General features: G+C 71.2%; 41 protein-coding genes and 1 pseudogene (1 of these 42 cut by a window edge). 13 read left to right on the forward strand and 29 right to left on the reverse strand.

Annotated features, from left to right (window positions below):
• From ACH47Z_RS06855 to ACH47Z_RS06925, 15 genes are all read right to left on the reverse strand, one after another.
• Positions 1 to 706, reverse strand: the beginning of a protein-coding gene (locus ACH47Z_RS06855; RefSeq protein ID WP_399071265.1) for an NADH-quinone oxidoreductase subunit C. Its footprint begins 776 nt before the window's first position; only the first 706 of its 1482 coding nucleotides appear in the window; it begins with the start codon at positions 704 to 706; its stop codon lies beyond the left edge, outside the window.
• Positions 707 to 711: 5 nt separating this feature from the next.
• Entirely contained in the window at positions 712 to 2169 is a 1458-nt protein-coding gene (locus ACH47Z_RS06860; protein ID WP_399071266.1) for a proton-conducting transporter membrane subunit, read from the reverse strand.
• Positions 2170 to 2201: 32 nt separating this feature from the next.
• A complete protein-coding gene (locus tag ACH47Z_RS06865; RefSeq protein ID WP_399071268.1) occupies positions 2202 to 2879 on the reverse strand; it encodes a hypothetical protein in 678 nt (225 codons plus the stop codon).
• Positions 2876 to 3832 (reverse strand): respiratory chain complex I subunit 1 family protein, encoded by a 957-nt coding sequence (locus ACH47Z_RS06870; protein ID WP_399071270.1) that lies wholly within the window; start codon positions 3830 to 3832, stop codon positions 2876 to 2878. The genes ACH47Z_RS06865 and ACH47Z_RS06870 overlap by 4 nt, the downstream gene beginning before the upstream one ends.
• Positions 3832 to 5865: a proton-conducting transporter membrane subunit gene (locus ACH47Z_RS06875; protein WP_399071272.1), complete on the reverse strand. Its 2034-nt coding sequence runs from the start codon at positions 5863 to 5865 to the stop codon at positions 3832 to 3834. Before ACH47Z_RS06875 ends, ACH47Z_RS06870 begins: the two co-directional genes overlap by 1 nt.
• Positions 5862 to 6380: an NADH-quinone oxidoreductase subunit B family protein gene (locus tag ACH47Z_RS06880; RefSeq protein ID WP_399071274.1), complete on the reverse strand. Its 519-nt coding sequence runs from the start codon at positions 6378 to 6380 to the stop codon at positions 5862 to 5864. The genes ACH47Z_RS06875 and ACH47Z_RS06880 overlap by 4 nt, the downstream gene beginning before the upstream one ends.
• Positions 6381 to 6517: 137 nt before the next feature.
• The gene (locus tag ACH47Z_RS06885; RefSeq protein ID WP_399071277.1) at positions 6518 to 6868 is read right to left on the reverse strand and encodes an ArsR/SmtB family transcription factor; all 351 of its coding nucleotides are present in this window, start codon (positions 6866 to 6868) and stop codon (positions 6518 to 6520) included.
• A gap of 154 nt (positions 6869 to 7022) precedes the next feature.
• Positions 7023 to 7373, reverse strand: a complete 351-nt coding sequence (locus tag ACH47Z_RS06890; RefSeq protein WP_399071279.1) for a zinc ribbon domain-containing protein YjdM — start codon at positions 7371 to 7373, stop codon at positions 7023 to 7025.
• A 50-nt stretch (positions 7374 to 7423) separates the two neighbouring features.
• Entirely contained in the window at positions 7424 to 7819 is a 396-nt protein-coding gene (locus tag ACH47Z_RS06895; RefSeq protein ID WP_399071281.1) for an anti-sigma factor antagonist, read from the reverse strand.
• A gap of 56 nt (positions 7820 to 7875) precedes the next feature.
• A complete protein-coding gene (locus tag ACH47Z_RS06900; protein ID WP_399071283.1) occupies positions 7876 to 8295 on the reverse strand; it encodes an ATP-binding protein in 420 nt (139 codons plus the stop codon).
• Positions 8292 to 10028, reverse strand: coding sequence for a SulP family inorganic anion transporter (locus ACH47Z_RS06905; protein WP_399071285.1), 1737 nt, complete (start codon positions 10026 to 10028; stop codon positions 8292 to 8294). Before ACH47Z_RS06905 ends, ACH47Z_RS06900 begins: the two co-directional genes overlap by 4 nt.
• Entirely contained in the window at positions 10025 to 10366 is a 342-nt protein-coding gene (locus ACH47Z_RS06910) for an ArsR/SmtB family transcription factor (protein ID WP_399071287.1), read from the reverse strand. The genes ACH47Z_RS06905 and ACH47Z_RS06910 overlap by 4 nt, the downstream gene beginning before the upstream one ends.
• A gap of 120 nt (positions 10367 to 10486) precedes the next feature.
• On the reverse strand, positions 10487 to 10945 hold the full coding sequence (locus ACH47Z_RS06915) for a hypothetical protein (protein ID WP_399071289.1): 459 nt from the start codon (positions 10943 to 10945) through the stop codon (positions 10487 to 10489).
• Entirely contained in the window at positions 10942 to 11181 is a 240-nt protein-coding gene (locus ACH47Z_RS06920; protein ID WP_399071291.1) for an SHOCT domain-containing protein, read from the reverse strand. Before ACH47Z_RS06920 ends, ACH47Z_RS06915 begins: the two co-directional genes overlap by 4 nt.
• Positions 11182 to 11275: 94 nt before the next feature.
• The gene (locus tag ACH47Z_RS06925) at positions 11276 to 12022 is read right to left on the reverse strand and encodes a PP2C family protein-serine/threonine phosphatase (RefSeq protein WP_399071293.1); all 747 of its coding nucleotides are present in this window, start codon (positions 12020 to 12022) and stop codon (positions 11276 to 11278) included.
• 114 nt (positions 12023 to 12136) lie between these two features.
• Between ACH47Z_RS06925 and ACH47Z_RS06930 the strand changes: the two genes are divergently transcribed.
• The gene (locus tag ACH47Z_RS06930; RefSeq protein ID WP_399071295.1) at positions 12137 to 12892 is read left to right on the forward strand and encodes an SDR family oxidoreductase; all 756 of its coding nucleotides are present in this window, start codon (positions 12137 to 12139) and stop codon (positions 12890 to 12892) included.
• Here the strand turns inward: ACH47Z_RS06930 and ACH47Z_RS06935 are convergent.
• On the reverse strand, positions 12868 to 14508 hold the full coding sequence (locus ACH47Z_RS06935) for a rhamnogalacturonan lyase B N-terminal domain-containing protein (protein WP_399071297.1): 1641 nt from the start codon (positions 14506 to 14508) through the stop codon (positions 12868 to 12870). The two genes, ACH47Z_RS06930 and ACH47Z_RS06935, sit on opposite strands and share 25 nt — an antisense overlap.
• A 176-nt stretch (positions 14509 to 14684) precedes the next feature.
• Here ACH47Z_RS06935 and ACH47Z_RS06940 point away from each other — a divergent pair, with 176 nt between their 5' ends.
• Together ACH47Z_RS06940 and ACH47Z_RS06945 are read left to right on the forward strand one after the other, a co-directional pair.
• Entirely contained in the window at positions 14685 to 15860 is a 1176-nt protein-coding gene (locus ACH47Z_RS06940) for a hypothetical protein (protein ID WP_399071298.1), read from the forward strand.
• A 233-nt stretch (positions 15861 to 16093) separates the two neighbouring features.
• Complete coding sequence (locus ACH47Z_RS06945; RefSeq protein WP_399071300.1) at positions 16094 to 17506, forward strand: FAD-binding oxidoreductase; 1413 nt, start codon at positions 16094 to 16096, stop codon at positions 17504 to 17506.
• Here ACH47Z_RS06945 and ACH47Z_RS06950 read toward each other — a convergent pair.
• The gene (locus tag ACH47Z_RS06950; RefSeq protein ID WP_399071302.1) at positions 17491 to 18225 is read right to left on the reverse strand and encodes an SDR family oxidoreductase; all 735 of its coding nucleotides are present in this window, start codon (positions 18223 to 18225) and stop codon (positions 17491 to 17493) included. The two genes, ACH47Z_RS06945 and ACH47Z_RS06950, sit on opposite strands and share 16 nt — an antisense overlap.
• A 40-nt stretch (positions 18226 to 18265) precedes the next feature.
• The gene (locus ACH47Z_RS06955; protein ID WP_399071304.1) at positions 18266 to 19243 is read right to left on the reverse strand and encodes a DMT family transporter; all 978 of its coding nucleotides are present in this window, start codon (positions 19241 to 19243) and stop codon (positions 18266 to 18268) included.
• Positions 19244 to 19273: 30 nt separating this feature from the next.
• Between ACH47Z_RS06955 and ACH47Z_RS06960 the strand changes: the two genes are divergently transcribed.
• Positions 19274 to 20833 carry a PLP-dependent aminotransferase family protein gene (locus ACH47Z_RS06960; protein WP_399071306.1) on the forward strand — a complete coding sequence of 520 codons (1560 nt, stop codon included), beginning with the start codon at positions 19274 to 19276 and terminating at the stop codon, positions 20831 to 20833.
• A gap of 3 nt (positions 20834 to 20836) precedes the next feature.
• On the opposite strand, the gene ACH47Z_RS06965 is transcribed toward ACH47Z_RS06960, so the two are convergent.
• A complete protein-coding gene (locus ACH47Z_RS06965; protein WP_399071308.1) occupies positions 20837 to 22531 on the reverse strand; it encodes a tetratricopeptide repeat protein in 1695 nt (564 codons plus the stop codon).
• Positions 22532 to 22701: 170 nt separating this feature from the next.
• Here ACH47Z_RS06965 and ACH47Z_RS06970 point away from each other — a divergent pair, with 170 nt between their 5' ends.
• Complete coding sequence (locus tag ACH47Z_RS06970; protein WP_399071310.1) at positions 22702 to 23574, forward strand: polysaccharide deacetylase family protein; 873 nt, start codon at positions 22702 to 22704, stop codon at positions 23572 to 23574.
• 92 nt (positions 23575 to 23666) lie between these two features.
• Here the strand turns inward: ACH47Z_RS06970 and ACH47Z_RS06975 are convergent, their stop codons facing one another.
• Positions 23667 to 24494 (reverse strand): ZIP family metal transporter, encoded by an 828-nt coding sequence (locus ACH47Z_RS06975; protein WP_399071312.1) that lies wholly within the window; start codon positions 24492 to 24494, stop codon positions 23667 to 23669.
• A gap of 478 nt (positions 24495 to 24972) precedes the next feature.
• On the opposite strand from ACH47Z_RS06975, the gene ACH47Z_RS06980 reads away from it, so the two are divergent.
• Positions 24973 to 25488: a hypothetical protein gene (locus ACH47Z_RS06980; protein ID WP_399071314.1), complete on the forward strand. Its 516-nt coding sequence runs from the start codon at positions 24973 to 24975 to the stop codon at positions 25486 to 25488.
• Between the two features lie 205 nt (positions 25489 to 25693).
• On the opposite strand, the gene ACH47Z_RS06985 is transcribed toward ACH47Z_RS06980, so the two are convergent.
• Positions 25694 to 26131 carry a LysR substrate-binding domain-containing protein gene (locus ACH47Z_RS06985; RefSeq protein WP_399071316.1) on the reverse strand — a complete coding sequence of 146 codons (438 nt, stop codon included), beginning with the start codon at positions 26129 to 26131 and terminating at the stop codon, positions 25694 to 25696.
• Here ACH47Z_RS06985 and ACH47Z_RS06990 point away from each other — a divergent pair.
• Together ACH47Z_RS06990 and ACH47Z_RS06995 are read left to right on the forward strand one after the other, a co-directional pair.
• Positions 26039 to 26614, forward strand: a complete 576-nt coding sequence (locus tag ACH47Z_RS06990; protein ID WP_399071317.1) for a cytochrome P450 — start codon at positions 26039 to 26041, stop codon at positions 26612 to 26614. The genes ACH47Z_RS06985 and ACH47Z_RS06990 overlap by 93 nt on opposite strands.
• 47 nt (positions 26615 to 26661) lie before the next feature.
• Positions 26662 to 27240, forward strand: coding sequence for a hypothetical protein (locus ACH47Z_RS06995; RefSeq protein WP_399071319.1), 579 nt, complete (start codon positions 26662 to 26664; stop codon positions 27238 to 27240).
• A 7-nt stretch (positions 27241 to 27247) separates the two neighbouring features.
• On the opposite strand, the gene ACH47Z_RS07000 is transcribed toward ACH47Z_RS06995, so the two are convergent.
• Positions 27248 to 28099, reverse strand: a complete 852-nt coding sequence (locus ACH47Z_RS07000) for a helix-turn-helix transcriptional regulator (RefSeq protein ID WP_399071321.1) — start codon at positions 28097 to 28099, stop codon at positions 27248 to 27250.
• Between the two features lie 90 nt (positions 28100 to 28189).
• Between ACH47Z_RS07000 and ACH47Z_RS07005 the strand changes: the two genes are divergently transcribed.
• Together ACH47Z_RS07005 and ACH47Z_RS07010 are read left to right on the forward strand one after the other, a co-directional pair.
• Entirely contained in the window at positions 28190 to 29371 is a 1182-nt protein-coding gene (locus tag ACH47Z_RS07005) for an MFS transporter (RefSeq protein WP_399071323.1), read from the forward strand.
• A 141-nt stretch (positions 29372 to 29512) separates the two neighbouring features.
• Positions 29513 to 30601: pseudogene (locus ACH47Z_RS07010) on the forward strand (PP2C family protein-serine/threonine phosphatase).
• 30 nt (positions 30602 to 30631) lie between these two features.
• Here ACH47Z_RS07010 and ACH47Z_RS07015 read toward each other — a convergent pair.
• Together ACH47Z_RS07015 and ACH47Z_RS07020 are read right to left on the reverse strand one after the other, a co-directional pair.
• Positions 30632 to 31849 (reverse strand): PP2C family protein-serine/threonine phosphatase, encoded by a 1218-nt coding sequence (locus ACH47Z_RS07015; RefSeq protein WP_399071325.1) that lies wholly within the window; start codon positions 31847 to 31849, stop codon positions 30632 to 30634.
• Positions 31850 to 31946: 97 nt separating this feature from the next.
• Positions 31947 to 32405, reverse strand: coding sequence for a MarR family winged helix-turn-helix transcriptional regulator (locus tag ACH47Z_RS07020; protein WP_399071327.1), 459 nt, complete (start codon positions 32403 to 32405; stop codon positions 31947 to 31949).
• A gap of 68 nt (positions 32406 to 32473) precedes the next feature.
• Between ACH47Z_RS07020 and ACH47Z_RS07025 the strand changes: the two genes are divergently transcribed.
• Both ACH47Z_RS07025 and ACH47Z_RS07030 read left to right on the forward strand, forming a co-directional pair.
• Positions 32474 to 32884, forward strand: a complete 411-nt coding sequence (locus ACH47Z_RS07025; RefSeq protein ID WP_399071328.1) for a hypothetical protein — start codon at positions 32474 to 32476, stop codon at positions 32882 to 32884.
• The gene (locus ACH47Z_RS07030; RefSeq protein ID WP_399071330.1) at positions 32881 to 34467 is read left to right on the forward strand and encodes a multicopper oxidase family protein; all 1587 of its coding nucleotides are present in this window, start codon (positions 32881 to 32883) and stop codon (positions 34465 to 34467) included. The genes ACH47Z_RS07025 and ACH47Z_RS07030 overlap by 4 nt, the downstream gene beginning before the upstream one ends.
• Positions 34468 to 34508: 41 nt before the next feature.
• On the opposite strand, the gene ACH47Z_RS07035 is transcribed toward ACH47Z_RS07030, so the two are convergent.
• The 4 genes from ACH47Z_RS07035 to ACH47Z_RS07050 form a co-directional block, all read right to left on the reverse strand.
• Entirely contained in the window at positions 34509 to 35417 is a 909-nt protein-coding gene (locus ACH47Z_RS07035) for a poly-gamma-glutamate hydrolase family protein (RefSeq protein ID WP_399071332.1), read from the reverse strand.
• Between the two features lie 76 nt (positions 35418 to 35493).
• Positions 35494 to 36840, reverse strand: coding sequence for an ABC transporter ATP-binding protein (locus ACH47Z_RS07040; protein WP_399071399.1), 1347 nt, complete (start codon positions 36838 to 36840; stop codon positions 35494 to 35496).
• A 292-nt stretch (positions 36841 to 37132) separates the two neighbouring features.
• Complete coding sequence (locus tag ACH47Z_RS07045; protein WP_399071334.1) at positions 37133 to 37975, reverse strand: nuclear transport factor 2 family protein; 843 nt, start codon at positions 37973 to 37975, stop codon at positions 37133 to 37135.
• 13 nt (positions 37976 to 37988) lie between these two features.
• Positions 37989 to 39407, reverse strand: a complete 1419-nt coding sequence (locus ACH47Z_RS07050) for an NAD(P)/FAD-dependent oxidoreductase (protein ID WP_399071336.1) — start codon at positions 39405 to 39407, stop codon at positions 37989 to 37991.
• Positions 39408 to 39602: 195 nt separating this feature from the next.
• On the opposite strand from ACH47Z_RS07050, the gene ACH47Z_RS07055 reads away from it, so the two are divergent.
• Positions 39603 to 39971 carry an SRPBCC domain-containing protein gene (locus tag ACH47Z_RS07055; RefSeq protein WP_399071339.1) on the forward strand — a complete coding sequence of 123 codons (369 nt, stop codon included), beginning with the start codon at positions 39603 to 39605 and terminating at the stop codon, positions 39969 to 39971.
• A 79-nt stretch (positions 39972 to 40050) separates the two neighbouring features.
• Here the strand turns inward: ACH47Z_RS07055 and ACH47Z_RS07060 are convergent.
• Positions 40051 to 41547: alpha/beta fold hydrolase (locus tag ACH47Z_RS07060; protein WP_399071342.1), on the reverse strand; the 1497-nt coding region annotated here is incomplete at its 5' end.

Raw genomic sequence — 41547 nt, forward strand, 5'->3', positions numbered from 1 at the left:
GCAGCAGGGCCCGGGCACGGCGGGCTTCGGCGGGTACGTCGGTGCCGGCGGCCTCTTCGACGGCCAGGCAGTAGGCCAGGGCGTGGCCGACGGCCGTGTCGCCGCTGATGCGTTCGGCCAGTGGCAGACCGCCGGCGATCGTGCGGCCCTGGAAGAGTCTCTCGATGCCTTTGTGGACGAACCAGAGGCGGGCCTTGAGCTTGAGGATGGTCTCGCCGACGACGGAGAAGCGGAAGTGACCGGGCTCGATGAGCCCTGCGTGCACCGGGCCGACCGGGATCTCGTACACGCCGTCGCCCTCGACCTCCAGGAAGGGATAGGGGCCTTCCTGTTCCCCGAAGGGCGGCGGAGGCCCGGCGTCGGGGTGCATCGGGTACCAGCCGCGGGGCCAGTGGAAGTGCCGGACGAGGCGATGGGGCAGGGGATGGCCGAGCGGGACGATGCCGAACAGGTCGCGCATCTCGCGTTCGAACCGGCCTGCGGGGAACGAGAGATGGGCGAGCGTCGGCAGTTCGGGCCGGTCCGGGTCGAGGCGGACGTGCAGTTCGGTGCGGGTGTCGGGCGGGCCCGCCGCGAACAGGTACACCACGCGGATGCCGTGCTCGTCGTGGTGGGGGGCGACGAGGGCGAGGCGGTGCCCGCCGGTCAGTAACTCCTCGAAGCGGCACGGCAGTTCACTGGCACTGATCTCTTCTGTGGTGCGCATCGGGGTCAGCGGCCTCCGATCGCCCGGGCGGCGGCGTGCAGCAGGTCGGTGAGGGGGCCGGTGGCGGTGCCCAGGGCGGCGCAGGCGACCAGGCCGAGGGCCAGTGGCCAGATCCCCGGCTCCGCTCGGCCCGAGGGCCGGGACGGTGCGGGGCCGAGGAGCATCCGTGCGGTGCGGGCGGCCAGCGCGGCGAAGGCGGCGAGGACCAGCAGCAGGGCCCCGGAGGTCGCCCAGGCCAGCCCGGTTCCGGCGGCGAAACCCGCGCGGGCGATGCCGAGTTCGGAGGCGAAGAGGCTGAACGGCGGGAAGGCCGTCAGCGCCACCACCGCGCACCCGAACACCCCGCCCACGGCCGGCGCCCGGGCGAGCAGGCCACGAACCCGGCCGATCCTGGTGGTACCCGTCAGCTGGAGGATGCGGCCGGCCGTGCAGAAGGCGGCCGACTTGGCGAGCCCGTGGCCGGCGATGTGCAGCAGGGCGGCGGACAGGGCGAGGGGGCTGCCGATCGCCGCCGCCAGGGCGATCAGACTCATGTGTTCCATGCTGGAGTAGGCGAGCATCCGCTTGTGGTCGCGCTGGGCGAGCAGCAGCCCGGTGGCAAGAGTGAGGGTGAGCAGGGCCATTCCGGCGAGCAGGACGCGGGTGAAGTCGGCGCCGAGGGCGGCGTCGGCGATGACCCGGTAGCGCAGGATCGCGGCGAAGGCGACGGACAGCAGCACCCCCGACATGAGCGCGGAAACGGGTGCGGGGGCCTGGCTGTGGGCGTCGGGCAGCCAGGCGTGCAGCGGGATCAGGCCGGCCTTGGCGCCGAAGCCGAGGACGACCAGGGTGATGCCGAGCCGGCTGACCGCCGGGTCGAGCCGGTCGGCGCGGGCGACCAGGGTGGGCCAGTCCAGGGCCCAGGCCTCGGCGATGCCGGCCTGCCGGGCCGCGTAGTAGATCAGCACGGTGCCGAGGAAGGCCAGCGCGATACCGGCCGAGCAGATCACCACGTACTTCCAGGCGGCCTCCACCGAGGTACGGGTACGGCGGTGGCCGACGAGGAAGGCGGTGACGATCGTGGTGGCCTCGACGGCGACCCACAGCACACCGAGGTTGGCGGCCATGACGGCCAGGCACATCGCGGCCAGGAACGCCTGCACGAGGAGGTGGTAGCGCCGCAGCGTACGTTCGCTCGCCCGTCCGGCCGTGCGTTCGCCCGCGAGGTACGCCGGCGCCGACCCGCAGGCGATGAGGGCGACGGCGCCGATGACGAGCAGCATCCATGCGGTCAGGGCATCGGCGCGCAGCAGCCCGGAGCAGGCGGAGACGGGACCGTTGCCGAGGACGTCCGCCGCCAGCAGGCCGCCGCACAGCAGGATCGCGCAGGGCGGGAGAAGCCCCGGCCAGGCGGCCGCACACGGCTGGGGGAGAAGCGCATACGCGGCGGCGACCAGCAGCGGCGCGGCGACAGGGGTGAGCAACAGCGGTGCGGCCCCTCCTGGTAGATACGGCATCAGTCGTGCAGCTCCCGCAGGTCGTCGATGTCGGTCGTGCCGAACGCGTCCCGCATCCGCGTGGTGAGGATCTGCAGCACCAGGACCGCGAGCAACACGTCGAAGGAGACGCCGAGTTCGACGATCAGCGGCACACCGGAGGTGGCCAGGAAGGCGGTGGCGGTGATGCCGTTGTCCAGCAGCAGGAAGCCGACCACCTGGGCCGGCGCGCGCCTGCGGGTGACCAGGACGAAGAAGCCGATCAGAACGACGGCCAGACCCACCGGCAGGGCATGCGTGGCCGGCGTCGGGTCCAGCTGGGTCAGGGGCCGGCTGACCGCGTAGGCGAGCAGGGTCAGCAGTGCCGCGGTGAGCAGCGAGGCGGCGACATTGACCAGGGGCTGCGTCTCGCGGACCTCTTCGCCGCCGCGGCCACCGGCCGGCGCGGCCAGCGCGCGTCGCGTCAGATACGGCAGGACGCCCGACCTCAGCATCCCCAGGGCGATGCCCACGGCGGTCAGGTCCCCTCGTTCCTGGCGCGCGCCGAGCAGCACCACGATCGCGGCCAGGGCGACGCCCTGGAGGGCGAGGGCCCGGACGATCGCGGCGAGTTCGTGCCGCCACAGCACGAGCACGGCCGCCAGCAGGAAGGCACCGCAGGACAGGTCGAGGAGCTGGGTGTACAGACCGCCGCTCATGACGCTCCGTTCAGGAAGTACGACGCGGTCACCGCCAGCAGCGCCAGCAGGAAGGACCCCGCGAGCAGTTCCGGCACCCGGAACAGACGGATCTTGGCCCAGAACACCTCGGCCGCCGCGAGGACCGCCCCCAGCACGGCCATCTTCACCGCGAACAGCACCAGCGCCACCACGAGAGCGGCCCAGGAGAGGCTGATGGCGATGCCCCACGGCACGAACAGCGAGGACAGCAGGCCGAGCAGCAGGGTCAGCCGCATCTGCGCGCCGAGTTCGACCAGCGCGAGATCGGGCCCGGCGTACTCCAGCACCATCGCCTCATGGATCATGGTCAGTTCGAGGTGGGTGGAGGGGTTGTCGACCGGGATCCGGCCGGTCTCCGCGAGCACCGCCACCGCGAGCGCGGCCACGGCCAGCAGCCCGGCCGGGGAGGAGAGACGAACCGGCTGGTGGATGGCGCCGGAGACGATCGCGGGGACGTTGGTCGTCCCGGCAGGCGTCGACAGCGCGAACACCGACAGCAGCAGAGTCGGCTCCACCAGGGAGGCGACCGTCATCTCCCGCGAGGCGCCCATTCCGCCGAACGCGGTGCCCGTGTCCAGCCCGGCCAGGGCAAGGCCGATCGTGCCGAGCGAGATCAGCGCCACCACGACGATCAGGTCCGCGTGCCCGCTCACGGGGGTGTCCGTGGACAGCAGCGGCAGCAGCGCGGCGGCCACGACGGTGGTGGCGGCCAGCAGGGCAGGGGCGGCGCGGAAAGCGGGCCCGGTCCCCACCGGCGTCACGGGTTCCTTGCGCAGCAGCTTGCGCACATCGCGCCAGGGCTGAAGCACTCCGGCCCCGGCCCGCCCCTCCAGACGGGCCCGGACCTGCCGCATCCACCCGGTCAGCAGCGGCGCCCCGGCCGCCACGACCGTGACCTGGCCGGCGACGGCCACATACCCGAGTCCGTTCATCACCAGCCCACCACCAGTGCCAGCAGCAGGACGACCAGCCCGGCGAAGCCGTAGCCGAGATACAGGTGCACACTGCCACCCGCCAGCATGCGGGCCGCCTGCCCCGCGCCGGACAGCGCGCGCAGCACCGGGTCGTACAGACGGTGCTCGATCCGGTCGGGCACCCGGTGCTGAAACCGGACCCGTCGCACCAGGTACGCCGACTCCCGTGTGAAGGTGACGTCCACGCGCTGCTCCGGGGCGAGCACATCGTCGAAGACGCGCTGCAACGGCTCGGCGAACGAGGTCGCCGTGCACGTCATGCGCGGTGTCGGAGCCCCGCCCCCGCAGTCCCACAGCCGGGCGTCCGTCCGGCGCCGGCGGCGGCCGCAGAGCCGGGGCAGCCCGGTGGCGAGCAGGATCCCGGCCGTGAGGGCGGCCACCACCCACAGCGGGGACAGCGATGCGGAGATCCCGGTCAGCCGGACCTCGAGCCCGCCGCCCCCGAGCGCCCCGCTGCCCGGCAGCCCGGCCGCGCCGACGGCCCGGTCGAGCCCGCCTCCCAGCAGTCCCGGCACCACCGCCAGCGTCACGGTCCCGGCGCCGAGCAGAGCCATCCCGGCGAGCATCAGCGGCGGCGCCTCCCGCGCGGACGCCGCCCGCTTGTCGCGGGGCCGGGCGAAGAAGCCGACACCGAGGGCCTTCACGAAGACGGCCGCCGCGATGCCGGCCGACAACGCGATCAGAGCCACCGACAGGGGCAGCACCACCGCGACCGCGACCCCGGGCACCTCCAGGCCGTGGATCAGGGACTGCAGAAGCAGCCACTCGCTGATGAAACCGTTGCCGGGCGGCAGCGCCACCGCGCCGAGCGCGGCCAGCGCGAAGAAGGCGGCGGTGACAGGCATCCGGGAACGCAGCCCGCCGAGCCGGTCCAGATCGCGCAGGCCGGTGGACCGTACGACGGAACCGGCCGCGCAGAACAACAGGGCCTTGAACGCGGCATGGTTGACCACATGCAGCAGCGCCGCCGCCAGCGCCAGCGCGGCCAGCGGCCGGTCGCCATGGGCCGCGAACAACCCGCAGGCGCCGACACCGACGAGGACCAGGCCCATGTTCTCGCTGCTCGAGTACGCCACCAGCCGCTTCAGGTCGGACGCCATCGCCGCCTGGAGGACGCCGTACACGGCGCTCGCCCCGCCCACCGCCAGCAGTCCCAGCCACCACCACGCCGGACCGCCCCCGAGCAGATCGAGCGCGGTGCGCACCAGGCCGTAGATGCCCAGGTTGACCATGGCGGCGCTCATCAGCGCCGCAACGGGGCCGGGGGCCTCGGGATACGCCCGCGGCAGCCAGGCGTGCAGCGGCACCGCGCCCGCCTTCGAGGTGAACGCCGGCGCCACCAGCACGAACACCAGCCCGCGCACGGCCGGCGAGATGCCGTGTGCGCCGGCCCGCAGCGCGGCGAAGCTCTCCCCGCCCGCCTGCGCGGCGAACAGCGCGAACCCGGCCAGCAGCAGCACCAGCCCCAGGTGGGTCATCACCGCGTACCAGACGCCCGCTTGCCGCACCGAGGCACGGTCCCGGTGCTCGGCCGACACCAGCAGCAGCGAGCCGAGCGCCGACACCTCCCACAGCAGCAGGAACGTGGACACCGACGCCGCCATCGGCACCAGCAGCAGGCTGAGCGCGAACAGCGGCAGCACCGCCTGCGACGTCCGGGAACCAAGCCCGTGAGCGCCGTGCCCGGCCGCGTACCCGATGCCGTACACCGCCACCGCGGCTACGACGGCCCCCGCCACCGCTGTGAAGAGACCCGCGAACGCGTCCACCGCGACATGTGCCCCGGCGAGCGGCACCAGCCCTGGGTAGACGGCCTCCCAGCGGCTTCCGCCCAGTGCGGCCACACCCGCAGCGACGCCGGCCACCCCGACACCGGCCGTCAGCACTCCGACGACCGGCACCCGCGGCCGGTACGGCAGCGCGAGACCCGCCAGCGCCCCCGCACCGCCCAGCACGGTGGCCGTTGCGAGGGCGGCCGGAATCGCGCTCACCGTCCGGTCACTGTCCTGAGCGCCGCCACGATCGCCGTCGGCTCCGGCGGGCACCCCGGCACCGTCAGATCCACCGGTACGACGTCGGCGACCGCGCCCTCGACGCCGTGCCCGCCGGCGAACTCCCCGCGGTCGACCGCGCAGTCACCGACCGCGACCACCAGCCGCGGTGCGCTCATCGCGGCGACCGTGCGGCGCAGCGGTTCGGCCATGTTCCGGGTCACCGGTCCGGTCACCAGCGCCACGTCCGCGTGCCGCGGTGAGGCCACCAGCCGCGCCCCGTACCGCTCGGCGTCGTACACCGGGCCGAAGGCCGCGGCGATCTCGATCTCGCAGCCGTTGCAGGAACCCGCGTCGACACAGCGCACCTGCGCCGAACCGCGCAACTGCCGTGCCGGCTCGGGTACTTCGCCCGCCGGGCGCGGCGATGGGGGTCCCCCCGCGCGAGCGAAGCCGAGCGTGGGGGAGGGTTCGGCGATCCGGCCGGTGGTCCGGATCTTGCGCAACAGGCCCATGAACCTCTCCGTACGGGTGGTGAGGACTTCCGCCTGTGACAAACAAGGCGACCCATGGTCGGAGTTACGAGGCTTTTCCTGTGTTTTGCCTAGTTTCAGGAGGCTTTGCCCCTCCTGTAGCTCTTCGATGCCCGCCGCTACGACGGCGTTTTCCCCTCCGGCTGAGCTGCCCGCAGGTCGGCGAGCAACTCAGCCTGCCCTGCCAGTACGCCGGAGAGGATCGAGCGGGCCACCCGCAGCAGTTCCGCGACCTCGGGGCTGGCCAGGGAGTAGTACACGTTCGACCCTTCCTTGCGGGTCCGTACCAGGTTCGCCCGGCGCAGCACCGCCAGCTGCTGGGACAGGTGCGCCGGCTCGATGCCCACCTCGGGCAGCATCTCCGCGACCGCGTGTTCGCGTTCGCTCAGCAGCTCCAGGACGCGGATGCGGGCCGGGTGGCCGAGGGTTTTGAAGAACTCGGCCTTCAGCTGGTACAGCGGCGCACTCACCGTGCCCTCCTCTCCCCGGCAGGGCACGGCCCGGCCGGCCGGGGCACTCGGCATCGCATCCATCCACTCGTGAAGAACATGCGATCCATCCTCGCGTGTGGCACGGGCAGAGCCGAACTCAGCACCCGACCGCAGGCCCGGCGGCAGAACCGGTTCAGACCTTCTTGACCACGCTGGACTTCAGCTGCATGGCGCCGAATCCTTCGATCTTGCAGTCGATGTCGTGACCGTCCGTGCCGTCGACGAGCCGGATGTTGCGCACCTTGGTGCCGGCCTTGATCCCGGTCGGACTGCCCTTGACCTTGAGGGTCTTCACCACGGTGACGGTGTCGCCGTCGGCGAGCACGTTGCCGACCGAGTCCTTGACGACCCTGTCCCCGCCGGCGTCGGCGGACGCGGCGGACGGCGACCACTCGTGGCCGCACTCGGGGCAGACGAGGAGGGCGCCCATCTCATACGTGTACGTGCCGGAGCACTCGGGGCAGGCGGGAAGATTGTCACTCATGGGACCAGTGTCTTTCTTTCGGTGAGCCGATACGAAACGTGATGCTGATGTCAGGCGGACCAGCCGTCGGTGCGCCACTCCTGCCGGCTCGTCTGCGGTGCCGACGGTTCGCGGCCGTGGGCGGCGAGGGCGGTGGTCAGGTCGCAGTGCACCGGGATCTGCGGACAGTCGGCGGCGGGGACCAGTGAGCCGTCGGCGGGGATGGCGGCCAGCTCCAGGCTCCGCCCGGAACCGACGAGGCGGCGCGCCGCCTCGGTGATGGCCAGCTGGCCCTCGGCGGACCAGCCGCGCAACTCGGTCAGGTCCAGGACGACCGGCCCGGTGCCGCGGGCGACGACCCAGCCGATCGCGCCGGTGAAGCGGTGTACCGCGTCCGGGCCGAGATACCCGGCGACGGAGAGGACGCCGAGATCCTGCTCGATGGTGTAGCGCCAGTCGATGGTCATGGGGATGGAACTTCCTCGTACTGCTGTGGTCGTACTGCTGCGGGTCAGGGCCGGGGTCATAGGGGCAGCGTGATCCAGACGGTCTTGCCCTCGCCGTCGGCGTCGCGTCGTACGACCGCGGTCCCGCCCCGGCCGAGGACGAGCTCCATCACGGTGGCGAGGCCGCCGGTACCGGGGGCGGACGTGTACAGCGGGGGCTGACGGGGGTGACGGTCGTGGACGCCGAAGGCCAGGCAGTCCCGGCCGGCGGCGTAGACGACGGTGAGCTGCGGGGAGAGGACGGCGGCGTGCCGGACGCTGTTGGTGACCAGTTCGCTCAGGATCAGCAGGGCCGGACCCACGGTCGGGTGCCGCAGTCCGATGCCCCACTCCGTCAAGGTCTGTTCAGCGGTCTCGCGGGCCACACGGACGGCTGACGGTTCGGTGGGCAGGGTGAGCACGTGCCGGTGCGGCAGCGCTTCCAGCTGCGTGCTCATCGGGCCGGTTCCTCGCTGGTGCCGGCGCCCTTCGGGCTCGTCCTCTGCGCCGGGACGACGGGCAGGACACCGGCCGTCTCCAGGTGGTCCCGGGCGGCCTGGATCGCCTCGGGCGTGGTGGCGTACTCGCGGCCCTCGTGCCGCAGCAGATCGAGGGCGCCGACGGAGTCGAGGACCTGGCGCCGGCCCGGACGTAGGCCGGAGGCCAGGACGAGGATGCCGCGCCGGTTGAGCTTCTCCACGGCGTCCTTGAGGACGAGGGCGCCGGTGGCGTCCACCGTGGACACCCGCGACATCCGCAGGATCACGACCCGTACGTCGGCGACCTCGGTCAGCTCCAGCAGGAAGCGGTGCGCGGTGGCGAAGAACAGCGGTCCGTCGATGCGGTAGGCGACGATGTGCTCGCCGAGCAGCGCGTGCTCCTCTGCGGTGTGATCCCCCCGGTCGAGCGGTACCTGGTCGAAGCGGGCCTGCTTGGCCACCGCGCGCAGGGCCAGGGCTCCGGCGACGACCAGGCCGATGATCACCGCGTACACCAGGTCCAGCGCCAGCGTCGCCGCCGCGGTGAGGGCGAGTATCACCGCGTCCGACCGCGTCGCCTTCGCCATCGCCTTCAGCGAGCCGACCTCGACCATGCGGATCGCGGTGGCCAGCAGGACACCCGCCAGCGCCGCCAGCGGGATCTTCGACACCAGGGGCGCCGCGGCGAAGACGATCACCGCGAGGACGGCGGCGTGGGTGAGGGCGGCCAGCCGGGAACCCGCACCCGTGCGGACGTTCACGGCGGTCCGGGCGATGGCTCCGGTGGCCGGGACACCGCCGAACAGCGGGGCGGCGATGTTGGCCAGACCCTGGCCGAGCAGCTCCCGGTCCGGGTCGTGCCGCTGTCCCACCGTCATCGCGTCGGCGGCGGCCGCGGACATCAGCGACTCCAGCGCGGCCAGCGCGGCCACCGCCACGGCCGGGGCGAGCAGTGAGCCGAGCGCGTCGGGATGGAAGAAGGAGAGGGAGGGCGCGGGCAGCCCCGCGGGCAGGTCGCCGATCGGCTTCGCGTCCAGGTGGGCGACCTGAGCCACGACCGTGGCGGCGATCACCGCGACGATGGAGAACGGCACGGTCGGCCGCCACCGGGCACCCGCCAGCATGAGCACGACCACGGCGACCGCGAGAGCGACGGCGGTCCAGTTCGGCGCCTTGACGAACTCCTCGACCGCGCGCCAGGTGATGACGAGCACCTTGTCGCCCTCGGGCTTGGGCACGCCGAGCGCGTTCGGCACCTGCTGGAGCCCGATCACGCAGGCGATACCGAGCGTGAAGCCCTCGATCACGGGCGCCGGCACGTACCGCATATAGCGCCCGGCCCTGAGCAGGGCGAGGGCGACGAGCATGACGCCGGCCATCAGCCCCACCATGAGTACGGCGGTCGGACCGTACTGGGCGACGATCGGTACGAGGACCACCGTCATCGCACCGGTCGGCCCCGACACCTGAAGATTCGACCCACCGAACACGGCGGCCAGCGCACCGGCGACCACCGCGGTCGCCAGACCCGCCTCGGCACCGAGTCCGGAGGACACCCCGAAACCGAGGGCGAGTGGCAGCGCCACGATCGCCACGGTGAGCCCGGCGATCAGGTCCCGGCGCGGATCGCGCCGTATCTGAGCCAGATCGGAGCGAGAGGGCAGCAGCGAGGTGATCCGGGTCAGGACCGCACGGGCGGCAGAGGTGCTCATCGGGTGGTGACCTCGGCTTCCCGCAGCTCGGCCAGCAGTTCGTTCCGCCCGGCGAGCATCTCGGTCAGGATCCGGCGCGCGGCCTTCATCAGGTCGGCGACGTCACCGCCCGCCAGCTCGTAGACGACGGTCGAGCCCTCGCGGGTGGACGTGACGATTCCCGAGCGGCGCAGCACCGCCAGCTGCTGGGACAGACCGGACGGCTCCACCTCGATGGCGGCCAGCAGATCCCGCACCGGCGTCGGCCCGTCCTGCAACAGCTCCAGCACCCGGATCCGCACCGGGTGCCCCAGCATCCGGAAGAACTCCGCCTTCGCCTGATACAGCGGAACCGACACGACCCCTCAGCTTCCCTCACAGAGCCCCGCTCAGGGGCGTACGTACAGACGCTGTGCTCGCGGCTTCCTGCGAGTGCAGCAGACATAGCATCTAAGCAATTGCAGAATTTCGCAATTCGGCTACTGCGAAAGCCGCCGCTGGTGCGCTCGATGGCCTCGGGGTCGTGGAAGCGGCCGTGCCAGGAGTGGTACCAGACATCGCCGGTGGCCGCGTTGACCGAGAGCATGCCGACGATGTTGGTCACGCAGCCACTGGGCGGCGATCCGTACGGCTTGTCCGGGCCCGATCTTCGCGGCACCGGGCCGCGACCCGGGCAGCGGGGCCGTCCGGGCGGAGTTCGGCCCGGCCATGTTGCTGAACCGCATGACCTCCCCGACGTGCAGGCCCCGGCGTTCCGCGAAGCGCCCGGCGGCGTGGTCGGCGTCGGCCAGATCGCGGACCCGTGCCTGCTGGGGCACCTTGGCGCCGGTCATCATCCCGGCCCACGGCCGCCACGACGGGGAGCCGTTGCCCGCGGCCCGGACGATCGAGGCGATCAGCACGGCCAGCGGCAGCGCGCGCCCCCGGGGCCGGTTCACCGTGGCCCGGACCGGTGGGCGGCGAGGCGTTCGCGCGTCTCGGTGTAGGTGTCCGTGTCGATCTCTCCCGAGGCGTAGCGCCGGTCGAGGATCTCCTCCGGGGTCTCCCGGTGCTCGATGCCTCCCCAGCCGCGGCCGGGGCCGGAGGCGCCTGCGGACGAGCTGTGCGTCAGGCGGATCACGGCCCATATGACGAGGCCGATCAGCCCGATCCACAGCAGGGGCACGAAGGCCATCCAGGCCCAGCCACCACCATCCCAGTACATCACCGTGCCTGGACCACCCGGCACCTCTTGCCGCCCCCCGGCCGACCCGACTGACCGCTCCCCGTCATGCGTCGGCGATGCGTACCACGGCGAGTGTGATGTTGTCGGGGCCGCCGGCCGCTATTGCGGCCTTCCAGAGCTCGAAGGCGGCTCGTCCGTCGGCGTGCTCACGCAGTATGTCGTCGAGGACCTCGGTCGGCAGCGGGTCGGTCAGTCCATCGGTGCAGATCAGGTACCGGTCGCCGGGGGAGACGGACGCGGTGGTCACATGGGGGACGACCGGGCGGTACTCCGGAGTGCCGCCGAGGGCCTGAGTCACGACGGAGGTCGTGCGCCGCCCCGGCTCCGGCGCAGGGCTGTCGTCCGTGCTGATCTGCAGCACCCCGCACCTGGGCGCGGCGAGGACCCGGCTGTCCCCGACGTTGAACACCAGCAGCGACCGTGGCGACACGACGGCTCCCGCGACGGTCGTGCCCATCGTGGTCAGCGCACCGCCGCTTGCCTCGGCGGCCGCGTACACCTCGCGGTTGCACGCGTGAAGTGCTTGGCGGACGGCGTCCTCGTCGGTCAGACCAGGCCCGGTCCTGGCGAGCCGGCGGACGACCAGGGCGCTGGCCACCTCGCCGCCGGGCTGGCCGCCGAGCCCGTCGGCGACCGCGACCACCAGCGGCGTACCGAGCGGGAACACCAGCGTCTGCGGATTCTCGGTCACGGTGGAGCACAGCGTCCACGGCCCGGCGACCAGACTGTCCTCGTTGCCGTCGCGGACCAGTCCCGGATGACTCAGCGCGGTGACGGCGACATACGTCATGGAAGGCGACCGCCTTCCCCAGTGGCCCGATGGTGTACCGAGACCATTCTCAAGTGCCCCTCTCGGCCGCGCATCCCGGCCGCGGGGCTGCCTTCCGGGCAGGGCCACGGCACGGTGCCCCTCCTCGTCGGTGGCGCGGGCCGCGGAGGTTGCCGCCATGGAGTCCAGGCCGTCGGCGTCGACGGCCGTACGCAGGCCCTGGGGTGTGTCACCGTCGCGCGCCGAGTTCCCGCTCGACGTCGCAGCGGCCTGGGCGAGGCGTCCGCCGAACACCTGGCGGAACTGGGCGCCCGCATCGAGAACAACGGCGGCCAGGCCCCGGCCGTGGCCGTCGACGTCACCGACGCCACGGCGGTCCGGGCGACGGCCGACCGGGTGGCCGCCGAGCTGGGCGGTGCCGACCTGCTCTTCAACAACGCGGGCGTCATGCTCTTCCACCCGGCCGAGACGCCGGCGGACGGGGGATGGCGCACCGAGGTCGACCTCAATGTCACCGGTCTGACGAACGTCGTCGCCGCGTTCACGCCTCAGCTGGTGAACGCCGGGGCCGAGCGAGGGGTGGCCGACCTGATCAACACCTCGTCGGTCGCGGCGCACTCCGTGCTGCCCGCCTTCGCCGTCTACGCCGCGACCAAGGCGTACGTCAGCCACCTCTCCCGCACTCTGCGGGCCGAGCCGGGCGCCAAGCAGGTACGGTCGGACGCCGTGTCTCGAGCCCCTGGACATCGCGCGGACCGTCGGGTTCCTCGCGAGCCTCCCGCCGCGCGTGAACCTTCCGCACGTCACCGTCATGCCGACCGGCCGGCCCGGCTGACCGGCTACCGCGTACCGGCGGCCCGCCGGGATCAGTACATCTCCACGCAGTCGTAACTCATGCCCGGACTCAGATAACCGCTGCCGCCCGAACCGCTGATGACGTTGATGGTCATCGTGTTGGTGCCGACGACGAGGGCACTGGCCGGGACGGAGTAGGTGAACACGGTGTTGTTGCCGCGGTAGGTGCCGATCGTCAGACTGCGGGAACTCGGCTGGCCGGAGGCGCCGGGCACGGAGGAGGTCCAGTCGTTCACCGTGATCTGGGGGCGGCCGCCGGCGTACGCGGCGGTGATGCCGATGCGGACCGTGCGGGCGGCGATCTGGGCGGAGGTGAGCGAGAAGACCACCCTGGCCGGGTTGTTGACGTCCTTCCACTGGTAGGCGGGGAAGTCGGAGACGGAACTGCTGCCCACGGTGTAGGTGGTCGGTCCCCAGCTGCTCATCCGCGCGTCGGAGGGGTGCATGGAGGTCAGCCGGGAGCCGTTCCTGAACGACGTGGGTGTGCCGTTCCACTCGCCGATGCGGAAGAGCGCGGCGGGCGTCGACCAGGCCGAGGTGATGTTCTGGCCGGTGGTGGCGGCGCCCGCGGTCACCGTCACCGTGCGGGCGGCTACGGCCAGTTCGTCCTGGTACAGCGTCTGCGTGTACGTACCGGGCTTCATCATCGGGCTGCTGAAGTTGCCCGTCGACGCGTCCGGCGTGCACCAGTACTGCGCCGTGCCGTTGGCGAAGCCGACCAGGGCGGCGGAGCCGCTCGCGACGCCGGACGCCTTTCCGCTCACGTAACCGCGCCCGGAGTTCGCCACCGCGCCGCGCAGTCCGAGCCCGTACATGAAGCTCATGTCGGGGGCGCTGGGCGTGCCCGTGCCGCCGACCATGAGGGCGTACGGCCCGTACAGGACGCCGAGTCGCTGACTCTCGGTCTGGTTGTGGGCGGAGAACAGGTAGTTGTACAGCTCGATCGAGGAGTTCGTGCCCTGCTGCTCGATGTCGCGGAAGAAGGGCCCGCCGGCGCTGCTCTCCCGGTTGCCGTACACCATGTGGACGCCGATGCCGCCGCCCGTGACGCCGCGCGGGGTCAGTTCCAGGGCGCGGCGGTTGGAGTAGTACTTCGAGCGGGTCTGGCTGCCGACCTGGTAGATGTCCGAGGACTCGATGGCCGTGCCGCCGCTGATGTCGGACGAGGTGTTGATGCTACTGAGGACGGAGCGGTCGAGGTACTGGATCCAGCGGAGTTCGCCGCCGCCCGCGGAGTCCACGTAGGCTGCCATGTAGATGGTGTTCTGGCCGCTCGCGACGACGAAGTAGTGGATCAGGGTGCCGCTGCCGTACCAGTTGGTGACCGACTCGGTGACGATGACGTAGTTGCCGGTCCGGTTCGCGGTGACTGTCGCCGTACTGCCCAGTCCCGACTCGACGTGGGATCCCTTGGTCCCGGAGGGCTGGAGTTCGGTGCCGTGGTAGTTGAGGGTGGTCATGTCGCCGTTGCTCTGGCTGATCTTGAAGGTCAGTCCGGCGCCGGTGTTCACGGCGTAGTAGCCGCCGCCGCTGGTGTAGCCGAAGCCCGCGGCCCGGGCGGGAGAGGCGGCCGTGAGGACGGCCGCGCCCGCGCCGCCGAGGGGGACGAGGGCGGCGGAGGCCGCGAGTACGGATCGTCCGCTGATGGCCAATTCCGGTTCCTTTCACGGGGGTTGGGATCCGGGAGGAGCGCGGAGCATGCGAGAAAGCGCTTACCGTCAGCGGGGGAACGTAGCAACGCCCGTCACACGCGTCAATCGGCGGCAACCGATCCGCGGTCGCCAGCGACTTCACGGCATCAACGAGTCGCAACGAGTCGGAGGCAGACATGACTTCACGCAGACGCCGGACCCCACGCCGTACCGTCATCGCCGCGGCCACCGCCCTGGGCGCGGCCGCGGTCGCCGTGCTCGCTCCCGGTTCCTGGGCGGATCCGGCCGGTCCGGTCCCGGCCGCCCGGGCGGCGCTGGCGTTCGACGGCGCGGTGGGCTACGGCGCGTCGGCCACCGGGGGCACGGGCGGGACCACGTACCACGTGACCACCCTCAACGACTCCGGCAGCGGTTCGTTCCGGGACGCGGTGAGCAGATCGCATCGCATCGTGGTGTTCGACGTGGGCGGCTACATCACGCTGAACTCCGCGGTGTCCGTGGCCGACGACCTCACCATCGAGGGCGACACCGCGCCCGGCCAGGGCATCGGCCTGCGCGGCAGAGAGGTGTCCTTCTCCAACTCCTCGAACGACATCGTGCGGTACGTCAGATTCCGGGAGGGCACGCTCGACCCGGCGAACGGCAAGGCGAGCCTCGCGCTCGCCGACGCGAGTGACATGGTCTTCGACCATGTGTCGGTGGAGTTCGCCAAGTGGGACGACGTCGACGCCGTCGGCGCCAAGAACATCACCGTGCAGAACTCGATCATCGCCGACCCGATCGGGCAGCGGTTCGCCGCGCACACCGAGGGCGGACCGTTCACCTGGTACCACGACGTCTTCGCCGACGCGCACAACCGCAACCCGCTGGCCAAGGCCGACACGCAGTTCATCGGCAACGTCGTCTACGACTACCAGGGCGGGTACACGGCCGGGAACTCCGGCGGGACCTTCCAGCACGACGTGGCCGACAACGCCTTCATCGCGGGACCCGTCACCGGCACGCCATCCAACGCCTCCTACCAGATGGCCCATCAGACGGTCTGGAACAGCGGCAACATCCTGGACCGCGACACCGACGGCACGCTCGGCGGTACGGCGCTCGGTGTCGGCGCGGGCGCCACCGCGCTCGCCTCCCCCTGGTCGCCGACCACCCCGTCCCTGACGGCCGCCGCGGGCAGTGCGCAGCGCGCGTACGCCCAGGACATCGCTCAGGCCGGCGACCTGCCCCGGGACGACGTCGACTCCCTGGTGATCGCCGACGTCAGCTCGCTCGGCACCAGCGGACGGCTGTGGTCCTCCCAGAGCCAGACCGGCTTGGACAACGACGGCTACGGAACGATCACCGGGTAGGCCGTCTCCCCGTACCAAGGGCAGGTACGGCGAGGGCGAGGCGCACGATCGAGATGCGGACGGGAATCGGTCCGCCGAGACTGGTGACAGGCAGCGTGTCCGCGTGCCCGCGGGCACCTGCCCGCCGCGCGGACGGAACGTCGCGCACGCCCCCGCCAGCCGCCCGGACGCCGCGCCCCGCACGTCCGTGACCACTGACTGACCACTGTCTTTCCGGAGGGGTGTGTCCGGCCATGGGCGACATCGACGACACGGCTCTGCTCAGCTTGCGCGACGCTCTGCGAGGACGCGTCCTCGCTCCCCGGGATCCGGGCTACGACGAGGCCCGCAGCATCTACAACGCCATGATCGACCGGCGCCCCGCGGCCATGGCGCAGTGCGTCGACGTCGCGGACGTGCGCAACGTGATCACCTTCGCGCGGGAGACGGGGACGGACCTGGCGGTGCGCGGCGGCGGCCACAGCGGGCCCGGGCTCTGCCTGCTGGACGACGGGCTGATGCTCGACCTGTCGCCCATGCGCTGGGTCCACGTGGATCCGGAGGCCAGGATCGCGCGCGTGGGCGGCGGCAGCCAACTCGGCGATCTGGACCACGCGACGCACGCGTTCGGCCTCGCCGTGCCGGCCGGGATCATGTCGACCACCGGGGTGGGAGGCCTGACCCTGGGCGGCGGGCACGGATATCTGACCCGCAGGTACGGTCTCACCATCGACAGCCTGCTGTCCGCCGACGTCGTCCTCGCCGACGGCTCCTTCGCCACCGCCTCCGAGCACGACCACCCGGACCTGTTCTGGGCGCTGCGGGGCGGCGGCGGCAACTTCGGAGTCGTCACGTCGTTCACCTTCCGGCTGCACCCCGTGCACACGGTCGGCGTCGCGGTGACCGTGTGGCCCGTCGACCGGGTCCGCGAGGTGCTGCAGTGGTACCGCGCGTTCCTGCCCGCCGCGCCCGCGGACCTGTACGGCTTCTTCGCGATGCTCGTCGTGCCGCCCGGCCCGCCCTTCCCGGAGCCCATCGACGGGCAGAAGATGTGCGCCGTGGTGTGGTGCTGCACCGGCGACCTGGAGCAGAGCCGCCTGGATGACATGCTGTCCGTGGTCAACGACCCGGCACCGACCGCCTTCCACTTCGCCACTCCCATGCCCTACCCCGCCCTGCAGACCCTGTTCGACACCCTGCTCCGCAGGGGCTTGCAGTGGTACTGGCGCGGTGACTTCTTCGACACCATCTCCGACGACGCCGTCGCGGTGCACGAGAAGTACGGCCAGAACCTCCCCACCGGCCTGTCGACGATGCACCTGTACCCGGTCGACGGCGCCCCCCACGGCATCGGTGCCGACGACACGGCCTGGGCCTACCGGGATGCCGTGTGGTCCGGCGTGGTCGCGGGGATCGACCCCGAACCCGGCAACGCCGACCTGATCCGGCGGTGGTGCGTCGACTACTGGACCGACCTGCACCCCCACTCCATGGGCGGCTCCTACATCAACTTCCTGGGAGAACAGGAGAGCCCGGAGCGTGTCCGGACCACCTACCGCGGCAACTACGACCGGCTGGCAGCCGTCAAGCACGCCTACGACCCGGACAACTTCTTCCACGCCAACCAGAACATCCCGCCGTCGGCCGCCGGTCAGCGGGTGGTGTAGCCCCCGTTGAGGAAGAGCGTCTGGCCGTTGGCCCACCAGCCGTCGCTCAGCAGGTGCCGCACCCACGGCACGATGTCCTCGATCTTGGTGAGGTCACCGTTCATCGCGGAGGACTTGTGGTACGCGACGGACTCCTCGTCCTCGGCCGGGTAGAAGAACGAGGTGTCCATCGGTCCCGGAGCGATGTTGTTGACCGAGATGTTCCGGCCGAACAGTTCCTTGGACAGGGCCCGGGTGAAGTGCTCGACCGGAGCCTTGCTGCCCGCGTAGGCGGAGTACAGGCCGGTGTACGCGGCGAGCAGCGAGGTGACGATCGTGATGATCTTCCCGCCGTCCTCGATACGGCGTGCGGCCTCACGCATGACGAAGAACGCGGCCTTGGAGTTGACCGCGAACATCCGGTCGTACTCCTCCTCCGTGATCTCGGTGAGTGGCTTCTTCAGCACCATGCCGGCGGTGTTGATGCTGTGGTCGAGCTTGCCGAACCGGTTCACGACCTCGTCGAAGACCCGCTCCACCCCGGCCGGCCTGGTCAGGTCGGCCTGGATCGCGAACGCCTCGCCCGGTCCCTTGCTGATCTGGGCCACGATGTCCTCGGCCCTGGCCCGGGAGGAGTCGCTGTTGTAGTGCACCGCGACCAGCGCGCCTTCCGCGCCGAGGGTGGTGCTGATCAGCCCGCCGAGATTGCGGGACGCGCCGTAGATCTTGAACGATCCCATCACCACTGGAACAGACCGCTCACGACGTCAGGTAGGCCCGTCAGCGCGGTCTCTGGTCGGTGAAACCCTCCTCCGTCGCGATCTCCGCGATCGGAATGCCGGTGTGCGAGGCCGGTTGATCCACGGCCGTGACCTCCGTGGCGGGAATGTCACGCCGGCGCAGGCCACCGACCAGTCCGAGGACCAGGACGGCGATGCCCAGCCATACCGACGGCCTGGGCGCGCCGCTGCCCGAGACGGCGCCGACGACCGCCGCGGCGAGCGGTGCGAGCCCGGTGAGCAACCCGGCTCGCCCGGCCCCGACGGCGCGGACCGTCGAGTACCACAGCACGAAGGCGACCGCCGTCACCATCAACGCCAGATAACCGACGGCCGCCCACTGGGCACCCGTCAACTTCCGCACGGCCGAAGGCCCTTCCGATGCCCCGCCGAGGACGGCCAGCAGCACGGCGGCCAGCCACATCGCGTGCACGGACACTCCCCACGGCGAATGCCGGCGCAGCACCGGCACGGCGAGCAGCGTGAACGCTGCCTCGCAGGCGAGGGCCAGCGCCGCCCAGGCCACCCCGACGGCATCGGTGCGGCCCGTTCCCTCCACCAGCACCGCACCGGCCATGACGACAGGCGCCGCCAACAGGACCTGCCGACTCGGCCTGCGTCGCTCCAGCGCGGGTCCCACCACCCCGAGAACCACCGGTACGCACGCGACCGCGACGGCGACCACCGCGGGCTCCGCGTGCGCGACGCCCCGGACCACGGCCACGTTGAACAGCACCAGACCGCTGACCGCGATCCCGGCCAGCCACACCCACTCCCGGCCACGTGGCCACACCAGGCGAGCACCGGTGAGCCGGGCCATGACCAGCAGGATCGCGGTCGCGGCCGCGTACCGGACCGCCTGAGTAGTGAACAGCGGTGCGTCGACGAGCGTGCGCGAGACGGTGACGCTGCTGCCGACCAGCGTCATGCCGACCATGCCGGGGAAGAGCCGGGCGAACGAAGCGGAAGGTGTGTCCATGCGGCCTACGCTGCCCCCACAATGGACGTCATGGACAGGTCCACAATGCCCTCGGCACAGAGGTCCAAAAGTCCGCGCCCGGCGACGGAGGCGGACGGGCCGGCGGACAGCACGCCGGCCTCCGGCACGGCCGCCGGCTCGGACTTCCTCCAGCTGGACATCGGGCAGGCGCCGCCCGGCGGACGTACCGCCTGGCTCGCCGACAGGCTGCGGTCGGCCATCGCGGACGGCCGGCTGCCTGTCGGAGCGCGGCTGCCCGCCAGCCGCGTACTCGCCGAGGAGCTACGCGTCACCCGTGGCGTGGTCACCGAGGCCTACCGGCGGCTCGCCGAGTCCGGCCAGATCGCCGGTCGCGGCCGGCTCGGCACGGTGGTCGTGGCGGCTCCCGCCGCACCCAGCGAACGCGCCCGCGACACGGCGGGCCCCGCGTTGTTCGGCTCGGACGACCGCGAGGGCGTGGTCGACGCACTGCGCGCCCTGCCCTGCCACATCGATCTCTCCCCGGGCGTCCCCGACCTCGCCGCCTTCCCCCGTACCAGCTGGCTGCGCGCCGAACGTGCCGTCCTCGCGTCCGTCACCCCGGCCGACTTCGGCTACGGCGACCCCCGGGGTGCCCCCGCCCTCCGCCGGGCCGTGGTCGGCTGGCTGGCCCGCAACCGCGGTATCCGCGCCGACCCGGACGAGGTGGTGGTGGTCGCGGGCGTGGCGCAGGCCCTCGGCCTGCTCGGGCAACTCCTGCGGGCGGACGGGATCCTCCGCATCGCCGTCGAGGACCCCGGCTCGCTCGGAGCGCGCCAGCAGTTGGAATACAGCGGCCACGAGATCGTCCCCGTCCCCGTGGACGCGGGCGGCCTCGACGTCGCGGCGCTGCGTGCCACCGGCGCCCGGGCGGTGCTGCTGACCCCGGCCCACCAGTTCCCCACCGGGGTCGTCCTCGACGGGGAACGCCGCCGCGAACTGCTGAGCTGGGCGGCCGACGGCGGGGTCGTCATCGAGGACGACTACGACGCCGAGCACCGTTACGACCGGCCGCCGGTACCGGCACTGCGCTCGCTGCTGCCCGACGGCGTCTGCTACGCGGGCAGCGTCTCCAAACTCCTCGCGCCCGCGCTTCGGGTGGGCTGGCTCCTCGTCCCGCCGGGCCGGCGGGACGCCCTCGTGACGGCCAAACGGTACGCCGACCTCGGCAACGGCATCCTCACCCAGCTCGTTCTCGCTCGCCTGATGGACTCGGGCGAGCTGGAACGTCACCTGCGCCATGTCCGGCTGCGCCACCGCAGGCGCCGGGACGTGATGCTGCGAGCCATCGAGAAGCACCTGCCCGGCGCCCGCGTCCACGGGGCGGCCGCCGGCCTGCACCTGATGGTCACCTTCGACGCCCCGTGGGGAGGCGCCCACGGCGACGGCTTGCGCGACACCGACCTCGCCGCGGCCGCTCTGGCACGGGGCGTCAAGGTGCACCCACTCTCCTGGCACCGGATCAACCCCGGGCCACCGGGCCTGGTCCTCGGCTACGCGGCAGGCCCCGCCCACGAGATCGACGAAGGCGTCGCCGCCATCGGCACCGCCCTGCGCGGCCTTCACCGGTGATGCTCAGCGCTCTCCGGCACAGCAGCCGTGCCGGGCCGCGGAACCCGCCACGGTGTTCAGGCGGCAGAAGCAGGACGCCTCGATCGGTACGTCCGCCATCGCCGCGGCGATCTTCAGCTGCTGGGCCACGATCTGCGCCTCTCCCTCCTTGCCGAGCCGTACGAGGCACTCGTGGAGGCCGTGCAGCGCCCAGACGTTGCCCGGATGCTGCAGCGGGCGGGGCAACGTGCCGTCGAGCCCGAGGTCGGCGCGGTACACGGCCTCGGCCTCCGCGACCAGGCCCTGTTCGAGGAGCAACGCGCCGTATGCGTGCCGGGTGGGCTGCATCCACCCCCACGGCTCGTCGTACGGAAGGCCGTCATCCAGCTCGATCGACCGGCGCAGTGCCGCGAACGCCGACTCGTGCTTCCCCCTGCGGTAGTCCAGCTCGCCGTCCAGCATGTGCCTGGCGATCGCCAGGATGTCCGTACAGGTGTTGTTGAACAGCATCCGGGTCTCCGGGACCCGGGCGGCGGCCTCGCGGAAGAGCGCCCGTTCCGCGTCGGCCTCGTCGATCCGGCCCAAGGCCGAGAGAGCGACCCCGCGCGCGTACCGCAGCATGGCCGTGGTCACGCAGTACAACTGCGCGTCGTCCGGCATCGCAAGACTCAGGATGTCGTCCCAGCGGCCGAAGCGGATGAGCACGTGCACCCGCATCGCGAGGAAGCCCTCCAGCCAGTCCGCCATGGGAGGGCTGTCCACGCGCAACAGTTCCTCGGGTACGGCCGTTTCGAGCCGGTCCGCTGCTTCGACGGCGTCCTGGAAGCGGCCGAGGAACATCGCGCCGTAGATCTTGAAGTGGTGGTTGTGACACCGGTACAGGGTGTAGAAGTTCATCGCCCCGGCCCTGGCGTGGAACTTCTCGTCGGCCGCGATCGCCTCGGTGTTGTCGGAGATCACCCGGCGGTAGTCGCCGCAGAGCACCTCCAGGTGTGACGGCATGTGCTGAAGATGGCCCGCGTCCGGTACCAGGCCGCGCAGCCGGTCGCCCGCGGGCAGGGCCGCCTCGGGCGTCGGGGACATCTCCATCAGGTGGATGTACATGTGGAGCAGACCCGGGTGCCGCCGGCCCGCCTCCGTGGCGATCAACCGCTCGAGTACCACCTGCGCTTCCGCGGTGCGCGAACCCGGGGCCGGCCTGCCCGTGCGGATGTCCCACAGCCGCCAGGGCGTGAGGTTCATCAGGGCGTCGGCGTACAGGGTGGCCACATCGAGGTCGTCGGCCGCCATTTCGTGCACGCCCCGCATGCTGTCGGCGTAGGCGACGTTCCACACGGAACCGTCGTCGGCACCCGGGGCCTGGGCCCGTGGATAGCGGGCACGCAACGCGCCGATGAGGGCCTGTTCGACCGGGGTCGCGCCGACGGCCTTCGCCTCTGCGCGCCGCACGGCGGCATGCGCACGCCCCACCGTCCGCCCCAGGTCCTGCTCGTCGAAGAACTCCCAGGGCTTGTTGTAGTTGGGACCGAGCGCGTAGGCCAGGCCCCACTCGGCCATGGCACACCCGGGATCCGCCGCGGCGGCGGCCTCGAAACAGCGGACGGCCTCTTCGTGGTTGAAGGCGTACGTCCAGTTCAGCCCGCGATCGAACCACGTCTGCGCCTCGGAGGACGACGTCGTCACGCGCCGGCCGTGGCTGCCGAGGTCGTAGTAGCGCATACGAACTCCTCAAGGCTGACGGCCAACCGCCCCCGTGACGGGGTGGGCACCACGGTGTCGCACGCGGTCTGCCGCGTAGTGAATTCACACCTGGCTATAGATCTTTTTCTTGCCTGGTCAGGTTATCTTCTCAGCGAATCATGGTCGTAGGTCAGCTGGGAGCCGGCACGGTGAAATGGCACATGGGTCGGGGCGGGTGGTACCGGCCGGTGACGGCGACGGTCGCGCTGGCCCTGGCTGTCGGCGGCTGCAGCACGGGCGGTGGCAGCGGACGCGGTCATGCGGGCCTCACCTCGCCGCCCGCCGCGCCGAGCGGCGCCGTCGGCAGCGCGCCCAGCACTCCCGACACCACGGCCTGGCGCAAGTGGGGCCTGACGCCGTTGCCGGCCGCCCCGAAGCCACCTGCCGACAAGCCGGTGAAACTCTCCGCCACCGGAACCGTTCCGGTCTTCACCCACATCGCGACCACGCAGAAGGTCGTCTTCATCACCGTGGACGACGGACAGGAGAAGGACCCCAAGTTCATCGGGATGATGCGGGACCTGAGGATCCCGATCACGATGTTCCTGATGAACGACGCCATCAAGTCCGACTACGGGTACTTCAAACAACTGCAGGCACTGGGCAACCCCATCGAGAACCACACCCTGCACCATCCCGTGATGAGCACCATCCCCCTGGCCCGCCAGAAGGAGGAGGTGTGCGGCGACCAGAAGATCCTCACCCGGGAGTACGGCACCGCACCGCTGCTCTTCCGCCCGCCCTACGGCGCGTACAACGACAACACCAAGATCGCGGTCGGGGAGTGCGGACCCCGCGCGATCGTGTGGTGGCGGGAGTCCATGCAGATCCGCAACATGCAGTACCAGGCGCCGGACAAGAAGCTGCGTCCCGGTGACATCATCCTCGCCCACTTCCGGGGCCCCAGTGAACTCAAGGGCGCCACGATGACGCAGATGTTCGCCAACCTGCTCAGGCGCATCCAGGCGCAGGGATTCGCCGTAGCGCGCCTGGAGGACTACATCCAGCCACCGACCAGCTGAATCCCGGGCGTGAGGCGGTCTTTCCCCCGGCGGACATGCACCGCCGGGGGAGCGCGGGGAGGTCGGATATCCGCCCGCGGGACTCGGGAGGCTCAGGCGCCGGCCGCGGTGACCACGGCGTCGGTGGCGAAGCCCAGGAGCAGGCCGAGGAGGACGCACCAGGTGGTGAGGGTCTTCAGGTTGGCCTTGCGGGCCACGGCGAGCAGTTCGATGACGACGTAGAGGATCGAGCCGGCGGCCAGGCCCAGGAAGGCGATGGAGAGGGTGTCGTCGACGAGGTGCTGGCCGACGAGGGTGCCGAGGAAGGTCGGGCCGCCGCCGATCAGGCCCAGCCAGAAGAGCGCGGCCCACGAGGGGCGTTCGCCCTCGGCGGCGAGCGGGGCGACGATACCGAAGCCCTCGGTGGCGTTGTGCAGGCCGAAGCCGATGATGAGCAGCACGGCGAGGGAGAGTTCCCCCTTGGCGGCTGAGTTGCCGATGGCCAGGCCCTCGGCGAAATTGTGCAGGCCGATCCCGGTCGCGATCATCAGGGCGAGCGAGGCCGCCTGGCTGCGGGTCTTCGGTGCCAGTTCCGTCGCCGCGGCCGCGCCCGGACCGGTGGGACGCGCGGCGGCGGCCCGGCGGCGGGCTGTCCAGGCGTCGTAGTACACCAGTCCGGCGAGGCCGACGGTGAGCCCGGCGGCGAGGACGAGTCCGCCGGAGGCGACCGTCGCCCAGTGGTGGTCGCTCAGCGCTTCGTCGACCGGTTCCCAGGCGTGCGTGAGAACGTCCCACACGAGGAAGACGAGGATGCCGATCGCCACGGCGTTCAGTCCGGCCCTCAGGCGCGGCGTCGGTGTGCGCAGCCGGCCGAGCGGGAGACCGAGGTAGATGGTGAAGCCCGCGATGGCGCCGAGCAGGGCGATGTTCGCGCTGGACATGGGGAGAACTCCGGGGGACGTGCTCTGAGGGTGGGCCTGGTGGGGGCAGGCGGCCCTGGGGACGACTCCACCATAGATTAGGTGAGCCTTGCCTAAGAGCTTCCTGTGTGGTGCTTGGGTGAATCTTGGCGGGCCCGTTGCCGGTCCGTGTCCTGCGGCGACGGGCTGTCATGTCGACGCGTTACGAGCCCCTTAACACGACTCACCTCATCGCATCCGGAGCGACACGCTGACCGTAAGGGGTGAGCAGGCGTCAGAAGATCATTCGAAAAGGCTAATCGTATGCCAATCTGCTTTTCATAGTGTGGAGTTGATATCCAGCCAGATGCCCGAAACATGGCGCATGGCGCCGTAGATGCCCCGAACGGCGCTGTAGCACCGATCTTCCGAAATGACCGTCATGTCGACTGTGTGTACGTTCATTGACGAGTCGGCCGACGGGTCGGCATCTCTCTGAGTCAGAGACAGGAGAAGCGATATGAAGATCGCTCGTTCCACCATGGTCACCGCCGCTGTCGGGGCAACCGCTGCCCTGGCCGCGACTGGCCTCACCTACGCCTCGGCTGCCTCTGCCTCGGCGCCCCAGGCGGCCCCGGCCGCTGTCGTCGCGGCACCCCAGGGTGGCGATTCCGGACAGGGCAACAACAACGAGAGCTGGGGCAAGGGCAACGAGGGTCGCGGAGAGGAGGGTCGCGGAGAGGAGCGCCGCAGAGAGGAGGGCCGCATCCACATCAACGAGCGGTCGTACTCCAGCCGCCCGGGCGACTGCATTACCGTCCTCAGCGACCTGGGCGCCAAGAGCGTGAACGTCCGCAACGACAGCAACAAGACTGTCGAGGTGTTCCGCGGAGCGGTCTGCGACAACGGCGCTCCCATCGCCACCGTCGGCCCCCACAGCTCCAGCTTCGGCGTCCACCCGTGCCCGACCGACGCCGTCAAGGTCGAGCACGGCGTGGTCGCCAGCTTCCGCGTGATCCGTCACCACGGGGACTAGTCCTCAACCGACCGCACGACATGGAGCCCCGGCCCGCCGGAATCGGGCCGGGGCAACCGTTGTCCGACAGCCACGTGCCGTGCACACCCCGCCAGAGTCGGATACCGGCCGCCGTGCGTTCGGCATCCGTGTGGCTGTCCATTCCTTGGACAGCAGCCAGGCGGCGACGTCCGGGTCCTCGACCGGGGTGATGTCGGGTAGCCGCTCAGACCAGCCGCTTGAGGACGTCTTCGACGGCGTCGACGAGTGGGTCGCCCTCGGTGCCAGGTCGTCGTACCAGTCCGAGTTCGACCTCGGGGAGCTGGGGCAGACCGCGGGCGGCGGTGCCCGGTTCGACGGTGGCCGGGAGGAGGGCGGCGGCGCCGAGGCCGGCGCGGACGGCCGCGCGGACGCCGGGCAGGCTGGTGCTCTCGAAGGTGGTGTGCCAGCGGCGTCCGCCTTCGCCACCGTCTCCGCCGGCCCCGAGGTCATGCGGGCGGGCTGGGCGGCGCTGTTCGGCTACCTCCAGGAACTGCTCGCCGCCAAGTCGCGAGAGCCCGGCGACGACCTGATGAGCAGGCTCGCCACGGAACGCGTCGCCACCGGCGAGGCCACCCGGGCGGAGGCGGCCGGGCTGCTCGTCCAACTGCTCATCGCCGGGCACGAGACGACCGCGAGCATGCTCTCGCTCGGCGCCGTCGCGCTCCTACGTCATCCCGACCAGCTGGCCGCGCTGCGCGCGGACGAGGCTCTGGTGCCGGGCGCGGTGGAGGAACTCCTGCGCTACCTCACCGTGGTCCACATCGGGCTGCGCCGCATCGCCACGGCGGACGTCGAGATAGGCGGGGTCACCATCCGCGCCGGCGAAGGCGTGGTGATCGCCCTGCAGGCTGCCAACCGGGACCCCGCGGTCTTCACCGCCCCGGACACGCTCGACCTCACCCGGGACGCCGGCCGGCACCTGGCCTTCGGTCACGGTCTGCACCAATGCCTCGGCCAGTCACTGGCCCGGGCCGAACTCCAGATCGCACTGCCGATGCTGTTCCACCGGCTGCCAGGACTGCGCCTCGAGGGTCCCGCGCCGGAGGACCTGGCGTTCGAGGGGCGCGCGGTCCACGGGATCAGGGAACTGCCCGTGGCCTGGTGAAGCCCACCGAGAACATCCGTGGGCACGAACTAGGCGATGATGGGCTCATGACGCAGCCTCGGCGAGCCTTCGACGACCTCGTTCACCTCTGCCCGCCGCCGGTCGGCCCACTGCCCGCTGTGGACTGGGCGGAGGCCGAGCGCGCCCTCGGCACGGCGCTGCCCGCGGACTACAAGCAACTGGTCGAGAGGTACGGCGACGGACTGTTCGACGAAACGGTCTGGCTGCTCGTGCCTGACTCCGCCCACGGCGACCGCGACCTGCACGCGCAGACCGCGGAACGGGCCGAGATCCTGGCCGGGTTGTGGGACATGGGCGAGGAGAGCCCCGCCCAACTGCTGGAGCCGGGCGCGCGGGTCCTGCCGTGGGCGTTCGAGGAGGGCACGGGGGCGTTCCTGTACTGGCTGGTGCGGCCCGGTCAGCACCCCGACGAGTGGACGGTGCTCTACAACGAGGGGCGCGGCCCTCTGTGGGAGCATCACGACGTGGGATGCGTCGCCTTCCTGCTCGCGGTGCTGACGAGGACGGCGCAGACGGAGTACTTCGGCTACCTCTACGAAGTGCTCCAGCCGCAGGAGCACCGCTTCGTGACGGCTGACGAGTTGCTGGGGGCGCCCAAGCAGTGACCGGGTCTCACCCCGTGATGTGCCGCGCGGTGGTGTCCTCCAGCGCCCGGCGGGTGGAAGGATCCGCCGGAAATCGCGCGACGAGGTGCAGGTCGGGGTTTTCGGCCGCGATCAGCTTGGTCTGCCGGAACGTCAGCGGTCCGAGCCGTGGGTGGTCGAAGCGTTTGAGTGCCGGGGTGAAGCCCGCCACGTCGTGGCGATCCCAGCGTGCGGGGAACCCCGGGTCGGTGCTGGAGACGTCGTCGACGATCTCGGCGAAGCGCGGATCGTCGGGGTGGCGGTCGGCGGAGGCGCGGAACTGCGCCAGCACCGCCCAGGACTCGGTCTGCCAGTTCTTCAGGATGGTGCGCATGGGCTGCCAGCCGAAGTACAGCCAGATCATGTTGCGGCGCTTCGCGGGCAGTTCGTCGAAGCCGGCGTAGAGGGCTGCCTCGGCTTCGTTGTGGGCGAGGATGTCCCAGTGCCGGTCCAGCAGGCAGGCCGGGTTCGGGGCCAGGGCGGTGACGGTGGCGCGGAGGTGGTCGCCCACGGCGGGACAGCCCTCGGCGACCGGGTGCGGACCGGAGTCGTTCTCGCCGGCGAGGTCGAAGACATGGCGCCGTTCGGCCCCGCTCAGCCGCAGGGTGGTGGCCAGCGCGTCGAGGACCTGGCCGGACGCCGCGATCGGGCGCCCCTGCTCCAGCCACGAGTACCAGGACACGCTCACGCCAGACAGCAGCGCGACCTCCTCGCGGCGCAGGCCGGGTGTTCTGCGCCGGGGTCCTCCGGTCAGGCCGACGTCGCTCGGGGTCAGGCGCTCGCGCCGCGAGCGCAGGAACTGGCCGAGCGTCGCGCGGCGCTGTGCTTCACGATCGTCCATGGTGGGCCCAAGGCTATTACTTCCGCTCCCAGGATGATCGCTGAGCGCTTGGAGGCCGGGAGGAGCCCGCGGCGGGCCGACGATGAGTACATGACACTCAGTCAATCGGCCGTGCCGGGTGCTTTCTCGGAGACCCGGGTGCCGCTCCCGCTCACCGTTGCCGCCTTCACCGCCAACTTCGACCGGTTCGCCCTCGGCCCGGTCCTGGTGACTGTCGCCGCTGCCCTGCGCGTTCCGCTGACCGCCACGGTGGCCCTGGCCGGCGGCTACGCCCTCGCCTACGGTCTGTCGCAGCCGGTCTGGGGCGTGCTGTCCGACCGGATCGGGCGGCTGCGCGTGGTCCGCACAGGGCTGACCCTCGCCGCGCTCGCAGGCATGGCCTCGGCCGTGGCGCCGAACCTGGCGGCGCTCGCCGTGCTGCGTATCCTCGCCGGGTTTGCCTTCGGCGCGGTGGTGCCGTCGTCGCTGAGCTTCGTCGGCGATGCGGTGGCCCCTGAACGCCGACAGGGCGTGCTCGCCGACCTCATGGCGGCGCTCGGGCTCGGCAGCGGCCTGGCCGCCCTGTTCGCCGGGGTGGTCGCGCACTGGCTGAGCTGGCGGCTGGTGTTCGCGGGTCCGGCGATCGTGGCCACGGCGGCCGCGGTCGGGCTGCGCGGCGCCGCCGAGCCGGATCGCGCCCCGGTCGGCAGCCTGGCGGGGCAGGTCGGGGCTGTGCTGCGGGCCCGGTTCGCGTACGTCGTCATCGCGCTCGGCGTGGTCGAGGGCGCCGTGCTGCTGGGCGGTCTGACCTTCGTGGCCCCGGCGCTGCAGCACCGTGGCCTGTCCGACGCCGCGGCCGGGGCGATCACTGCCCTGTACGGCGCGGGAACGCTGGCGTTCACCCGCGCCGTCAAGGCCCTGACGCGGCGGATCCCGCCGCACGGCCTGGCCGCGATCGGCGGCGGATTCGTGGTCGTCGGATACACAGCCGCGGCCGCGGCGCCCGGCGTGTGGACCTACGCGCTGGTGGCCACGCTGCTGGGCGCGGGGTGGGCGTTCCTGCACTCCACGCTCCAGGCGTGGGCGACATCGGTGGTGCCCGAGGCGCGCGGAACGGCGGTCTCGTGCTACGTCGCCGCGCTGTTCGTCGGCAGTGCCCTCGGCGCCGGGCTCGGCGGCAAAGCGGCCGACCACGCGCGGTTCGGGGCGATCTTCGGCCTGGCCGCCGCCGCGACCGTTCCGCTGACCCTTGCGGTGGTCGTCGGTCGGCGCCGCTTCACCGCCCGCGGTTAGCCCGTCGCGTGGCCGCAGACCGGTGGCCTGGAGTCGCCTTCGGTCTCCTCCGCGACGTGAGGGTGGCCGAGCGCGTCCGGCGAGTAGATCCTGGGGTTGGCCGGTGGGCCGTCGGTAGATACGGGAAGAGGTGCGGCCACCATGACAGCGCACGTCGATCACTCGGCCCTGTTCGCCGCCATTCCCAGCCCCTACCTGGTCCTGGGCCCTGATCTGGTGATCGTGGAGGTCAACCGTGCCTACCTGGAGGCCACCGGGCGGACCCGGCAGGACCTGGTGGGCCAGCACGTCTTCCAGGCGTTCCCGGACAACCCGTCCCGACGGGCAGGTGGCGTGGATCATCCACCGGGTGGAGGACGTCACCGCGTTCGTCAGGGACCGGCAGGCTGCCCGTCCCGTGGGCGCCGGAGCCGGTGAGCGCCTGGATGTGGCTCTTTCGCTGGAGGCGGAGCTGTACGCGTGGGCGCGGGAACTGCAACGCCTGAACGAGGAACTGCGCAGCGCCCACACCCGGGAACGGGAGGTCGCCGTCACGCTCCAGGAGGCCTTGCTCCACGCCCCCGACCTGGCGCACCACGCACACGACATCGCGGTGCGCTACCTGCCGGCCACCGGCTCACTGAACGTGTGCGGCGACTGGTACGACATCGTCGACATCCCGCCGGACCGTATCGCCCTGGCCGTCGGGGACGTCGTCGGTCACGGCCTCCAGGCCGCCGCGGTCATGGGCATGCTGCGCAGTGCCCTGTCGGCGGCCATCCGCGCGCTGGAGCGCCCCGCCCCGCCCAGGCTCTGGAGGTGCTGGGCCTGTACGCCCGCTCGATCGAGGATGCCCTCGGTACGACCGCGGTCAAGGCGATGGTCGACCGGCGCAGCAAACTGATCAGCTACAGCAGCGCCGGCCATCCGCCCCCGCTGCTGGTACACACCGACGGCCGGGTCGAGCTGCTGGACCAGGCGACCGACCCGCCGCTCGGCGCCCGGCCGGAACACGTGCCCCGTGCGCAGGCCAGCACCCCCTACAAACCGGGCGACACACTGGTGCTGTACACCGACGGGCTCATCGAACGCCGCGAGGAGGACATCGACGTCGGCTTGGACCGCCTGACCAGCCTCCTCGCCGAATCCCGCCGACTGGGAGCCGAGGAGCTCGCGGACACGCTGCTCGCTCGGCTCGGGGTGGCCGGCGGCGGCCGGGACGACGTCGCCCTCATCGTCGTACGCCTGTGAGGACACGTTCTGCCGGGGTCGTGCCGATGTTCAGATGGCCGGCGGTGGCACCGGGCGCCATTCGAAGAGCAGGATCGTCAGGTCGTCCCGCAGCTGGTTGCGCTGGTGGTCGAGGACGGCGTGGATGAGCAGCCGCAGCACCTCGGCGGGGCGCTGGCCGGCGGCGTTGGAGCGGATGATGAAGTCGGTGAACCGGTCGAGGCCGAACTCCGCACCGTCCGCGTCGCGGGCCTCCACGACACCGTCGGTGTAGAGCAGGACGCAATCACCCGGTTCCAGTACCGTCTCGTGGACCTGCCGGGCTGCCGGGGCGAGTGGGCCGGCCAGGCCGATCGGCGGCTGCGGGGGACTGTCCAGCGCCCCGGCGAGCACCCGCTCGGCACGGATGAGCAGCGGTGGGGGGTGGCCGCAATTGACCCAGCGCAGCACTCCGGTCTCGGCATCGAACCGGCACAGCACGCCGGTGCAGAAATGGTCGGGCAGCCATTGGGCGAGCGCCTGGTCGACGGCGCCGACGACGTCGGCCAGGGCGCCGCCGCTGCGGCGCGCGTTCCGTGCCGCCGCCATGGCGACCGACGTGCTCAGACCGGCGGCCAGATCGTGACCCATGGAGTCGAGGATCATGGTGTGCAGCACGTTCTTGACCACCGAGTGGTCGAAGGCGTCGCCGGCGATGTCGTAGGCCGGCTCCAGGACCGCGGTCGAGACACACCTGCGGCTGCCGACGGTGTGGGGTGGCAGAAAGGCCCGCAGCATCTCGGCGGGCAGCCCCATGGGCAGGGTGCGGGTGCGGCCGGCGAGCCAGTCGCTGTAGGCGCGCTTGGAGGTGATCAGCATGGCGAAGAGATGGGCCAGCATCCGGCTGCGGCGCATCCACACCTCGTCGGGCGAGGCGGCCCGCACCGCCAGCACGCCCAGCCGTTCCGCACCGTCGATCAGAGGCATCCAGACCGTCACGCCGTCGTCGGCGTTGACGACCCGCGGGGAAATGGTGCGGTACGCCCAGCCGGCCGGCGAGCGGTCCACCGGCAGCGGCTGCACGGTCTCGCCCAACGGGATGAGCAGCCGTTGTTGCAGGTCGACCAGGTAGATCAGCGCGGAGTCCAGGCCGAGCGCGGAGGCGCACCGGTCCGCCAGATCGGGCAGTTCGAACGGCAGGGCCGTCTGCGCCTCGGTGATCAGCTCTTCCAGCCGATTCTCGTCGACGGCGGTCGCGGGACCAATGGACCCCTGCGATGGGTCCGACACGGGGATCACCCCTTCCGTGCCCAGTCTCACACCGCTGCCGTCCTCTCTCACATCAGGCACGACTGCGGCGAGGGCGAAAGGGACGGCCAGGGACCAACTAGGTTTCCGGGGTGGCGGTGACGAAGCGTTCCAGGAGCACACACAGCAGTTCCTGGTCGTCTTCCTCCATGCGGTCGAGGAGCCGGGCGCCCACCTCGTGGCTGATCCGTGAGGCGTCGGCGAACAGCGCCCTGCCCTCGTCGGTCATCTCCACCGCGTAGGCGCGCCGGTCGGCGGGGGAGGGCCGCCGCAGGGCCAGGCCGCGAGCCTCCAGGTCGTCGACCGTGCGCACCATGGCGGACTTGTCGCTGCCGGTGAGATCGATGAGCTGTCGCTGGCTGAGCGGCCCGTGCATGCCGAGATTGAGCAGGACGCCGTAGTGCCGGCCCTCGATGCCGAGTGGGCGCAGAGCCTCGGCGAACGTCCGGGCGGCACGGCGTTGGGCGAGACGGAGCAGTGGGCCGATGCGCGCAGGGCCGGTGCCGAGCGCGGGGGAAGGAAGGTCGGGCGCGTTCATCAGCTCCCAGCATAGGGCAGGCCGAGATTGGTTTTACCGGGATAGTCTCATGTGGCACTATCCCGACTATGCCTAATTCGATGGTTCGGCCCTGGACCCTTGCGGTCTTCCGGGCCGTGGTGACCTGCGAGGCCGCACTCGCACTCGGCCAGGCCGTGCTGGCCGGCAGCTTTCTGTCCGGTCACTACGGAGCCCTTGACCTGCACGCCCTCAACGCCACGGCCACCGGGCTGACCGCGGTGGCCCAGATAGCGGCCGCGGTGCTGCTGTGGCGGCCCGGCGGGGGGCCGGGCTGGCCGGTCCTGGCCGGTGTCGCGCTCTTCGGCGCGGAGGCCGGACAGATCGCCATGGGGTATGGACGCGTGCTCGCCGTTCACGTCCCGCTGGGTGTGGCGATCATCGCCTGCACCTTCCTCATGCTCGTCTGGGCCTGGCGCCCGGCAGCAGGCCCGAACGTTGCCGTTGAGGAGCGCGCATGACCGGGGGCATCGCCAGACGTCGCCTGCTCGCCGCTGCCGCCCTGGGCGGCAGTGCACTCACCGCAGGCGGATGGGCCATGGCCGGAGGGTCGCTGACGCCGGGTCAGCCAGGGCTGCTGCTGCGCAGCCAGACAGCCCTGCCACGGCCGTACGCGGTGCCGCTGCCCGTCCCGCCGGTACTCGCGCCGATGCGATCCAGCGGCACGACGGATGTGTACGAAATCGTCCAGCAGGCGGTGCGTCTGCGGATCCTTCCCGGGCTTGAGACCACCGCCTGGACGTATGGCGGTACCTTCCCCGGGCCGACGCTGGTCTCCCGTTCCGGCCGCAGGACGGTGGTACGGCACCGCAACGAACTGCCGCACCCGACCGTGGTCCATCTGCACGGCGGTCACACCCCCTACGGCAGCGACGGCTATCCGACCGCGCTGATCCTGCCGCGCAACGGCACGCACCCCCACGCCGACGGCATGGCAGGGATGCCGGGCATGTCCGGGGTGGCCGGTCCACGGGACGACGTCGCCGTCGAGCGGACGTACACGTATCCGATGGAGCAACGGGCCACCACCCTCTGGTACCACGACCACCGCATGGGCTTCACCGGCCCGAACGTCTGGCACGGTCTCGCCGGCTTCCACCTCGTCCACGACGACGAGGAAGAGGCACTGCCCCTGCCCCGCGGTGAGCGGGACATCCCCTTGATGATCGCCGACCGGGCCTTCGCCGCCGACGGGTCCTTCCGGTACCCCGCCCTGGACGCGGCCCAGCACACACCCGGTGTCACCGGCCCGTACATGGACGGCGTCCTCGGCGACGTCCTCCTCGTCAACGGGGCACCCTGGCCGGTGCTGGAGACACAACGGCTGCGCTACCGCCTGCGTCTGCTCAACGCCTCCAACGCCCGCCGCTACCGTCTGGCACTCGACCCCCCACCACCGGGCGGCGGGGGTCTCGTCCAGATCGGCGGCGACGGCGGCCTGCTGGAAAGGCCGCTCGCGCACGACACCCTGGACGTCGCCCCGGCCGAACGCTTCGACGTGATCGTCGACTTCTCCCGCTACCGGCCCGGCACCCGGGTGCGCCTGGTGAACCGGCTGGGCAGCGGCAGCACGGCGGACGTCATGCGCTTCGACGTCTCCACCGCCCGGCCACCGGCCGACGACTCACGCATACCGGAGCGGCTGTCCGCGATACCCGCGCCGCGGCCGGAGCGGGCAGCGGTCATCCGAACGTTCCACTTCCAGCGGCGGGCCGGATCCACCGGCTGGGCCATCAACGGCCGCCCCTACGAGCCCGGCAGACCCCTGGCCACCGTCCGGCTCGGCACCACCGAACTGTGGCGGTTCGTCACCGACTTCCACCACCCCGTCCACCTCCACCTCAACCACTTCCGGGTCACCGCACGCAACGGCCGTTCACCCGGCCCCTACGACGCGGGCTGGAAGGACACCGTGGACCTGCGCCCCGCCGAATCCGTGGAGATCCTCACCCGCTTCACCGACTACCCGGGCCGGTTCATGCTGCACTGCCACAACCTCGAGCACGAGGACATGGCCATGATGGCCGACTTCGTCACGGAGTGAACGAGCCCGCACTTGGTGAACCGGAACCTGACGAAGCGCAACTAGAGGGAGTCGAGGCCGAGTTCGTGGTTCTTGATCGCCTCGCGGACGGCGCTCACGAAAGCGTTCCAGAAGTGGTCGGCGTAGGGGTTGTCGGCGCTCGGCACGCCGGCTGTCGTCCTGCGCTTGGCCGCGCCGGAGAAGTCACCGAACATCGCCTGGCGCAGCGCCGTGGACAGCTCCAGCTGGGCGCCGGCGCCGGTGCGCGTGCGATTGACGATGTTGGCCGGGTCGTCGCCGTTGATGGGGTCTGTGGTGCCCGCGAAGACCACGGTCACGTTCCAGTCGGCGTTGGTCGTGGGGGAGGCCAGACCGTACTTCGTGAAGGCCGCCTGGAGGTTGCGCTTGAGCCGCTCGTCCCGACCGCCGATGATGATCTTCTTCACGGTCGTGTCGTCGAAGCCGTGCAGGGCGAGGGCGTACAGGTTGCCGGTGCAGACGGCGAGGGCGGCCGGGTCGTCGCAGTGGGTGGAAGTGACGTGCTGCGCGGTGGAATTGGCCAGGGCCTCGAACATCCAGTAGTCCCGCTGCGGCTCTCCGGGCACCGCCGCGCTCGCCGGGTCGGTGTTGGTGTCGAAGGGCGTGTAACCGGCGACGGCCATGCACAGCTCGCTCGTACCCGCCTCGATCCCGCCGCCGTGCGGCGCGATCACCGCCGTACTGCTGACGGGGCTGCTCGTGCTCCGGGCGTTGTCCGTGACCTGTACCGGCGCCCCGATACGGAACCGGCGCACCCAGTCGGTTCCCTCCTTGGCCGCGGTACGGGTGTACAGCTCGGTGTTGGACGCGTACTGGTCGGCTGCCGCGGCCGGCGTGGCGCCGCTGCCCATCACCGCATTGAGGGTGGGCAGGCCGGCGGCGATGGCGGCCACGGAAGCGAGAACGGTGCGTCTGCTGCTGTTGTTGTTCACAAGGCGATCTTGCACCATGGCCCAACTGGCCCCCGGCGGGCCCCTTCTGGGCATGACAACCGGACACCGCCGGGTGTCAGGCCACCTGCCCGCCGTGCAGGGCGGTGTATGCGTCGCCCCGGCGCAGGAGTTCCTCGTGCGTGCCGATCTCGCGAATGCGGCCGTCGTCCATCACCACGATGCGGTCGGCGCCGCGCACGGTGGAAAGGCGGTGGGCGACGACGAAGGTGGTACGGGCGCGCAGCAGGCGGGCCAGCGCCTCCTGGACGAGTGCCTCGGAGCGGGTGTCCAGCGCCGAGGTGGCCTCGTCGAGCACGAGGACGCGGGGGTCGCGGATCAACGCCCGTGCGATGGCGAGGCGTTGGCGCTGCCCGCCGGAGAGCCGGGCCGCCACGGCCGGGCGGCCGGCGTCTTCGTAGGCGTAGCCGACCCGCTCGAACGTGACCGCGCCGCGGACGGCGGTGACCTCCTTCCTGCCCTCGTTGTCCTCCAGTTCGGGCGCCTGGAGCACCTCGCCGACCGAACGCACCGACTCCAGCCCCTTGGTGATGACGGGGGCCAGGCTCGTCAGTGTGGTCGTGGAGTTGGTGAGCGTGGTCAGGAAGGCGCTGAGCATGACGACATCGCCGGGTGTCACGCCCCAGACGCCGTAGTACGACACGAGCGCCGCAGTGGTGAGCACGGCGACGCCGATGACGTTGAGGACCACCCAGGCCAGGGAACCGAAGCGGCCGTTGACCAGATCCAGGCGCATCCCGGAGGTGAGCAGCCGGCGCAGAGTGCCGTCCATGCGGCGCAGCGCCTTGCCCTCCAGGCCGTGGGCGCGGGTGACGGGGATGAGCCGGGTCATCTCGGTCACCCGCGAGGACAGGGTCTCGACCTCGTGCCGGAAGTGCTCGTTGTGGGAGCGCAGCCGGGACCTCAGCCGGGCCACGAGCAGGGTCGCGGTGGGTACCACGACGAGGAAGACGGGCAGGAACTCCGGTGTGCGGACGGCGATGATGACCAGTCCGCCGGCCAGCACGGTCAGAGCGCCCAGGCCCTGCTCCGCGGCCTGCTGGACCATCTGCTCGACGGTCTCGACGTCACGCACGACCTTGGCCTGCAGGACGCCGGCGCTGACCCGGGAGTGGTAGCCGATGGACAGCTGCTGCATGCGGGTGCACAGCGCGGAGCGCAGGGTGGTGCGCATGCGGCGGACGCTGCCGTAGAGCAGCCGGACGTACAGCACGTGCAAGGGGTAGTTGACCAGCAGGATCACCGTGATGACCGCGGTGGCCGTCCACAGCCGGGAGATCGGCTGGTGCTGGACGACCGTGTCGATGACGGACGCGGTGATCAGCGGCAGCAGCCAGATGGGGCTGTGCTTGACGGTGAACACACCGACCGCCACGGAAAGTTGGCGGCGGTCGGCGCGCAGCAGATAGGCGAGCGGAAGTCAGGCTTGACCGCCCACGCTCAGCCGGTCGAGGGACAAAGGCGTTCAACCTGGCCGGCCTGCAGACCGGCGCCCCTTCCGCGGTCAGAGAGTTCGAGGCTGTGCAGCCGACCGAGCCGGCTGCTCCAGGTTCCCCCGGTGCCGGGCCAACGTCCTCCCGCCTGCGCCCGTGAGCCGCCGTCACCGTCATCGATGTCGGCCACGGCGACTGTGCGACCACGGACGACACCTGCCACCGCCGTCGCGGCTTACTTATCACGCACACCGCGTCCCAGCGTCACGGGCCGAGCAGTGAGACGTCCGTCGCTCCCCAGTAGGCGCGCATCTCGTCGATGAGGCCGTCGGTGTCCACGCCGATCACCATCACGTACTCGATGCCGATACGGGCCCGGTCCGGGTCGGCCGGAGTCGGCAGGGTCATGAGATGGTGGCGGGCGAGCAGCGGGCCCGAGGGCAGGTAGTCCATCGTCGCGGAGACCGTGACGGCCGCGTGGCGCCCGTCCTGGCCGGCGACCGTGAACCCGGCCGCCTCATGGACGTTGCTGCCCACGGCCATCGTGGCGTGCGCGCGCAGCGCCTCGAGGCCTGTCCGGGTCCAGGAGCCGACGGGGTCCTCGAAACGGATGCGGGGCGAGTACAGCTTGAGCAGGCCGTCCACGTCACCGTCGTTGATGCACAGACAGTGCTGGCGGGCCAGCTCCTTGCGGCGCTCCTCGTCGGATGCGGGGCCGGCGGGCCACGTCGAGTCCGACCTGCCCCACATGACGCGCAGCTCCTGGATCAGGCCGTCCTCGGTCACGTCGAGAATGCCCATCACCTGTGTCCGCATCCGTCGCTCCGGCGGCAGCCCCGGGGCGCCCACCGTGACGGTCGCCGGGAGCACGACGGAACGGCCGTCGTGAGCCGCGTACGGGCGGCCCGGCTCCTCCTGAAGGGCGCCGCGCAACGCTGGGGCCAGCCGGGCGCCGATGGCCTCGCGACCGGTTACCGGCTCGCTGCCCAGCGGGTCGACGAGCCGCGCATCGTGTGCGAACAGCTCCAGCACGCCGCCCAGTTCACCGGCGTTCACGCGACGGCAGTACTCCAGGGCCAGATCCTTGCGCACCGACTCCGCAGGCATGTCCCGTCCCCCCTCAGGCCGTCACGTCGGCGCCGGACGCCAGCCGAGCCACTTCATCGGCGTGCAGTGGCGGCTCGGTGAGCGCCGGTGTCTCCGGGCCGCGCCGGAGCGCCGCCATGACCTCGGGAGTCTGCATGCTCGCCATGGACGCCGAGAGGGTGTTGAGGGCGACCGCGGCCTGGTTGACCGCGCGGTTGCGGGTCGCGGTGAGACCCACGAGGTCGGTGACGCGCTGCCGCTCGCCGGCGTGGCGGGTCAGCCGCGGGTCCGTGGTCCGGGTCCGGCACCCCGGATAGCCGATGTCGTGCGAGGTGGCCAGCACCCAGGCGTCGTCCACGGCCAGGGCGATCGCACGCTGTGCCGCGCGTGCCAGGCCCGGCCGGAAGGGTTGCTCCCGGAGCTGTTTCTCCAGCGCCAGCACGCTGTGAGCCGCCGCGCTCATCCCGTGCCCGTAGACCGGGTTGAAGGCGGCCACCGCGTCCCCGAGGACCACCAGACCCTCGGGCCAGGAAGGCAACCGCTCGTAGTGCAGTCGTCGGTTGACCGTGGAACGGGACCGCTCCACCGAGGTCAGCGGCCGTGCCTTGGCGATGAGATCGCCCACCAGCGGATGGCGGACGCCGTCCCGCGCGAACCTCACGAAGCCCTCGTCGTCGGCGGGCGGTTCGCCCCCGCGGGTCCCGGAGACCGTGACGATCCAGCGGCCGTCCTCGATCGGCATCAGCACCGCGTTGCACCCGGGCCGGCCCGCCCGATGGTCGGCATGCACGCTGACCAGCGGGAAGTTCACCACCGCGGCTTCCGGCGCGCGAAAGATCCGGGTGGCGTACACCATCCCCGAGTCGACGAACTCCTCCTCGGGCGCCGGCACTCCCAGCTCGGCCAGCAGCCGTTTCAACGAGGAACCGCGGCCGGTCGTGTCGACGACCAGATCGGCCGGCAGCTGCCGCTCCTCGCCCGACTCACCGTCCCGCACGCGTACGCCCGTGACCCGGCCCGCGTCTCCGAGCAGCGCGACAACCTCTGTCTTCTCGACCAGGGCGATGCGTTTGTCCCGCAAGGCCTGCTCGCGTACCGTCCAGTCCAGGAGCGCACGACTGCACGCGATCATGAACTGGGCCTCGGGGAACCGGTGTTGCCAGCCGTACGCGGTGAAGGACACCTGACCGTCGGGAATTCCGATGCGATGCGCTCCGGCGGCGAGCAGCCGGTCCGTGGTACCGGGCAGCAGCTCCTCGACGATCCGGGCGCCACCGGACCAGAGAATGTGTGCGTGCCGGGCCTGTGGAACTCCCTTGCGCAGCTGCGGTCCCGAGGGAAACTCGTCCCGGTCGATCACGGTCACCGAGCCGACATGACGGGCCAGCATCGAGGAGACGAGAATTCCGGCCATGCCACCGCCCAAAACCACGGCGCTTCGGGTACTGGTCATCGGTTCACGCGATCCTTTCCCGTGGCGAGGAATCGACCGACACCGTACTCCGGGACCGGGTTCGGTGAAGAGGTGAATTCCCGCAACCATGCATGAATAGGGGAGGGTAGGGGTGCCGGTAAGGGTTACCGCGGCACGTCGGGGCTGAGTAGCGTGGCAGCGGCAGCGACGTGTCGTCCGACAGGGAGGAATCACATGAGTGATACGCGGGAAATGCTCATCTCGGCCCCGGTGGAGCAGGTGTGGGCGGTCCTCACCGAGGACAAGTACCTGAACCAGTGGTTCGGCGAGGCCGACACGGAGATGGACCTGCGTCCCGGCGGAAAGATGGTGTTCCGCTTCAAGAACGGCGGTGTGTTCTCCGCCACCATCGAGGGGATCGAGCCCCCCAGGTATTTCGCCTACCGCGTGCTGACGGTGCCCACCGAGGCGGCACCCGACGACACCAACTCCCGGCTCATCGAATTCACCCTCACCGCCGACGGCCCGGACCGCACACGACTCGGGCTCGCGGAAAGCAACTCCCACCTTGACGGAATCAAGCGGGTCGCTGAATCCATTTGATCGATACGTCCGAGTAATCAAGGGCTCTTCGGTACCAGGAAACGGTACCGAAGAGCCCTTTCTCCTGCGTGTCCCATTCCTACTCGAGGGTGTCGAGCCAGTCCTCCACCGCACGGGCACAAGCCCCGGCATGGGCGCTCTCGAGCATCGTGAAGTGATTTCCCGGGACTTCGACGACCGTGGTGCCCGGCCGCCACACGGCCCGCCAACCGGGATCCGCGGCGGAACCGGTCAGCGGCTCGGCCGGGCGCAGCAGCAGGGTGGGCACATCGCGTGGAGCGACGGCGAAGTCCAGGCTGAAGTACTTCGCCCGCGCGGTGACCCAGGCATCGCCCGCGCCGTCGTCCTCGGAGCCCGTCGAGGTGTCGCGCTCCAGCAGCATCTCGTTGATCACCGGCAGCCACTCCGGCGACCCGAGCCCGTCTCCGGACTCCCACCACGGCGTGTCGATGAGCACGAGCCCCGCCGGCGCCTCTCCGGTCTCCTCCAGATGGGCCGCCACCGCCGCGGCGACATAGCCGCCCGAGGAGTGACCGAGCAGTACGCACCGCCGCTCCCCAACAGCCCCGCGCACCACCGCGGCCTGTGCTCGGGCCAGCGCCTTGGCCGAAGCGGGCAACGGCTCCCCGGGCCGGAACCCGGGCAACCCCGCCACCGAGATGTCCCGCCCGTCCCCCAACTCCCTTGCGAGCGCCAGATACTGCTGGAAGTCCGGCTTCCACACGAAAGACGGGAAGCACACCACAGCCGGCCTCCTGTCACCATGACCGAGCCTGACGACACCCGGCGACTGCGCCTCGTCCAACTCCCCCTCGAACGTCCGCCGGTACTCGGCGAGACGCAGCGCGAGATGGTGGGCCTCGGCGAAGTCGCCCTGACCACAGGCCCGGACGAACAGGTCAGAGAGGGAGTCCGCGGCGGTCGCCCGTTCGACCGGGTGCACCACAGTCGGGGCCGCGTCCAGTGCCTCGACCAGATACTCGGCGAGGGCGTGGGTCGTCGGATGCTCGAAGACCGCCACGGCGGGGATGGCCAGGCCGGTGAACTCGCCCAGCCGCCTGCGCAGTTCGACGGCCGTCAGGGAGTCGATGCCCAGCTTGATGAAGGGCGTCGACGCGTCCACCTCCTCGCAGTCGGCGAAGCCCAGGACCAGAGCGATCGTCTCGCGAACCAGTTCCTCCGCCGCGTCCAGCCGTTCGCCCGCGGACAGGCCGTCGATCCGTTCGGCGAAGGCGGGTTGCACGCCATCGGCCTCAAAAGGGGTCGGACGTACGGAGACTGCGGAGGTGCCGGGGGTGGCGTCCAGCCAGTAGTGCTGGTGGTCGAAGGGGTACGTGGGGAGGTCGAGGGGGCGGCCGGTGGTGGTGGGCCAGGTGACGGGGGTGCCGTGGGTCCAGAGCTCGGCGAGGGCTGTGCGCAGAGCCTCCGGCTCGGGGGTGTTCTTGCGGAGGACGGCGGTGGCCTGTGTGTGTTCGAGCGTCGTGCGGGCGAGGGCGGTGAGGGTGGTGTCGGGGCCGAGTTCGAGGAGGGTGGTGACGCCGTTTTGCGAGAGGTGGTGGAGGCTGTCGGTGAAGCG

It is taken from the genome of Streptomyces sp. NPDC020192 (assembly GCF_044388685.1).
GTDB lineage: Bacteria > Actinomycetota > Actinomycetes > Streptomycetales > Streptomycetaceae > Streptomyces.

Excerpts from the sequence above, each read along its gene's own strand:
- ACH47Z_RS06880 (WP_399071274.1), bottom strand. The coding sequence starts at position 6,380 with ATGGGCCTGTTGCGCAAGATCCGGACCACCGGCCGGATCGCCGAACCC.
- ACH47Z_RS06960 (WP_399071306.1), top strand. The coding sequence starts at position 19,274 with ATGGACAGGTCCACAATGCCCTCGGCACAGAGGTCCAAAAGTCCGCGC.
- ACH47Z_RS06965 (WP_399071308.1), bottom strand. The coding sequence starts at position 22,531 with ATGCGCTACTACGACCTCGGCAGCCACGGCCGGCGCGTGACGACGTCG.
- ACH47Z_RS06980 (WP_399071314.1), top strand. The coding sequence starts at position 24,973 with ATGAAGATCGCTCGTTCCACCATGGTCACCGCCGCTGTCGGGGCAACC.
- ACH47Z_RS07025 (WP_399071328.1), top strand. The coding sequence starts at position 32,474 with ATGCCTAATTCGATGGTTCGGCCCTGGACCCTTGCGGTCTTCCGGGCC.
- ACH47Z_RS06890 (WP_399071279.1), bottom strand. The coding sequence starts at position 7,373 with ATGAGTGACAATCTTCCCGCCTGCCCCGAGTGCTCCGGCACGTACACG.
- ACH47Z_RS06870 (WP_399071270.1), bottom strand. The coding sequence starts at position 3,832 with ATGAACGGACTCGGGTATGTGGCCGTCGCCGGCCAGGTCACGGTCGTG.
- ACH47Z_RS06920 (WP_399071291.1), bottom strand. The coding sequence starts at position 11,181 with ATGGCCTTCGTGCCCCTGCTGTGGATCGGGCTGATCGGCCTCGTCATA.
- ACH47Z_RS06950 (WP_399071302.1), bottom strand. The coding sequence starts at position 18,225 with ATGGGATCGTTCAAGATCTACGGCGCGTCCCGCAATCTCGGCGGGCTG.
- ACH47Z_RS07005 (WP_399071323.1), top strand. The coding sequence starts at position 28,190 with ATGACACTCAGTCAATCGGCCGTGCCGGGTGCTTTCTCGGAGACCCGG.
- ACH47Z_RS06990 (WP_399071317.1), top strand. The coding sequence starts at position 26,039 with ATGAGCAGGCTCGCCACGGAACGCGTCGCCACCGGCGAGGCCACCCGG.
- ACH47Z_RS06940 (WP_399071298.1), top strand. The coding sequence starts at position 14,685 with ATGACTTCACGCAGACGCCGGACCCCACGCCGTACCGTCATCGCCGCG.
- ACH47Z_RS06925 (WP_399071293.1), bottom strand. The coding sequence starts at position 12,022 with ATGACGTATGTCGCCGTCACCGCGCTGAGTCATCCGGGACTGGTCCGC.
- ACH47Z_RS06945 (WP_399071300.1), top strand. The coding sequence starts at position 16,094 with ATGGGCGACATCGACGACACGGCTCTGCTCAGCTTGCGCGACGCTCTG.
- ACH47Z_RS07020 (WP_399071327.1), bottom strand. The coding sequence starts at position 32,405 with ATGAACGCGCCCGACCTTCCTTCCCCCGCGCTCGGCACCGGCCCTGCG.
- ACH47Z_RS06900 (WP_399071283.1), bottom strand. The coding sequence starts at position 8,295 with ATGAGCACGCAGCTGGAAGCGCTGCCGCACCGGCACGTGCTCACCCTG.
- ACH47Z_RS07050 (WP_399071336.1), bottom strand. The coding sequence starts at position 39,407 with ATGACCAGTACCCGAAGCGCCGTGGTTTTGGGCGGTGGCATGGCCGGA.
- ACH47Z_RS07055 (WP_399071339.1), top strand. The coding sequence starts at position 39,603 with ATGAGTGATACGCGGGAAATGCTCATCTCGGCCCCGGTGGAGCAGGTG.
- ACH47Z_RS06995 (WP_399071319.1), top strand. The coding sequence starts at position 26,662 with ATGACGCAGCCTCGGCGAGCCTTCGACGACCTCGTTCACCTCTGCCCG.
- ACH47Z_RS06865 (WP_399071268.1), bottom strand. The coding sequence starts at position 2,879 with ATGAGCGGCGGTCTGTACACCCAGCTCCTCGACCTGTCCTGCGGTGCC.
- ACH47Z_RS06905 (WP_399071285.1), bottom strand. The coding sequence starts at position 10,028 with ATGAGCACCTCTGCCGCCCGTGCGGTCCTGACCCGGATCACCTCGCTG.
- ACH47Z_RS06955 (WP_399071304.1), bottom strand. The coding sequence starts at position 19,243 with ATGGACACACCTTCCGCTTCGTTCGCCCGGCTCTTCCCCGGCATGGTC.
- ACH47Z_RS07045 (WP_399071334.1), bottom strand. The coding sequence starts at position 37,975 with ATGCCTGCGGAGTCGGTGCGCAAGGATCTGGCCCTGGAGTACTGCCGT.
- ACH47Z_RS07000 (WP_399071321.1), bottom strand. The coding sequence starts at position 28,099 with ATGGACGATCGTGAAGCACAGCGCCGCGCGACGCTCGGCCAGTTCCTG.
- ACH47Z_RS07030 (WP_399071330.1), top strand. The coding sequence starts at position 32,881 with ATGACCGGGGGCATCGCCAGACGTCGCCTGCTCGCCGCTGCCGCCCTG.
- ACH47Z_RS06975 (WP_399071312.1), bottom strand. The coding sequence starts at position 24,494 with ATGTCCAGCGCGAACATCGCCCTGCTCGGCGCCATCGCGGGCTTCACC.
- ACH47Z_RS06895 (WP_399071281.1), bottom strand. The coding sequence starts at position 7,819 with ATGACCATCGACTGGCGCTACACCATCGAGCAGGATCTCGGCGTCCTC.